This window comes from Streptomyces sp. NPDC093591, assembly GCF_044764885.1.
GTDB lineage: Bacteria > Actinomycetota > Actinomycetes > Streptomycetales > Streptomycetaceae > Streptomyces.
Window position 1 is genome coordinate 1 of the sequence record NZ_JBIWIY010000019.1, and the last position, 57,290, is coordinate 57,290.

A 57,290-nucleotide genomic window follows, 5' to 3' on the forward strand; every position below is an offset into this window, starting at 1 on the left:
GGCCCCCGCCCCCCCCCCCCCCCCCCCCCCGCGCCCGCCCCCCCCCCCCCCGCCCCCCCCCCCCCCCCCCCCCCGGCCCCGACCCACCACACCACCCAAGGCGCTACACGAACCCCCACCCCACAGCAACAGGCCGCCGCAGGCATCGACGCGCGCGTTCACTTGCCGAAGCGACAACGCCCCAGCCTTGGCCAGAAGTTGACCGTGCCCCGCTCCTGACGTGAAGTCTTGACGCCAATCCGCACCACCAGTTAACTCACGGCGTGAGCTAAGTCATGTGTTGACTCTGAGAGTCGAGGGACGTTCCATGCGACGAACCGCCCTGCTCGCCTCCGCCGCACTCCTCACCACCCTGCTCCCGCTCACCGCCGCCCCCGCCTCCGCCGCCGACGCCCCCGCCCCAACCCCCGTCGACCGCTTCGAGGGCGAGGTCCCCTTCGCCGGCCCGCCCGCCGAGGGCATCTTCACCTGGGGCAGCGACACGGACGACCCACCCGCCCTCGAGCTGACCGCCCGCGACGACGCACCCGAGGGCGAGAAGGTCCTCGCCGGCACCTACGACATCAGCGGCTACGGCGGCTTCACCCACGGCTTCGCGTTCGCCGAACCCGCCCACGACTGGTCCGCCCACAAGGGCATCCGCCTGTGGTGGGACGGCCAGGACAACGGCAAGAAGATCGCCTTCGAGCTCAGGGACGGCGGCGCCAACGGCGAGGCCTCCGAGCTGTGGACGACCTCCTTCACCGACGACTTCACCGGCTGGAAACAGATCGAGCTGCCGTTCACCGACTTCACCTATCGCACCGACTACCAGCCCGTCGGCGGCATCGACCACATCCTCGGCCTCACCGAGACCTGGGGATACGCCGTCACCCTCCCGGTCGGCATCAACGGCCGATTCGCCATGGACGGCGTCGAGTTGTACGGCAAGGCCGACCAGTCCCTGAAGGCCTCGGTCCTGACGGACTCCGCCGTCCACCCCACCGACGAGGGCGACACGGCGACCACGAAGCTCACGGTGGCCACCACGGGCTCCACGCCCCTCGACGAACCCGTCACCGTCACTTACGAGACCACCGGCGGCACCGCGGACCCCGGCAGGGACTACACCCCGGTCACCGGAACCGTCACCTTCCCGGCCGGCACGGCCTCCGGCACCACCCGCGAGATCCGGGTCCCCACTCTCCAGGACCGGTCAGCCGAGCCCGCCGAGACGATCCCGCTGAAGCTGACCGTCACCGGCGCCAAGCCCCCAACCGAGACCCCGCAGATCGTCGTCGACGCGCACGGACTGCCGTATCTCGACAGCAGATTGCCGGTGCGCAAACGCGTCGCCGACCTCCTAGCCCGCCTCTCCCTCGACGAGAAGGCCGGCCAGATGACCCAGGCAGAGCGCGGCGCGCTCACCGCGTCCGGTGACATCGCCACGTACGCCCTCGGCTCGCTCCTGTCCGGCGGCGGTTCCACGCCGACGCCCAACACCGCCGAGGCCTGGGCGAAGATGATCGACGGCTTCCAGCTCCGGGCGCAGGCGACCCGCTTCCAGATCCCGCTGATCTACGGCGTAGACGCCGTGCACGGCCACAACAACCTGGTCGGGGCGACGATCATGCCGCACAACATCGGACTCGGCGCCTCCCGGGATCCGCGGCTGGCATACCGGGCGGGCGCGGTGACGGCCGCCGAGACACGGGCCACCGGCGTTCCCTGGGACTTCGCGCCCTGCCTGTGCGTGACGCGGGACGACCGGTGGGGACGGGCGTACGAGTCCTTCGGCGAGGACCCGGCCCTGGTCGACGCCATGGAGACCGTCATCCAGGGACTCCAGGGCAGGGCAGACGGACGCGACCTGGACCGCGGCGACAAGGTCCTCGCCACCGCCAAGCACTTCGTCGCCGACGGCGGCACCGAGTTCGGCTCCTCCACCACCGGCACGTACACCATCGACCAGGGCGTCACCAAGGTCACCCGGCAACAGCTGGAGGCGGTCCACCTCGCCCCGTACAAAACGGCCGTCGACCGCGGCGTCGGCACGGTCATGCCGTCGTTCTCCTCGCTCGACCTCGTCGGCGACGGCAAGGGGCCGGTGAAGATGCACGCCCGCGCCGACATGATCAACGGCGTCCTCAAGGACCGTATGGGCTTCGACGGCTTCGTGATCAGCGACTGGCAGGCCATCGACCAGATCCCCGGCGACTACGCCTCCGACGTCCGTACGTCGGTCAACGCGGGCCTCGACATGATCATGGTGCCGTACGCGTACAAGGACTTCCACGCGACGTTGACCGACGAGGTACGGGCGGGCCGGATCAGCGAGAGGCGGATCGACGACGCCGTGTCCCGCATCCTCACGCAGAAGTTCCGCCTCGGTCTCTTCGAGAAGCCGTACGCCGACACGGGCGGGGCCGGACGGATCGGTTCCGCCGCACACCGGGCCGTGGCACGGCAGGCGGCGGCACAGTCGCAGGTGCTGCTGAAGAACACGGACGGGCTGCTGCCCCTGAAGAAGTCGCAGAAGGTGTACGTCGCCGGATCCAACGCCGACGACATCGGCAACCAGAGCGGCGGCTGGACGATCACCTGGCAGGGCTCGTCCGGGGACATCACGCCCGGTACGACGATCCTGGAGGCGATGCGCGAGAACTCCACCCGGCTGACGTACTCCAAGGACGCCTCGGCCCCGACGGGCGGCCATGACGTCGGTGTGGTCGTCGTCGGCGAGACCCCGTACGCCGAGGGCTTCGGCGACGTCGGCAACGGCCACGACCTTCGGCTGAGCCCCGCCGACGAGGCGGCCGTCGACAAGGTGTGCGGCGCGATGAAGTGCGCGGTGCTGGTCGTCTCCGGACGCCCGCAGCTGATCGACGACGAGAGCCTGGCCGGGATCGACGCGCTCGTCGCCTCCTGGCTGCCCGGCACGGAGGGCGACGGCGTGGCCGACGTCCTCTACGGCAAGCGGCCCTTCACCGGTCAGCTGCCCGTCACCTGGCCGAAGAGCGAGGCGCAGCTGCCGATCAACGTCGGGGACGCGTCGTACGACCCGAGGTTCCCCTACGGCTGGGGCCTGACCACGCTGACCAAGGTGCCGGGCGGCGGCGCCGCGACGCTGAGGGCGCTCGGCATCGCGGCCGAGGCCGCCGAGCGGGCGGGGGCGGATCAGGCAGGCCGCGCGCTCGTCACCAAGGCGCGGCTGGTCGTCCAGCGGAAGGCCGCCGACACCGGGATCACCGAGGCGGTGGCCGGGCCCTTCGCCGAGGCCGACCATCTGCTGCTGACGGGCCGGTACGGCGCGGCGGTGGAGAGGCTGACGGCGGCATACAGAGCGGCCTGAGCCGTAAGGGGCGGCCTGAGCCGCACAGGGCGTCTCTTCCGGTGGGAAGGTCCGTTCCGGGAGAGATGCCCGTTATCCTGCCCCATCGGGTAGCGTCTAAGTATGAGGACTCCGCTGTTCCGGGGCCTCATGCGCGCAGCTGTGGTGCCGGTCGCCGCGACGTTCGCGGTGCTCCTGGCCGGCGCCCCCGGCGCGCACGCGGCCACGGACCTCTCGAAGGTCGCCGAGGAGCTGCGCGAGGGCCCCGTCTACGTGGCCCCCGCCGCCTCGGACCAGTTGTCGTCGGCTGACGCCGAAGCGCTAGCCGACAAGATCAAGGACGCGGACAAACCCGTCTTCGTCGCCGTTCTCCCGGCCGACCAGCCGACGCAGAACCTCCTCCTGAACCTCCGTACCGAGACCGGTGTCACGGGCCTGTACGGCGTCCGCGTCGGTGATCGCTTCGACGCGGCGGCCGACTCCTCGGTCCTGTCCCGGCAAGGCGTGGACAACCTGGTCACGTCGGTGCAGAGCGCCGGTGATCCCAAGGCCCAGCTGAACGATTTCGTCGACGCGGCCCTGCGGAACGTGGGCGGCACGGCACCCGCCGGCTGGAGCGACGGCGGGGGCGGCGATGGCGTGGACGTCGGCGGGCTGATCGCCGCGGGCGCGGTGCTGGCGGCGGGCGGCGCGGGCGCGTACGCGCTGGTCCGGCACAGGCGGCGGCGCCATGAGGAGGAGCAGCGGGCGGCGCTGGAGAAGCTGCGGGTCGTGGTCGACGAGGACATCACCGCCTTCGGCGAGGAACTGGACCGCCTGGACTTCCACCCGGCCGAGCCCGGCGCCGACGACGCGATGCGCGTGGACTACGAACACGCTCTGGACTCCTACGAGCAGGCGAAACGGCTCATGGACGGGGCCCGCAAACCGGAGGACGTCAAGGCGGTCACCCAGGCCCTGGCGGACGGCCGCTTCTCCCTCACCCAGCTGGCCGCCCGCCGGGAGCACCGGCCCCTTCCGGAACGCCGGCCACCCTGCTTCTTCGACCCACGCCATGGCCCGGCGGTGGCCGACGAGACCTGGACCCCACCCGGCGGCACCGCCCGCGAGGTCCCGGTCTGCGCGGCCGACCGCACCCGCCTCGCCGAAGGCCGCGACCCCGTGATCCGCGAGGTGGACACGGCCTACGGTCGCCGCCCGTACTGGGAGGCCGGCCCCGCCTACGGCCCCTGGGCAGGCGGCTACTTCGGCGGCGGCATCCTCCCCGGCCTCCTCATCGGCACGATGCTCGGCAGCATGATGGCCATGCCGGCCTACGCGGCCGACTACGGCGCGGGGTACGGCTACGGCGGCGGGGGCTACGAGGGCGGTGACGTGTCCGGGGCGGACTTCGACGCCGGGGATTACGGGGGCGGGTTCGACGGTGGCGGGGGCTTCGGCGGAGGGGACTTCGGCGGGGGAGGGTTCGACGGCGGAGGGTTCTGATCCAGAACTGTCGCAGGTAGGAACCCTGCTACGAGCACGGGCCCGGCGCCAGAGGACGCCGGGCCCGTGCTCGTGAGGTGTGTCAGAGACCGGCCGCCGCCGAGGCGATCGCGGAGGCGAAGGTCGAGACCTCGGTGTAGACGCCGGGGGCGTTCGGCCGGGCGCAGCCTATCCCCCAGCTGACGATGCCGACCTGGATCCACGCGTTGCTCGCGTCCCGGCGGAACATCGGGCCGCCGGAGTCGCCCTGGCAGGTGTCGACGCCGCCCGAGGCGTAGCCGGCGCAGATCTCCTCGTTCGCGACGAGGCCGCTGTAGCCGCTGTAGGAACGGCACTGGGCGTCGCTGACGAACGGCACGTTGGCCTTGAGCATGTAGCGCTGCTGGGCACCGCCCTCGCGGGCCGCGCCCCAGCCGGCGACGGTGAAGGTGCCGGTGTTGTACTGCGTGGTGGTGGCGATCTTCAGCGTCGGCAGGTTGATGGGCTGGGCGAGCTTGATGAGCGCCCAGTCCTTGCCGGTGCCGTTGTAGCCGGGGGCCCGGTACACGTAGGTGGAGCGGACCTGGACGCGGCCGCTGGTGGACTGCAGGTCCACGACGCCGGCGGTGGCGGTGATGCTGGTGTTGGGGCCGGTCGAGCCCACGCAGTGCGCGGCGGTGAGCACGATCTGCTGCGTGTAGAGCGCGCCGCCGCAGCCCATGGAGAGCCGGACCATGAACGGGAACTCGCCCTGCGTGGCACGGGTTCCGCCGACGACGCGCGAATCGGCCGCGTTGGCGGCCGAGACGGGCTGGAGACTGACGATCGCGAGAGCGGCTGCGCCGAGGACCGCGCATCTCTTGAGCGCGGTGAGGAGCTTCTTCAACGTGATGCCTTCCGTGGGGGGTTGGACATACGAACGTGGAGAGCGCTGAGACGTCAGGGGCATGACAGGCAGCGAGACGGTGATGGGTGCGGCTCGCTGTGACATGCGCCGGTCAATTGTGTTGCTGGATTATGTGGATCCCGTGAGCGCACCGGCAAGGGGCCAATTCCGGCCACACCCGGATCAGGACACGGCCCTCACGGCCCAGCGCTCCCGCCCGTACCGCTCCCCGGCGGCATGCCACCAGCCGGGCGGTGAGGCGCCCTCGACGACCGCGCTCGCCTGACCGGGATGCAGCCCGAGCCGCCACAGGGCAGCGGCATCGACATGGACCGTGACCCACGCCCGCCAGTGCCCGTCGCTCCCCGGCGCACACACACGATCCCAACGGACCTCGCCCGCCGCGAACGGCATCCAGTTGATGCCGCGCTCACGCAGTCAGGCGCGAGTGGCGGCCAGGGGCTGAAGGCACCCCTTCTCGATCTCGTACGAGGCGAGGGCGACCCATGCGGAACCGGAACCAGGTCGGGGCGTGGCGTTCATGGCGTCGATGATGCCCGAGCGCGACCTGGGCACGCGCCCCGATATCGCCGCCCGCCCGCCCGGACCGGCACCGGCAAATGCCGGTCCTCAGGTGACCAGGCGCGAGCGGCGGCCGGCGGCCGGGGCCGAGGGTGCGTCGCGACGAGGCGCGCCCTCCTCGATCTCGCACAAGGTCACGGCGATTCGTGTGTCACCGGCCCGGGTCGGGGCGTGCCGGTCATGCGGAGGACGATGCCCGCCCGCGCCCGCTGCCCGCGTCCCGATGGCGGCGGCCGCCCGGACCGGCCGCCGCGAGTCCCGCCACCCCCAGCGACAGCGCCACCAGCACGGCACTCACCCACAGCGGCGACCGGTACCCGAGCCCGGCCCCGATGGCCGTACCGCCGAGCCAAGGCCCGAGTGCCGCGCCCACGTTGAACGCGGCCGTCGCGAAGCCACCGCCCAGCGTGGGCGCACCGGGAGCCGCGTACAGCACCTGGGAGATGAGCGTGGACCCGACACCGAAGGAGAGCGCCCCCTGCACGAAGACGAGCCCGAGCGCCACGGCCGGAGTCCCGGCGCCGAGCGCGAGGGCACCCCACCCGAGGCACAGGGCACCGCCGCCCCCGGCCAGCACCACCCCGGGCCGCCGATCGGCGAACCGCCCCGCCGCACCGACCCCCACGAATGACCCGGCACCGAACAGCGCGAGCACGACGGGCACCCACCCGCCGTCCAGCTCCGTCACCTCCGTGACCAGGGGTGCGAGATAGGTGAACGTACAGAAGGTCGCGCCGTTCACGAGGATGCCCAGGAGCAGCGTGACTTGGAGCCGAGGGCTGTGCAGGGCCCTCAGCTCGCTCCGCAGAGCGGGACGCCCGGAGTCGGTGGCGCCGCGGGGCACGGACCGCGCCACGGCCACCATGGCGGGCACCGACACCAGGGCCACGGCCCAGAACGCGGAACGCCACCCCCAGAGTTGCCCGAGCAACGCCCCCGCCGGCACGCCGACGACACAGGCGAGTGTGACCCCGCCCAGCAAGGTGGACGTCGCCCGCCCCTTGGCCCGCGGCTCGACCATGTCGACGGCGGTCACGAGGGCGACGGCGAGGAACCCGGCGTTGGCGAGCGCTCCGACGACCCGAGTGGCCAGCAGTACCCCGAAGCTGTCGGTGACCGCCCCGACGACATGTACACCGAGAAAGGCGACGAGAAAGCCCAGCAGCGCACCCCGCCGGGACCATCGCCGCCCGAGCACGGCCATCAACGGCGCCCCGACGACCATCCCCACCGCGAAGGCGGAGGTCAGGGCCCCCGCCATCGGCACGGAGACCCCGAGATCCCCGGCGATGTCGGGCACCAGCCCGGCCAGCATGAACTCGGACGTCCCCTGTGCGAACACGGCGACGCCCAGCAGAAAAAGAGCAAATGGCACGAAGAAACCCCGCAACCCGAAGTCGAAGTCGAAAACGGCACGACGAACGGCCGTCCGGCAGCGGAGTGAGCCCTGAAACGGAGTGGGCTGATCAGCCCGGCATCACAAGCAGCCACCGGAGAGCCGGTGGCCGGATTCTGGAGGCTTCGGGGCTGGACATGGGGGCAGGTTATGCGGGCCGGGTGAGAGGATCCACCGGTTTTCAGCGGGGGATACGGCCGAGGAAGTCGCTCCAGGTGGCGGGGGAGACGGTGAGGACGGGGCCGTCGGGGGCCTTGGAGTCACGGACGTGGACGGCCGAGGGGTGGGTGGCGACCTCTACGCAGTTGCCGCCTTCGTTGCTGCTGTAGCTGGACTTGTGCCAGTCGTAGGCGGCTTCGAGGCAGTTGCCGCCTTCGCTGCCGCTGTAGCTGGACTTGAACCATGCGGTCTTCATGACTCTCCTAGCAGTCCGTTCAAGAGGCGCACGCTCTCGTCGGGTGACAGGGCCTGTGACCGCAGCATTCCATACTTGAGGTGATAGTCGCTGACCTCGTCGGGATCATCGAGGAGGAAGCTGGCCCGTTGTACTTCCAGGTGAACCAGACGCTCGTGCTCAGGTGTCTCCAGGAGCACCATGGGACCGTCGAGGCAGGCGTGCGGCGTTCGGTCCGTCGGCATGATCTGGAAGCTCATGTGCCACGGTTCGGTGTACTCCAGAATCTGCCGGATCTGCTCGCGCATCACCGCGGCCCCGCCCACCTCCCGCCGCAGGATGCCCTCCTCCAGGATGAAGTGGCCCACGGGCGGCCGTTCCCGCTGCCAGATCAACTGCCGCTCCATACGGGCCTCGACCCACTGCTCGGCCGTCTCACTCCCCAGAGCCGGATACCGATAGCCGAAGACGGCGCGACAGTAATCCCGTGTCTGCAACAGCCCCGGAACCACCAGGCTCTCGTACGACAGGATGCTGACGGCTTCCTGCTCGTGATCGACCAGCCCCTGCGCGAACTGCACGATCTTCTCCCGCACCGGCATCTTCGCCACCAGCACGGCCAACGCCCCACCCGTCCCCAGCAGTTCATCGAACTGCTCGGCTCTGTCCGGCTGAAGCGCCAACCTCCCCTGCTCAATGGACCCCACCGTGTCCACGTGAATGCTCGCCATCTCGGCGAACTGTTCCTGCGTGACACGGGCCTTCTTCCTGAAGTGCGCCACGAGCGCACCGACCGCGTGCCACGAACCGACCTTCTTGGGCTTCCTCGCCACGTGCATGCGTAGTCCCTTTCCCCCGCGCACACCCGAATCGCTCGTAGTGGACTCGTAGCAATCAGAACTACGACTTCACTCACTGAGTCACTGTAGTGACACACAGTGACACTGGCCTCATGAACGGCAAACCCCAACTCCCTCACACCCGCGAGGCCTTCTACCGACGGGACCGCCGATCGGTGCGCCTGGCGCGTGAGTTCACCCGCGAGAGCCTGACCGACTGGGCCGTGGCCGAGCGCAGCGACGACGTGCTGCTCTGCGTCAGTGAACTTGCCACCAACGCGTTGCTCCACGGTGTGCCGCCCGGTCGGCGCTTCGCTCTGCGACTCGCCCTGGACACCGACGGAGTCCTGCGCGTCGAACTCCATGACAGCGGTCCGGGCGAGATCCGCGTACCGGACGACCCGGTGCCGGAGTCGGAGCACGGCCGCGGCCTGCTGCTCGTCACCGCGCTCGCGGACAAGTGGGGTGTCGGGGAGCGGAATCCCGGCAAGGTCGTGTGGTGCGAGTTCGAGGCGCGAGGGTGACTGTGACCGGGCGTTCCGGCGAGCCTTGGCGGCTTGTACGCGATAAACCCGGCGACGTCGGCGAACATCCCCGGGATACTGGTCGCCCATGGATCAGGTCAAAGTCGTCGTCGCCCATTCCGAGCGCGCGACTCTGCGCGTCGGCGATGTGTTCCTGAAGGTGGACGCCGATCCGGCGCGCATCGATGTCGAGGTCGAGGCGATGTCCCTCGCGCCGGTCCCGACCCCGGAGGTCCTGTGGCGCAAGCCGTCGGTGCTCGCGACCGCCGCACTCCCGGGGGCGACGCTTGGGCGCCTCGGCGGGCCGTCGACCGGGTCGCCGGCGGCGTGGGCCGCGGCGGGCGCCGCCATCCGGAAGCTGCACGACGCGCCGCTGCCGTCCCGGCCGGGCCAGGCCGGCCGGAGCAGCGTCGCGCTGGCGGCGGAACTCGACGCCGAGTGCGAGTCGCTCGTGACGAACGGCGTCCTGCCCGCCGACCTGGTCACCCGCAACCGCCAGGTCGCCGAGGCCGCGCTCCGGCCGTGGACTCCGGCGTTCACACACGGCGACCTGCAGATCGCGCACGTCTTCGTCGACGGCGACGAGGTCACCGGCATCATCGACTGGTCCGAGGCGGGCCAGGGTGATGCCCTGTACGACCTCGCCACCTTCACGCTCGGACACGAGGAGCACCTCGACGACGTCATCGCCGGCTATGGCACCGACGTCGACCTCGACGTGATCCACGCGTGGTGGTCGTTGCGAAGCCTGCTGGCAGTTCGCTGGCTGATCGAGCACGGCTTCGACCCCTTCGCGCCGGGCTGTGAGGTCGACGTGCTGAGATCCCGGATGTGAGGCTGCGGGGGGGCGTACCCCTCAGAGGACAGAATCTGACCTATGCCCCACATACCGTCCTCCCCATGACCACCCCCGACGGCACAGACGCCCACGCCTTCGCATCCGCCACCGCCCTCGACCAATGGCTGACCGACCACCCCGCCCCCCACCCCGGCCTCTGGATCAAGGTCGCCAAGAAGGGCTCGGGCATCCACTCCGTCACCGCCGCCGAGGTCAACGACGTGGCCCTCTGCCACGGCTGGATCACCGGTCGGCGCAGGAGTCTCGACGCCGCGTACTTCCTGCAGAGGATCACCCCGCGACGGCCGGGCAGCCTCTGGTCGATGGTCAATGTGCGGCGCGTCGAGGAGTTGACGGCCGCCGGCCGCATGCGCCCGGCCGGCCTCGCGGAGGTGGACGCCGCGAAGGCGGACGGGCGGTGGGTGGCGGCGTACGAGTCACAGAGGCACGCCACCGTCCCCGAGGACCTGGCGGTCGCACTGGAGCGGAGCCCCCGGGCCAAGGCCGCCTTCGACGGGCTCGGCAGGACGGATCAGTACCTCGTCATGCTCGGGGTGCTCCAGGCCCGGACCCCTGGGGCCAGAGCGGCTCAAGTGGGCGCGGCGGTCGCGAAGTTGGAGGCACGTTCCGAGTCCGAGATCTAGAGCCTCCAACCCCGCCCGTGGTCACGCGTTCCTGATCGCCGAGATGTCGAAGTTCAACTTGATCTTGTCGGACACCAGCACCCCACCCGTCTCCAGTGCCGCGTTCCAGGTCAGTCCCCACTCCGAGCGCAGGATCTCCGCCTTGCCCTCGAAGCCGACGCGCTCGTTGCCGAACGGGTCCTTCGCGGCGCCGTTGAACTCGAGGTCGATGGTGAGCGGTTTGGTGGTGCCGAGGATCGTCAGATCGCCGGTGATGCGGTAGTCGTCGCCGCCGAGGGCCTGCGCCGAGGTCGAGCGGAAGGTCATCGTCGGGAACTCGTCCGTCTTGAAGAAGTCCGCGCTCTTGAGGTGCCCGTCGCGGTCCGCGGAGCCCGTGTCGATGCTCTCCATCTTGACGTCGATGGAGGCCGCGGACGCGGACGGGTCGCCGCCGTCCAGGTGCAGCGAGCCGCTGAAGTCGAGGAACTTGCCCTTGACGTTGGTGACCATGGCGTGGCGGACGGTGAAGCCGATCGTGGAGTGGGCCGTGTCGATCGTGTAGTCGCCGGTCAGGGCGGTCAGGTCGGTGTTCGTCATGGCGTACTCCTTCTGCTAGATGTTGAATCTTGAACTACATCAACGCGACCGACTCTAGGTCTATTCCGTTCAATGTTCAACATCATCCGCAAGGTGTTGGCGTGATTACTCTGAGGTGGTAGATGCCCAGGGCATGAACCCACAGCGAAGAGCCTCCATGGGACCCACCCGTCGAGCCGTGTTACGCGCGGCAGCGTTCCTGACCACGGCCACGGCCGCGAGCACCATCACGACCGCTCCCGCCGCACGCGCCGCCGACGCCGACCCCTACGACGCCCTCCGCCTGCGCTGGCTCGACATCGCCCTCGGCACCGGCTACGACCCTGCCGCCGAGCCGTACGCCACCCGCCTCGCCGAAACCGGTGCCCTCGCCCGCGGCTTCCAGGCCACCATGGCCCCCACCCCCACCTCCCTCTGGCCCGGCCACCCCTACGACCCGCCCGCCGGCATCACCCAGAGCTACGGCCGCCTGTGGACCATGACCCAGGCCTACGTCCAGCCCGGCACCGGCTCCACCGCCGACCCGGGCCTCCTCGCCGACGTCCTGTGGGGCCTCGACCACCTCTCCGCCACCGTCTACAACCCCTCCACCACCCGCTACGGCAACTGGTGGGAATGGCAGATCGGCAGCCCCCGCCTGCTGATGGACATCACGGCCACCCTGCACGGCCACCTCGGCGACGCCCGTGTCGCCGCCGCCTGCGCGGCCGTCGACCACTTCATCCCGGACGCGATGCTCATCGACTACTCCGGCACCTCCACCGGCGCCAACCGCGTCGACCTGTGCCGCGGCGTCGCCCTGCGCGGCATCCTCGGCCGGGCCCCGGCGAAGATCGCGCTCGCCCGTGACGCGCTCTCGCCGGTCTTCCCGTACGTCACCAAGGGCGACGGCCTCTACGCCGACGGCTCGTTCGTCCAGCACACCTGGGTCGCCTACTCCGGCACCTACGGCCAGGTCCTCCTCGACGGCCTCGGCCGCCTCTTCGCCCTGCTCGCCGGATCGGAGTGGGAGGTGACCGATCCGAACAAGCAGATCGTCCTGGACAGCGTCGAGCGCGCCTACGCCCCGCTCATCCATGACGGCTTGATGATGGACAGCGTCAACGGCCGTGCCATCAGCCGGGGTTACCTCAAGAGCGACGAACGGCACGTGATGCGCAGCGACCACTTCCACGGCCAGGGCGTCATCGCCGCCATGGCCCTGCTCGCGGGCGGCGCGAGCGCGGCGGAACGGCAGCGCTGGTACGGCCGTATCAAGGGATGGATCGAACGGGACACGGTGACCCCGATCTTGACGGCACGTCAGTTCGGTGTCGCCGACCTCGCACGGCTGCACGCCGTCGCCGAGTCACCCGTCCCGGCCGCCCCCGAACCCACCGGCCACCACCTCTTCGCCGCCATGGACCGGGCCGTCCACCGCCGCCCCGGCTTCGTCGCGAACATCGCCATGGCCAGCGAGCGCATCGCCCACTACGAGTGCGGCAACGGCGAGAACCCGCGCGGCTGGCACACCGGCGCCGGGATGCTCTCCTGGTGGGCGCAGGGTCTGGGCGACCAGTACACCGACTGGTACTGGCCGACCGTCGACTGGTACCGGCTCCCGGGGACGACCGTCTCCACGCTCCGCCTCCCCGACAAGGCCGGCGGCGAATGGGGCGAGCCCAAGCCCGACGTGCGCTGGGTCGGCGGCACGACCGACGGCGAGTACGCGGCGATCGGACAGCATCTGAAGGGGCTGGGTTCGACGCTCGAAGCCCGTAAGTCATGGTTCTGCGTCGAGGACGCCGTGATCTGCCTCGGGGCCGGGATCACCTGCGCCGACGGCGTCCCCGTCGAGACCGTCGTCGACAACCGCAACCTGGGCGAGGGCGCCGGCCCGGCCTTCGTGCGCGGCCCGGGCTGGGCGCACCTTGAGGGTCACGGCGGCTGGGTGGTGCCGTACGGCGATCTGCGCGCCCTGCGCGAGGACCGCACCGGCGCCTGGGCCGACATCAACACCACCAGCACGACCGAGCGCCGCACCCGCCGCTGGCAGACCCTCTGGCTGGACCACGGCACGGACCCGAGGGACGCGACATACGTCTACGTGCTCATGCCGGGCGCCGGCCGGCGCGAGGTCGCGGCCCGAGCCGCACAGGGCCGCCGCTGGCTGTCGGTCCTCGCCAACGACGACGCGCGCCAGGCGGTGCACGTGCCCTCCCTGGGCCTGACGGCCGTCAACTTCTGGCAACCGGGCACGACCGGCCCGCTCACCGCCTCCGCCGGCGCGAGTGTGCTGCTCCGCCGCGGCGGCCGTACCGCTACGCTCTGCGTGAGCGAGCCGCCGCGCACCGGCGAGCCGCTGGAGATCACCTGGGAGCACCCCGTACGCCGCGTCCTGCGGGCGGACGACTCGGTCGAGATCCTCGCGACGGGCCGCCGACTGCGCCTCCGTGTCACTCCGGGGATGGTATGTGCGACCCACCGATGTGAGGTGGCTCTCGGCTGACGACTTTGTACGACCCCCACAACGCGGACGCCCCCTGAGCAGTCGGAAGGGCTGCATGCCGTGATGGTTCTGTTCAGGGGCACCAGGAAAACGCTCCGGAGACTGTACGGAGTCAACGGCTCGCTTTCCTTCGTGTCCTTCGTAAGGTCGCTACATGACCGTTTTGGATGAGGCACCGGGTGAGCCGATCGACGCCCGCGGGCGGACGGCCGAGCTGCACGAGATTCGTGCGCAGGCGCTGGCCGGCCCGAGCGAGAAGGCGACCGCGGCGCAGCACGCCAAGGGCAAGCTGACCGCGAGGGAGCGCATCGAGCTTCTCCTCGACCCGGGCTCCTTCCGGGAGGTCGAGCAGCTGCGCCGGCACCGCGCCCAGGGCTTCGGCCTGGAGGCCAAGAAGCCGTACACGGACGGTGTCATCACCGGCTGGGGCACGGTGGAGGGCCGGACGGTCTTCGTGTACGCGCACGACTTCCGGATCTTCGGCGGCGCGCTGGGCGAGGCCCACGCCACGAAGATCCACAAGATCATGGACATGGCCATCGCGGCCGGTGCCCCGCTGGTCTCCCTGAACGACGGTGCGGGCGCCCGCATCCAGGAAGGCGTCTCCGCCCTCGCCGGCTACGGCGGCATCTTCCAGCGCAACACCAGGGCGAGCGGTGTCATCCCGCAGATCTCGGTCATGCTCGGCCCGTGCGCGGGCGGCGCGGCGTACTCGCCCGCCCTGACGGACTTCGTCTTCATGGTCCGCGAGACCTCCCAGATGTTCATCACCGGCCCGGACGTGGTCAAGGCGGTGACGGGCGAGGAGATCACCCAGAACGGCCTGGGCGGCGCGGACGTCCACGCCGAGACGAGCGGCGTCTGCCACTTCGCGTACGACGACGAGGAGACGTGCATCGCGGAGGTCCGCTACCTCCTGTCGCTGCTCCCGCAGAACAACCGCGAGAACCCGCCCCGGGTGGACTCCGCGGACGCCGCCGACCGCCGCTCGGACGTCCTGCTGGACCTGGTTCCGGCAGACGGCAACCGGCCGTACGACATGGCGAAGGTCATCGAGGAGATCGTCGACGACGGCGAGTACCTCGAGGTCCACGAGCGCTGGGCGCGCAACATCATCTGTGCGCTGGCCCGCCTGGACGGTCAGGTCGTCGGCATCGTGGCCAACCAGCCGCAGTCCCTGGCCGGCGTCCTCGACATCGAGGCGTCGGAAAAAGCTGCGCGCTTTGTCCAGATGTGTGACGCTTTTAACATTCCGATCGTCACTTTCCTGGACGTCCCCGGGTTCCTCCCCGGCGTCGACCAGGAGCACGGCGGCATCATCCGCCACGGCGCGAAGCTCCTCTACGCCTACTGCAACGCGACCGTGCCGCGGATCTCGCTGATCCTGCGCAAGGCCTACGGCGGGGCCTACATCGTCATGGACAGCCAGTCCATCGGCGCGGACCTCACCTACGCCTGGCCGACGAACGAGATCGCCGTCATGGGCGCGGAAGGCGCGGCCAACGTCATCTTCCGCCGGCAGATCGCCGAGGCCGAGGACCCCGAGGCCATGCGGGCCCGCATGGTCAAGGAGTACAAGTCCGAGCTCATGCACCCCTACTACGCGGCCGAGCGTGGCCTCGTGGACGACGTGATCGACCCCGCGGAAACCCGTGAGGTCCTCATCAAGTCCCTTTCCATGCTCCAGACCAAGCACGCCGACCTGCCGTCCCGCAAGCACGGCAACCCCCCGCAGTAACCCAGCGGATCCTTCGCGGTACCCCCGCGGAAACCTCTCTCACGGAGACTGTGACCTATGAACTCCCCTGACATCCGCGTCGAGAAGGGCCACGCCGAGCCCGAGGAAGTCGCGGCCATCACCGCGATCCTCCTGGCCCGCGCCGCCGCCCAGCCCTCCGACCCCACCCCGGCCCACCGCGGCCGCCCGAAGGCGGGCTGGCGCCGCCTGGAGCGCGAGCCCGGGTTCCGAGCGCCGCACAGCTGGCGCTGAGCTTTGTAAGGCGCGTACGGCCCCGTTCTCCTCTTGTCGGGGGAGAGCGGGGCTTTGACGTGCGGTCACTCGAAGGTGACCTCCACGCCGGGGAGGTCGAGGGCGGTGGGGTCTTCGGGGAGGCGGCAGTCCACCAAGCGCAGCCGTTTCAAGGCCAGGGACGGGAAAGCCGAGGCCTCTGTCCAGGCGTTCACGTCTATGGCCAAGAGCAACATGTTCTCCAGCCGAGGCAGCTCTGACAGGACTTGGACACCCTGGGGCAGGCAGTGGTCAGGTTCAGGACCCACCAGCACTAGATATGTGATGCCGGTGTGCCTGCTCAGAGGGGTCAGGTCGGTGGTGGCGCGCACGTCGAGCAGGTTCAGCAAAGAGACCTTGGGACCGAGGCGCAGCCTGTCGAGGTGCGGCACCAAGTTGACGCTGAGGCCCAGATGATCCAGCTCGGAGAGATCACCCAGGACCGCAAGGTTCTTCAGCGAACCGTCGCCCCTCAGGAAGAGACGGGTCAGTCCAGGGTGTGCACCGAGAGCGGAGAGGTCGGCCACGCCTTCGCACCTGAGGATGGCCAGGTCCTTCAGCGGAGGAAGGTCCTGCAGCGCTCCGAACTCAGGGAACGGGTAGCCGATCCACAAAAAATCGATCGTTCCCAGGCGAGTTGCCGCACGCCATTGGCCGGAGTGCCTGAGCCTGACCTGTCTGCCGCTCAGCGACAGCCGCGACAGCACCCGGTCGGCATAGGCGTCCGCATCGAAGTACCCCCATGCCTCGATGAGCTCGTCGACCACCCGGCCCCGTTCGTCCCCCGTGTACCCCTCCAGAAGCCCCAACGCCTCCTCGCCCCCGATCAGCGCCACCGTGCGCACGCTCTGCACCGCTGCCTTCTCGGTCAGCTCGCCCAACGACCGCGGCAGCTTCCGCAGCAGGCTCCTCCCCACCGCCGCCAGAGCGGGCGGATCCGTATTCCGCCGCGCCGGCAGCAGTGCGTCCACGGCCTCGTCCAGCCGCACCGCCAATCCGCCGGAGACCTCCGGTACCGTCTCCTGGCAAGCCGCCGCCAGCAGTCGTAGCCGCCGCGCATGCCGGGGCTCCCGAACAGCCCGGTCGAGGATCCCGCCCAGCAACTCCTCCCGCTGCGGCCGGTTGGCATGCCCCGCGGCCATGATGATCGTCTCGCGCAAGATGTCCAGGTGGGCCCGCCCGACCAGATTGCCGATGCGGTCCTCCTCCGTCGCTTCTTCCGCGGCCAGGTACTCCTGGAACGTCCGGTGCACGAAGTCCAGGCGGCCCACAGCGGGGGAGCGCAGCACCCCGGAGCGCCCCCGCAACTGCTCCAGCACCCGCCCGCCGTCCTGCTCATCCAGATGCCGCATCCCCGAGAGCTTGCGGCCGACATACCGCTCCGCCTGCTCCAGCGAGATCTCACTGCGGTTGTTGTCCGACAGCCGCCACGCCAGGTCCCGCAGCAGCACCAGCTTGTCCCCGAGGCTGAGTCGGCTGTCCACGGCGCTGGGGACGTTCCGGTGCGCGTCCCGCTCATGGACCAGTGTGTGCAGGGCGTTCCGGTACAACTCCATCCGGTCCCGGGGGAGTTGGCTGCCCCGGTTCAGATGCATCGCGCACAGCATCGACGCAAGCAACGGCGTCCCCGCCAGCGACTGCAGATGCGGCCGGTCCTTCAGGCTGTTCAGCAACGACTGCTCGTACTGCGGCAGTTCCTCCACTGTGCACGGCAGCTCGTCGCCCAGCTCCCGCACCGCCTGATGCCACTGCCGGACGAAGGCGGCCAGGTCCGGTGGCGTCATCCGGTCCAGGTGCAGCGCAGTGAACTCCTCACGGCGCAGCCAGTCCGCCCCCGCCGCGGCCGGCCGCGAGGTCACCACCACCCGTAGGTCCCCGTACGCGGCCAGCAGCTTCCGCAGCCACTCCCGTACGGCCCGCCGCTCCCCGTCCAGCAGCTCGTCCACCCCGTCGATCAGCAGCAGCGCCCGTCCCTCGGCCAACTGCCGCTCCACCCACGCCTTCGGCATCACCCCCGTGATGTGCCCGGCCACCGAATCGAGCATCGCCTCCGGCACCGGCAACACCCGCCGGCTGTACTCCCGCAGCTTCACGAACACCGGCGTCAGACCGTTCCAGCCCGCCAGCTCACCCGTGAACGCACCCCGCGCCGCCGTGACCGCCAGCCACCGCAGCAAGGTCGTCTTGCCGGAGCCCGCCTCACCGCGCAGCAGCACCCGCGTGGCACCGCCCAGAGCGGCCTCCACTCCCATCCCCGCGGCTTCGCCCCGCCCGCCGTCCTCCCAGTCGCTCATATCGGGCCGCAGCAGCGGCAGAGAGCGCCCCCTGGGCCCTCCCGCGCGGCGATGTGTCCCGTCGTCCCCGGAAGCCCGCAGACTCACATACGCCACCGACAACCGCGCCTGTGCCGCCGCCCGGTCCGACGCCCGCCGGAACAGCTCCACCTCGTCCAGCGAGGTACTGACCAGCTCCAGATACCGCCGCCGGAACTCCCCGTCCCGGTCCGCCCCTTCCGGCGCGAACAGCGACCGGTCCGGCAACCGCTCCAGCACCCGGGCGATCTCCGCGCCCAGCGACGTCGTCCGCGCCAACAGCTCCGTCAGCGCCCGTTCCTCGAAGACCGGCAGCCCTCGCACGATCCGTACGTAGTACTCGCAGCACTCGGCGAACAGCACCTCGTACAGGCGGCTTTCGGCCTCGCTCAGCCCCACCGGAGCGCGCACGGCCCCCGTGATCCGCCGCACGACCTCCGCCGGATTCACGTCCGCCGCCAGCAGCGCCTCGTCCGACAGATCGGCCCGTACGAAGGTGTCGCACACCCCATCGAGCACCGCCCGCCGCCCACCCTCGTCCAGCCCCCGGAACTCCCGCTCCAGAAACGGCGACAGCCGGTCGAACACCGCGTCCGCGATCTCCTCGAACTGCCGCTCCACGCTCCGCTGCAGCCGCAGCCCGGACACCCGGACCCGCACCAACTCGGCCATCGACAACCGGCGTTCCTGCTCCTGCCGCTTGCCGCCGAGCCACACCTGGGCCGCCGCCCGCGCCACGGTCGTCCCCAGCCGTAAGGCAGCCGCTTCCGCGCTCATCCCAGCATCCCCTCCTCAAACACCTACGGCCCCCATCCCTCCCACAGGAGGAACAAGGGCCGCAAGCGAAACGTGCCGAAGACCGGCCGCCGGAGAGCCGACTACCGCAGCCGCGCCATCAGCGCATGCTCGACCAGCGTGATCAGCGCCGACTTCGCGTCCGCGCGGTGGCGGGCGTCCGTCGTGATGATCGGGGTGTCCGGACCGATCTGGAGGGCCTCACGGACCTCGTCCGGGTTGTACGGCTGGTTCCCGTCGAACCCGTTCAGGGCGATCACGAACGGCAGACCGCTGTTCTCGAAGTAGTCGACCGCCGGGAAGCAGTCGGCAAGGCGCCTCGTGTCAACGAGGACGATCGCGCCGATCGCGCCGCGCACCAGGTCGTCCCACATGAACCAGAAGCGGTCCTGACCGGGGGTGCCGAACAGGTACAGGATCAGGTCCTGGTCCAGGGTGATACGGCCGAAGTCCATGGCGACCGTCGTGGTCGTCTTGTCTCCGGTGTGGGTGAGGTCGTCGATGCCCGCCGAAGCGGATGTCATCACGGCCTCTGTGCGCAGCGGGTTGATCTCCGAAACGGCCCCGACGAACGTGGTCTTGCCCACGCCGAAGCCACCCGCCACCACGATCTTCGCCGAGGTGGTGGAGCGGGAAGGACCGCCGCTAGAGCTTGCGAAGTCCACTGAGCACCCTTTCGAGCAGTGTCACGTCTGGCTGGCCGCCGGCGTTCTCGTCGCCGCCGGGCTGATGAATGGCGACCAGGCCCGCCTCCGCCAAGTCGGCGACGAGGATCCTGGCCACGCCGAGAGGGATCGTCAGGAGGGCGGAGACTTCCGCCACCGACTTGATCTCGCGGCAGAGGTTGCAGATCCGCTGATGCTCGGGCAACTGGCCCTGCATCTGGTGCGGCTGCGCGGTGGTGTGCACCAGCGCCTCGATGGCGAGCTGGTAGCGCGGGCGCGTCCGGCCGCCGGTCATGGCGTACGGGCGCACCAGGGGGTTGTTCGACGCCCCGGCGGGCGCCGGCTCGGGGGCGCGTCGCTGCGGCTGCACCGGCTGGATGCGCGGCGCCGGCGGCTGGTCGTAGGGCGAGGGCCCGGGGCCCTGCGGCGCGTACGGCTGCCGCTGGCTCGGCGTGGAGGGGAAGTTGTAACGGTTCGGGTTCTGGGAACCGTCGTTCTGGCCCTGGCCAGGACCGTACGACCAATTACCCGACGATGAACCGCCTGGGGGTGTTGCCACTTTCTCTCCTCCTCCGACTGTGCCTGGCACCCATCATGTGGAGCCGCGTCCCGAAACCTTACGGCCCCGGGACGCCAAAACGCACCGACTGTCTGTTAGTTGAGCAGGCTGCCTTGGAGCTCCGCACGCAGGTCCGGCGTGAGGACCGTACCGGCACGGTCGACCAGAAGCGCCATCTCGTACCCAATGAGGCCGATGTCCGCCTCGGGGTGCGCCAGAACGGCGAGCGACGAACCGTCGGAGATGGACATGATGAAGAGGAATCCCCGCTCCATCTCCACAACCGTCTGGTTCACGCTGCCACCCTCGAAGATGCGGGAGGCGCCTGCCGTCAGAGACGTCAGACCGGAGGCGACGGCCGCGAGCTGGTCGGCGCGGTCGCGGGGGAAGCCTTCGGACATCGCCAGAAGGAGTCCGTCGGCGGAGACCACCACCGTGTGCGACACCCCGGGGGTGTTGTCCACGAAGTTGGTGATCAACCAGTTCAGGTTCTGTGCCGCCTGGCTCATCGGGCTCACACTAACGCTCCTGGTTGTAGGTGCTGTCAGAACCGAAGCCCTGACCGTTCGTTTCGCTTCCCGCGCTGCGTCCCCGCTGGACCCCGCGGCGCAGGTTGCTCAGCCTGCCCCGGACATCCTCGGGAGCGCGGGAGATCTGTGGACCTCCCTGGGGGGTGGTCTCGGCGGCTCCCTCGACCAGGTTGGCCTTGGGCACCCGCCGCGGCAGGCCGGAGGAGGTGACCCCGCCCGCCTTGGGCTTCCGGAGCTGCGCGGCCTGCTGCCAGCGGTCGTCGTTCGCCGAACGCCAGCTGCTGTCGCCGTTGCTCTCCGGCGTGGGGGCCGGTGATTCCTGCCGCGCCGGCCGAGAGCCGTTGCCGCCGCTCGCGGCGGAGCCACGGCGGGGGAGCCCGGCGTCGGTCAGTGCGTGGGCGGCGGCGGAGGCCGGTCCCGGACGGTCGAAGCCTACGCGGTCGTGCTCGTTCGAGTCAGCGGCCTGCGCAGATTCCGTTTCCGGAGCGTACTGGTCCTGGTACCCGTTGCGGTAGCCGTTCGGCTGCGGCCAGTCATCCTGGTGGCGCCGCTGCTCGAAGGCGGGGAAGCTCTCCGGGGCCGACGCGTTCGCGGCCGCGGGCTCCTCACGCGTCGCCTCCGGATACGAGGGCTCGGGGTAGCCGCCGCCGGACGAGAAGGTGTCGTTCTGCTGCAGGCCCCCGTTCGGCGCGTAGTACGTGTCGTCGTACGACTGCCGCTGAGGCTCCTCGTACGCGGCCCGCTGCTGCTCCTCGTACGGCGTCTGCCGCTGCTGCTCCTCGTACGACTGGCGCTGCTCGTCGTACGACGGCTGCTGGTCGAACCCGCCGCGCTGCTCGGGGAAGCCGCTCTGGCCGTCGTAGGCCGGCTGACCGGTGAAGTCGTCGTACCCGGGCCCCGCGGCGTTCTCCTGACCGGGCTGCTCGCCGTGGTTCTGGGCCTCCAGGGCCGCACGGCGCTCCTCGCGCATCAGGGAGCGGCCGACGGGGTCCAGCTCGCGGATGTCGTCCGGGACCTCGGTGTAGCGGCTGTCGTCGAAGCCGAGCTCCGCGGCCGTACGCATCGGCACCTGGTTGAAGTTCTCACCCTGGAAGTTCTGCTCCGGGATGATCTGCGAGACGGTGAAGTCGTCCTGGGCCGGCTGCTGCTCGCCGCCGCCACCGTGGGTGATCGCGTCGGGCAGCATGACCAGCGAGGTGGTGCCGGCCTGCTCGCCGGAGGGGCGCAGCTGGACGCGGATGCCGTGCCGGTCGGACAGCCGGCCGACCACGAACAGGCCCATGCGCTGCGAGATCGCGGCGTCCACGGTCGGCGGGTTGGCCAGCTTGTGGTTGATGTCCGCGAAGTCCTCGGCGGTGAGGCCGATGCCCTTGTCGTGGATCTCGATCATGACGCGGCCGTCGGGGAGACGGGTCGCGGTCACGCGGACCTTGGTCTGCGGGGAGGAGAACGTCGTCGCGTTCTCCAGGAGCTCGGCGAGCAGGTGCACGAGGTCGGTCACGGCACGGCCGTGGATCTCGGCCTCCGGGACGCCCGACAGCTCGATGCGCTCGTACTGCTCCACCTCGGAGGAGGCGGCGCGCAGGACGTCGACCAGCGGGACCGGCTGGTCCCAGCGGCGGCCGGGCTCCTCGCCGGCGAGGACGAGGAGGTTCTCGCCGTTGCGGCGCATACGGGTCGCGAGGTGGTCCAGCTTGAAGAGGTTCTCCAGCTGGTCCGGGTCGGCCTCGTTGTTCTCCAGGTCGGTGATCAGGGTCAGCTGGCCCTCGATCAGCGACTGGTTGCGGCGCGACAGGTTGGTGAAGATCGCGTTGATGTTGCCCCGCAGCAGGGCCTGCTCGGCGGCGAGCCGGACGGCCTCGCGGTGGACCTGGTCGAAGGCGCGGGCGACCTCGCCGATCTCGTCGCGGGTGTTGATCGGGATGGGCTGGACGCGGGTGTCCACACGGCCCGGGTCGGTGCGCGAGAGCTGGTCGACCAGCATCGGCAGGCGCTGCTCGGCGATACCGAAGGCGGCGTTGCGCAGCTGGCGCATCGCGCGGGACATCTGGCGGGCGACCATACCGGCCAGGATGAACGCGGCGAGCAGGGCGACGACGACGGCGGCACCGGTGATGAGGGCGTCGCGCTTGGCGTCGTCGGCGATGACGGAGGCCTCGTTCACCGCGGTGTTGGCGAGGTCGTTCTCGATGTCGCGGTAGGCGTTGTACTTGAGGGTGTTGACCGCCCACCAGTTCTGCGCGGTGATGCCCTGCGCGGCGAGGGCCGCACGGGCGCTCGGGTCCGTGGAGGTCAGCCCCGCGAGCTTGGTGACCATAGTGGTGGGGTTGGCGGGCGGCGCGACGTAGTCCGGGTCCTTCTGCTTGGCCTGCGCGGCCATGGCCGCACCTTCGGCCCGGATTTCCTTCTCGGCCGCCTGCAGCTTGGCGATGTCCGCCTCGGTGCCACCGCTCTGGTACTCCTGGATGGCGATGCCTTCCAGGTACGCGTACGACGAGAGGGCGACGCGCTGCTTGGCCAGGTCCGAGGCCTCGGGGCCGGGCTTGATCAGCATGTGCATGCCGATGGAGCGCTGCAGGGACAGCGCGCCCTTGGTGAGCGAGATGGCGTAGACGGTACGGCCGTAGCTGGTGATGTTTCCGGTACCGAGGCCCAGCTCGTTGGAGAATTCGAGCAGCCGGTGCTCGACCTCGACGTAGCCCTCCTCGGTCTTCACGCCGGTGAGCTTGTCCGTGTAGGCGGCCGCGCGGAGCTCCGCCAGATCCGGCTCCACCTCACGGAAGCGCTCCAGACGGCGCACCAGGTTGGGTCGGTCCGGCATGTTCTGGGCGGCCTCGTCGAAGGCGTCGGCGGCCTTGTCGGTGTTGTCGCGGGCCTGGACAACCGCTTTGTCGTCCTGTCCCTTGCCCTGGAGCAGCGGAGCGGCGGTCGTGTCACGCTCGACGAGGAGCGCGTCGCCGTAAGCCCCGGCGGCGGCCACCAGACGCGCGGTGCTCTCCGCGTCCTCGGCCTCCTGCCAGGTGTCGATCGAGCTCTTCACCTGGAAGCCGCCCATGACGAGGCCGACCAGCACGGGTATGAGCAGGATCGCGTTCAGCCGGGTCGGCACGCGCCAGTTGCGCGGCGAGAGACGGCCGCCGCTCGGGGCAGGCGCCGCCGTGGGTTCCGATCCGGGCACAGGGGCGGGCGCCGCTCCGCGCGGCGGCGGGGTGAAGTTGCCCCGGGCCGACGGCTCGGGACTGTTCTTGCTTCGCCTCACTCGACCAACAACCTTCCGGCGGGGTCGGCACCTACGTATGTGCCGCTGTGTCTCAGAGCCCAGTTCGCCATTGAGTACGCAGTACTGCTGAGTACGTCTTTGACTATTGGGCAGTTCTCGCATTCCAGCACGTCGGACTCTGCTCTTCCAAACAGTGGAAGAGGAGGATTCCGAGCGATGTAAGCCCCAGATAAAACGGTCATAAAGAACGAGCCCCGCCAAAAGACGGGGCGTTCGTACGCGCAGCGACACCGCTTGACCGCGACGAGTGGCCGTACCACCCGATTCCTCTGCCGAAACGTTATGAACAAGGGAGCCGACCGTGTCAAAGGCCACAGCCGGCTCCGGCGCATCTACGACAACTGCCGTATGGCGCTACCGACTTGATCTACCTCAGCCGGGCCATCAGCGCGTGCTCGACCAGCGTGATCAGCGCACTCTTGGCATCGGCCCGGTGCCGGGCGTCGGTGGTGATGATCGGCGCGTCCGGGCCGATCTGCAGGGCCTCGCGCACCTCGTCGGGCGTGTAGGGCTGGTGCCCGTCGAAGCCGTTGAGGGCGATGACGAAGGGGAGCCCGCTGTTCTCGAAGTAGTCGACCGCGGGGAAGCAGTCGGCGAGGCGGCGGGTGTCCACCAGGACGACGGCGCCGATCGCGCCGCGCACCAGGTCGTCCCACATGAACCAGAAGCGGTCCTGGCCGGGCGTACCGAAGAGGTACAGGATCAGGTCCTGGTCCAGGGTGATGCGGCCGAAGTCCATGGCCACCGTGGTGGTGGTCTTGTCCCCGGTGTGCGTCAGGTCGTCGATGCCCGCGCTCGCGGAGGTCATGACGGCCTCGGTGCGCAGCGGGTTGATCTCCGAGACGGCGCCCACGAACGTGGTCTTGCCCACGCCGAAGCCACCCGCCACCACGATCTTGGCGGAGGTGGTCGCCCGGCCCGGTTCAGAGCTTGCGAAGTCCACTGAGCACCCTTTCGAGCAGCGTCACATCCGGAGCGCCGCCGTTGTTCTCGTCGCCGCCCGGCTGGTGGATGGCGACCAGGCCGGCCTCCGCGAGGTCCGCGACCAGGATCCTGGCCACGCCCAGCGGCATGGACAGCAGCGCGGAGACCTCGGCGACCGACTTCACCTCACGGCACAGGTGGCAGATGCGCTGGTGCTCCGGGAGGAGCCCCATGAGCGCTGCCGGGTCGGCCGTGGTGCTGATCAGGGCCTCGATGGCCAGCTGGTAGCGCGGCCGGGTCCGGCCGCCGGTCATCGCGTACGGACGTACCAGCGGCTGGTCGCCCTCATCCTCGTACGGCTCCGCGTACGGATCATGAGAGGCGTTGGGCGGGGTCATGAATCCTCCGGGCGGGGACAGCAAGTCGGTCAGTCAAGCCGTCTGGTCATGGCCGGTGGGGGGATTGTGGCGGCCGGACGGTGATTTGGTGAGACGGGTGGATCCGTGGGTGATCAGTGGAGCAGACTGCCTTGGAGTTCGGCGCGCAGGTCCGGCGTGAGCACAGCGCCCGCGCGGTCGACCAGCAGCGCCATCTCGTAGCCGACGAGGCCGATGTCGCACTCGGGGTGTGCCAGGACGGCGATGGACGAACCCTCCGAGACGGACATGAGGAAGAGGAATCCCCGCTCCATCTCGACGACGGTCTGTGCCACGCTGCCGCCGTCGAAGATCCGGGACGCCCCTGCCGTCAGCGAGGTCAGACCCGATGCGACGGCCGCCAGCTGGTCGGCACGGTCACGCGGGAAACCCTCGGACATCGCCAGCAGAAGACCGTCGGCGGACACGACGACGGTGTGGGACACACCCGGTGTGTTGTCCACGAAGTTGGTGATCAACCAGTTGAGGTTCTGTGCCGCCTGGCTCATCTGGCTCAACTAACGCTCCTGCTGGTGAGTGGGGTTCGGGAAGCTGCCGGTCTGGCCGTTACCGACCTGGCGACCTTGCGCGATACCCCGACGGAGATTGGTCAGCCGACCGCGCACGTCGTCAGGCGCACGCGAGACAGCCGGACCGGATTGGTGCTGTTGCTGCTGAGCCGTGCCCGGGACGAGGTTCGCCCGGGGTACCCGGCGCGGCAGGCCGGAGGTGGTGACACCGCCCGCGGCCGGCTGCCGGACGCGTTCCGCCTGCCGTACGAGGTCGTCGTTCGGCGAGCTGCGCCAGGCGGTCGAGGAGGTCCGCTGGGAAGCGGAGGGCGGCTGCGCCGGAGCTGCGGGAGCCTGCGGCTGCTGCGGGGCGGAGGCCGGAGCCGAGCCGCCCGCGCCGGACTGACGGTCCTGCTGGTCGCCCTGCGGGCCGCCGTGGAACCAGTTGGTCTCCAGCGTGTCGTACAGCGGGGTACGGCCGTCACCGGGGCCCGCGGGCGGCAGCGCCTCGGGCTCCTGGCGAGCGGGCCGCTGCTGCTGCGGACGCGGCGGGACCGGGGGCTGCTGGGCGCCGAAGTCGGCACCGCCGCCGTACGTGCCGTTGACCTGCGGCCGCTCGAACTGCCCGGTGGAGTCGGGGTTCTGGCGGCCGGGCAGGGCGTGCTGGCCCGTCGAGCCGGCGTCGTACCCCTGCGGCGAGGCGAACTGGCCCGTCTGCGACGAGTTGTTCTGCGCGTTCGGGGTGCCGAAGACGTCCGAGCGGACGAACTGACCGTTGTTCTGCGGCTCGTTCGCACCGGGACGGGCGGACTGGCCCGTGCTCTGCGCGTCGTACCCGCCCGGGGCCGGGGCGCCGAAGTCCATGCGGCCGAAGTCCGACGGGCCGGCGTTCGAGCCCGGGCCCTGGCGGGCGTCGGAGCGCCCGATCGCCGGGGTCTCGGCGGTGGAGCCGGGGCCCTGGAAGTCGTCGATCCGCGGCATCCGGGAGGTCTGTGCGGCGTCCTCGTCGTGGCCGCGCGGGGCGTCGAGCGAGGCGCGCGGCACCGGCGGCTGCGCGTTCTCGTCGCTCCAGCTGGGGCGGGACGGCTGGTTGCCGCCCGGCAGCTCGGCACGCGGGCCACCACGCGGCGGCAGCTGCGGCTGACGGCCGCGGCGGCCCTTCTCGCCGCCGGCCGGCGGGGACTGCGGCGCCGAGGGTCCACCCTGCCGCGACTGGTCGAGGCCCGAGGAGGCGCCACGGGGGCCGCCGAAGGGGTCCTGACCCGTGCCCGCGGCCTGCAGCCCCTGCGGGGCGCCCGGAGCCTGGCCACCGAACCCGGCGCCCGCACCGGCCGGCGGCCGGCCCTGCGACGGCGCGCCCGGACCCTGTGGCCCACGCGGTGCGCCCGGTCCACCGGGAAGTCCGCCACCGTCACGCCCCGGCAGCGCGGCCCGCGGCCCCTGGCCGGCACCCAGCCGGCCGCCACCGGACGCTCCGGCACCGAGGGCGCCGCCACCCGGCGCACCCGCGCCGAGAGAGCCGTTGCCGGACTGGGCCTGGCGGCGGGCGGCGGCAGCACCGGCGGCGGCCTGCGCGGCGGCCGGACCACCGGAGCCACCCGGGCCGCCCGGAGCGGGCTTGCCCGGAGCGGGCTTCTTGTTGCCCTGGGCGACGTCGACGGGAAGCATGACCAGCGCGGTCGTACCGCCGGAGTCGGACGGGCGCAGCTGGATGCGGATGCCGTGCCGCTGCGACAGACGACCGACCACGAACAGACCCATGCGGCGGGAGACGGAGACGTCCACGGTGGGCGGCGAGGCGAGCCGTTCGTTGATCGCGGCGAGGTCCTCGGGGGAGAGGCCGATGCCGGTGTCGTGGATCTCGATCAGCACGCGGCCGTCGGGCAGCGCGTGACCGGTGACCTTGACCTTGGTCTGCGGGGAGGAGAACGAGGTCGCGTTCTCCAGCAGCTCGGCCAGCAGGTGCACGAGGTCGTTGACCACGCGGCCGGCCACTTCGGTGGTCGGCACGGAGGCCAGCTCGATGCGCTCGTACTGCTCCACCTCGGAGGCGGCGGCACGGAGCACGTCGACCAGCGGGACCGGGCGGGTCCAGCGGCGGCCGGGCTCCTCACCGGCGAGGACGAGGAGGTTCTCACCGTTACGGCGCATGCGCGTCGCGAGGTGGTCGAGCTTGAACAGCGAGGACAGCTGGTCCGGGTCTGCCTCGCGGGACTCCAGTTCGGAGATGAGCGACAGCTGACGCTGGATGAGGCCCTGGGAGCGGCGCGAGAGGTTGGTGAACATCGCGTTGACGTTGCCCCGCAGCAGGGCCTGCTCGGCGGCGAGGCGGACGGCCTCACGGTGCACGTCGTCGAAGGCCGCGGCCACCTGGCCGATCTCGTCCCGGGAGTGCACACCGACCGACTCGACGGAGGTGTCGACGTCCTGCGGGTCGGACTCCGAGAGCTGCTTGACCAGCTCGGGCAGGCGGTCCTGGGCGACCTTGGTGGCGGTCTCCTCCAGGCGGCGCAGCGAGCGGATCATGGAGCGGGCCACCACGAAGGCGCCGACCAGCGAGACACCGAGCACGAGCAGGATCAGCGCACCGGAGATGATCGCCTCGCGCTCCGACTCGTTGCGCAGCTCGCGGGCCTTCTGCTCCATGTCCTCCAGCAGCGTCGTCTCGATGGCGCGCATCTGCTGGATCTTGGTGGTGCTGTCGTCCACCCAGTCCCGGTACGACCGCTTGTCCAGCGACTGCAGACCGGTGTCGGTGGTCAGGGCGCGGCTGGCGTAGGTGTCGGTCGCCTTGATCGTCGCGTTGCCGTCACCGATCGGCTTCAGGAGCTCCTCGGCGGCCTCCGAGCCGTAGATGCTCTTGAAGCTGCGGATCTCGGACTTCTGGCTCTCCAGTGCGGAGTCGGCGTACAGCCGGTCGTTCTCCGACAGGTCGCCCTGGGCGGTGTTGTTCGCCGGCAGCGCCGCCGCGAGGACCGCGCGCTGGATGGACGAGTACTCCTTGGCCGAGGAGAAGGCCGCCAGGGCACGCGTGCTCTGGATCATCTCCGGGTTGCTGGTCGCCTCCGCCATGTCCTGCGAGAGGCCGAGCAGGTTGGTGATCAGCCGGTGGTAGGCCTCCACGGTCTGGGTGGAGTTGTCCTCGGCCTGGTAGGCGGCGTTGCGGATCTCGGCGAGGGTGCCCAGTTCCCGGACGAGCTGGACGATGTTGTCGCGGACGCCCGTGAGCTGGCCGTCCTTGCTGCTGTCGTCGATCTCCTCGGCGGCTTCCCGGAAGCTCACCGAAGCCCGGTCCGTCTTGTCCCGGTAGCCCTTGACCGTGTAGTCGGTCGCCTTGGCGCCGTGCGCCAGCGGACCGGCGGACTGGTCGCGCTCCTCCTGGAGCGCGGTGGCGAGCTCGGTGGCCCGCTTGGTCATGTCCGTCAGCAGCTTCATGTTCTCGAGCTGCTGGATGTCGTCCATGTTGTCGCTGATACGCAGCGCACCCAGCGAGGTGGCCGCGACCACCGGGAGCGTGAGCAGCGCCACCAGACGGGTGGAGATACGCCAGTTGCGCAGGGCTATTCGCGCGCCGGGGCCGCCGGAGCCCTTCGGGGCCTTCTTCGCCGTCGGAGCGGAAGGGGCCGTCGCCCCCGGGGACGCCGACACGGCGGAGCGCCCGGAGCGCTCACCGCCCTCGACGGACGGGGCCGGGCCCGGGTTCTGGGCGTGCTGGGGGGAGGGACCTCGGTCGGTCCCGCCGTGCTCCGGCTCCGCCGAAGCGCTGCCATCCCTCTTGAAACGTCCCTGCACTAGCGTCGCAACCTCTGGACCAGGCGCCCCTCCGCGTGAACGGACGGACACGGTGTCGGCGTCTTTCGGGAGCGCCCTGAATACGCTCCCTGATGGTCGTGAGTGACCGGCGCTGGCTCCCCCTTCTCGCCGCCACTCGGCGCTCGATGCGCCCCCTGTGCGCCGGCTCGATCCTGCGGCGGTCCGTGGAATTCCAGCACAGTGCAGGATCTCCAACAAGGCCCGTAGGTCGAGCCGTGACATACGTGACACCACGTGAGGGCGAGGTTACCTCCCGTAGAAAGCGATCCCGCCCATAACGGACGTATGCCCGCGAGCCGTTCGAGTGCAAGGGGTGTCCCAGTCGCCATGATCAGGAGCGGAATGGCAGCTTCAGGGGTGCAATGTCCGTTTCGGCGGGATGGATTGCGGGCCTGAATTGACCGGTTTGTCCGCGAACTCGTGAGGAAACTCACACGCGAATCAAGGGGTCCGCGCAACTTCCCGAGGGAATTGCATGTTTAGCCTGACGCTTTACAAGAGGGATGTTTCTGCCAACCCGCGTCCGGACGCAGGCCCATCGAGGCCGGCCCCGGCGCCCCGTCACGACAGGGCTCAGTAAAACCGTGAAGACGACGACGATGATCCGCACGATAGCCAATCCGCGGCGCACGACGCTGGCGCACCTCGACGGCGCCGACGAACTGCAGATCCCGCAGCAGCCGGAGCACTCCGTCGATCTTCCCGCTCAGACCGCCAATCCCAAGCGCACCATCCTCCAGGAGATGCCCGTCACCGCCGCCGCCGAGTAGTACGCGGCCGGACGACCGGTTGTTCAATCACGTACGAACATTCGGCCGCGTACGACGGTGGGAGCGCCCGCGGTAATGCGCGAGGCGCTCGCTCCTCCCCGCGCTAGCCTGGAGCGTCAGACTCCAGCCGGCTCAAGTGAGGGGCGCAAGATCCCGTGCGCATCGCCAGATTCTCCATCGACGGGAACGTCGCCTTCGGCGCGGTCGAGGGCGACAGGCCGGACGAGCTCGTGCTCGACATCATCAAGGGCATCCCGTTCGCGGACTTCGAGCTCTCCGGTACGAAGGTGCCGCTGAGCAAGGTCAGGCTGCTGCCCCCGGTGCTCCCCAACAAGGTCGTGGCGTTCGGCCGCAACTACGCCGAGCACGCCCGCGAACTGGGCAACGAGGTGCCCGACGCCCCGTTCGCCTTCTTCAAGCCGTCCACCGCGGTGATCGGCTCCGGCGACGAGATCCAGTACCCGTCCTTCACCGAGGACCTCCACCACGAGGCCGAACTGGCCGTCGTCATCGGCCGCATGTGCCGCGAGGTCCCGCGCGAGCGCGTCAAGGACGTGATCTTCGGCTTCACCTGCGCCAACGACATCACCGCCCGCGACGTCCAAAAGCGCGAGAAGCAGTGGGCGCGGGCCAAGGGCTTCGACACCTCCTGCCCGCTGGGCCCCTGGGTCGAGACGGACCTCGACCTCAGGACGGCGTCCGACCTGACGATCCAGCTCACGGTCAACGGCGAACAGCGCCAGCTCGGCCGCACCAGCGAGATGGTCCACCCGATCGAGGACCTGATCGTCAACATCTCCGAGGCCATGACGCTGCTCCCCGGCGACGTGATCCTCACGGGCACCCCGGCTGGGGTCGGCCCCCTCAACGTCGGCGACGAGGTCGCCGTCACCATCGAAGGCATCGGCACTCTCACCAACAAGGTTGTCAAGCGTGGCTAGCGCACCCGTCCGCGTACGTTTCTGCCCCTCGCCCACCGGTAACCCCCATGTGGGCCTGGTCCGCACCGCCCTGTTCAACTGGGCGTTCGCCCGGCACCACCAGGGCACGCTCGTCTTCCGCATCGAGGACACCGACGCGGCCCGTGACTCCGAGGAGTCGTACACCCAGCTGCTCGACTCGATGCGCTGGCTCGGCTTCGACTGGGACGAGGGCCCCGAGGTGGGCGGCCCGCACGCGCCGTACCGCCAGTCGCAGCGCATGGACCTCTACAAGGACGTCGCGGCCAAGCTCCTGGACGGCGGCTACGCCTACCACTGCTACTGCTCCCAGGAGGAGCTGGACACCCGCCGCGAGGCCGCCCGCGCGGCAGGCAAGCCGTCCGGTTACGACGGTCACTGCCGCGAGCTGACCGAGGCGCAGGTCGAGGAGTACAAGGCCCAGGGCCGCGAGCCGATCGTCCGCTTCCGCATGCCCGACGAGACGATCACCTTCACGGACCTGGTCCGCGGCGAGCTGACCTTCACGCCGGAGAACGTCCCGGACTACGGCATCGTCCGCGCGAACGGCGCCCCGCTCTACACCCTCGTCAACCCGGTCGACGACGCCCTGATGGAGATCACCCACGTCCTGCGCGGCGAGGACCTGCTCTCCTCGACGCCCCGGCAGGTCGCCCTGTACAAGGCGCTGATGGAGCTGGGCATCGCCAAGGGCATCCCCGAGTTCGGCCACCTGCCGTACGTGATGGGCGAGGGCAACAAGAAGCTGTCGAAGCGCGACCCGCAGTCGTCGCTGAACCTCTACCGCGAGCGCGGCTTCCTCCCCGAGGGGCTGCTCAACTACCTCTCCCTGCTGGGCTGGTCGCTCTCGGCCGACCAGGACATCTTCACGATGGACGAGATGGTCGCGGCCTTCGACATCGCGGACGTGAACCCCAACCCGGCCCGCTTCGACCTGAAGAAGTGCGAGTCGATCAACGGCGACCATGTCCGCCTGCTCGATGTGAAGGACTTCACCGAGCGCTGCCGCCCGTGGCTCCAGGCCCCGTTCGCCCCCTGGGCCCCGGAGGCCTTCGACGAGGTGAAGTGGCAGGCGATCGCCCCCCACGCCCAGACCCGTCTGAAGGTGCTGTCGGAGATCACGGACAACGTCGACTTCCTGTTCCTGCCGGAGCCGGTGTTCGACGAGCCGTCCTGGACGAAGGCGATGAAGGAGGGCAGCGACGCCCTCCTGCGGACCGCCCGCGAGAAGCTGGACGCGGCCGACTGGACCTCCCCGGAGTCGCTGAAGGAGGCCGTCCTGGCCGCCGGCGAGGCCCACGGCCTCAAGCTCGGCAAGGCCCAGGCCCCGGTCCGTGTGGCCGTCACGGGCCGCACGGTCGGCCTGCCGCTGTTCGAGTCCCTGGAGGTCCTGGGCAAGGAGAAGACCCTCGCCCGGATCGACGCGGCACTGGCGAAGCTCGCCGCATAGCACGTTCACAGCGGGGCGGCGTCCGGTTCGGGCGCCGCCCTCGTCGTATCCACCCAGCCGTCGCCCGGAATTCATCTCTCCGGCCAACTCCCGCTCGCCGAAGGCACGTTGGATGCTCCCTGTGCACATGAGGTGCGTGTGCACCCTGTTACAGGGGGAGGGGAACGTGACTCGTTCACGAAGACTTGCCACGGTGGCGCTCAGCGGCGCGGTGGCCCTGACGTGCGCCCTGCCGATCACACCCGCGCAGGCCGCGGACTCACCCGTGGGGACGGTCCGGCTCAGCACGGAGAAGCGGGTGGAGATCGAGTACACCTGGGCCGGCGCGTCCGGATTCCGCTACCGCGGGGCGAGCGGCGGCTCCGGCACGTGGGTGGACTACCCGGACGTCGTCCCGCCCGCCCACGCGGGCCCGGACGACCTGGCCAGCGGGACCGACGTCGTCATCACCGGCCTCAGCGGCTCCACCGTCACACAGAATCACCGCTCCACCGGCACGACCGCCACCGTCACGATCCCGTCCGGCCAGACCTACAAGGCCTCCGTCGGCTGGAGCGTGCTCACCCAGGACACCGGCGGCGCCCCGCACGTGCTGCGCGCCGCCACCGACGGCACCACCACGGACATCCCGGTCACCGGGCTCCCCGCGGGCGCCCGGATCACCGCCTACGTCACCGGCGGCTCGGTCGGCCGCCTCGCGGTCGTCCACACGCTGGACGGTACGACGTCCGTCGGCCTCGTCGACCTCACGGACGGCGCCTTCCGTACATACGTCTCCGGCGTGAGCGCGGACCCGGAGGTCGTCTTCAACGACCGCTGGATCGTCGCCAACTGGAAGGCGGTCCGCGTCGACGCCGAGCCCGGCACCCAGCCCACCACGGTCACCGGGCTGCCCGGCCGGCTCGAAGCCGTCGTGGGCGACCAAGTCCTCGCCGGAAACCCGGACATCCTCCCCGCCGGCACCCAGCCCGCACTCAACGCCCGCTCCCTCGTGACCGGTGCCGCGACCACCGTGCTCAACCCGTCCTTCGGCGGAATCGGCCCGACCCTGGACGGCGGCGCCCTCGCCACCGCAGGACCCTCCAGCCTCGACTGGAACGTCCACCGGATCACGCCCACCCAGGACGGCGCACTCGCCACCGAGAAGGTGAACCGGATCCAGCCCTACGCGGTCGGCGTGCAGGGACTGGCCCTCGCCGGGGGCGAGTTGTTCCTGTACGGCACGACGCCGGGCGCCTCCAACCGGTTCAGCAGCTTCCAGCTGGACGCCACGGGCAGGCCCACCGGTCAGCAGACCCCCCGCAGCCCGGCGCTCACCGACACCACCTGCCTCACCGGCGATGCCGCCTGCCCCCAGCTGGAGGCCATGGGTGACGGCCGTGTCTCCTACCTCTGGGCCAACACCGAAGGCCAGGAAACCGTCCTCAACGTCGGCCTCGACACCACGACCATCCGCAGAGAGCCCACGGACGGCGACTCCGGCGGACGCATCCCCGGCGGCACCGGCCGTTACGTGCTCTACAACGGCGGCTCCGGCACCCAGAAAGTCGTCGACTTCCCGAACGGCACGACCGACGGCGAGACGACCCTCAGCCGTGCCCGCACCGCCGCCGCCGTCTGGGGCCAGCTGATGTGGACCCCCGGCAGCACCCAGGGGTCGGTCGTCGGAAAGCACCTCAAGACCGGCCAGACGGTGGCCACGGTCGCCACCGGCGCCCCCTGCACCCCCAGCGACATCCAGGCCGTGAACACCTGGCTGTACTGGTCCTGCGGCTCCACCGCGGGCGTCTACGACCGGGCGACGGGCCGCAAGATCACGGTCCCCGCTGACAACGGCCCGGCCCGCCTCGCCGACGGCTTCCTGCTCCGCGAGAACCGCACCACCCACGAACTGCTGCTCACCGACTTCCACACCGGCACGGCGGCCACCCGCACCCTGGTCAAGCTGCCCACCGCGGACCAGAACACCGGAGGCAGCAACGGCCGCTGGGCCGTCGACCGCTTCGGCGGCCACATCGCCTACCTCAACGGCACCTACGGCGAGGTGTCGATCGTCCCCAGCGGCGTCCCCGCCTCCGCGCTCGCACAGATGGAGGCCCAGACCGACCCGCCCCCCGCCGGTTCGACCACGATGACCCCCTGGCAGCCCGTCTGGCAGCTCAACAAGCCCGCCACCTGGACCCTCACTCTGAGCAACAGCAGCGGCACGGTGGTCCGCATCCTCACCGGCAGCACCAAGGGCGCCGCCGTCCGCGCCGCCTGGGACGGCTACTGGGGCGACGGCCGCCGCGTCAGCGGCACGTACACCTGGAAGCTGACCGCCGAGCCCCGCGACAACGAGGGCCCCGCCCTCGCGGCGACCGGCACGACCGCGGTCAACTGACGGACAGGCTCCCGCGGTCCGGGTTACCGTCGGATCATGAGCATTCGGGCCGTGGTCTGGGACGTGGACGACACGATTTTCGACTACACCACCGCGGACCGCGTGGGCATGGGCGCGCACCTGCTCGCCGAGGGCCTGCTCGACGGGTACGACAGCGTCGAGCAGGCCATCGCGCGCTGGCGGGCGATCACCGACGCCCAGTGGGCGCGGTTCTCGGCGGGGGAGGCCACCTTCCAGGGGCAGCGTCGCGACCGGGTGCGGGTGTTCCTCGGTGAGGAGCTGACCGACGCCGAGGCCGACGCCTGGTTCGAGCGGTACATCGGGCACTACGAGACCGCCTGGGCCCTCTTCCCGGACGTCCTGCCCGTCCTGGACGCCCTCGCGGCCAGCCACCGGCACGCGGTGCTGTCCAACTCCAGCATCCACGTCCAGGACCGCAAACTGCGCGTCCTCGGCGTGCACGATCGCTTCGAGGCCATCCTGTGTGCCGCCGAGCTCGGGGTCTCCAAGCCGGAGGCCGGCGCCTTCCACGCCGCCTGTGCCGCCCTGGAGCTCGCCCCGCACCAGGTGGCGTACGTCGGCGATCACCCGGAGATCGACGGGCGCGGAGCCGCGGAGGCCGGACTGCTGTCGGTCTGGATCGACCGTGACGGCGTGTACACCAGCGGCGACGCCCCTGGCGGACCGCACCGGATCGCCTCCCTCGCCGAACTCCCCGCGCTCCTCGGCGCGGATACCCGTTTTGGAGCCCCGTCCACCTTCGGGTAATGTTCTTCCTGCGCCGCCGGGGAGCGGGCCGAAAGGCCGGAAACCGGGGGAGCGAACTAGAACAAGATCCCCTCCGGGGCTTGCGTTCCAGTGGCCTATGGTGTAATTGGCAGCACGACTGATTCTGGTTCAGTTAGTCTTGGTTCGAGTCCAGGTAGGCCAGCTCGCAGAGCTCATCTGCAAAGCCCCCGTTGTGTAGCGGCCTAGCACGCTGCCCTCTCAAGGCAGTAGCGCCGGTTCGAATCCGGTCGGGGGTACAGATCCTTCCCGGAGGGTCAGTCAGGGTCGCACCCACTGACTCTCACGCAGGATCGCTAGGGCCCCCGTTGTGTAGCGGCCTAGCACGCCGCCCTCTCAAGGCGGTAGCGCCGGTTCGAATCCGGTCGGGGGTACTGTCTGGTCTAAACCACATTGGTCTATGGTGTAATTGGCAGCACGACTGATTCTGGTTCAGTTAGTCTTGGTTCGAGTCCAGGTAGACCAGCTCGGACCTGCGGAAACGCAGGCTCCACGCCCCCGTTGTGTAGCGGCCTAGCACGCCGCCCTCTCAAGGCGGTAGCGCCGGTTCGAATCCGGTCGGGGGTACACATGAAGGCCCTCCACTTCGGTGGAGGGCCTTCGTCATTCCTGGTCGCCGAAGCCGTACCGGCGTGCCGACTCCTCCTCCTGTGCCAGCCGGTGCAGGGCCTGCAGCATCGGCTCGACGAGGATCGCCCCCAGGACCGCCGTCTCCACCTTCTCGGCCTCCGACGCATGCGTCTCGACGAAGTCCAGGTCGAGGACCGCCGCCCCGTGCATCAACCGGGCGTAGGCCAGCAGCAGTTGAGGGTCCCAGTCGTATCCGAGCCGTCTGAGCGCGGCCATCGCCACCACCAGCGAACGGTACGAGGGCGAGATCGTGACCAGCGCCTTGGCGTTCGACCAGCCCAGGGACTCCAGCAGTTCGTCGGCCACGTCGTGCGCGGCCCGGACGTACTCGTCGTCCTCGTCCGGCTCCGGGACCTGTGGCAATGCCCACAGGGCCGCGCCCAGGCGGATCGTCCGGGGCAGGGCGTCGTCGTCGACATGCCCGAGCACCGCCCGGACCGTCGCCACCGGCACCCGCCCGACCTGGATCATCGCGCGCACCAGGCGGAGCCGGCGCAGATGTTCCTCGTCGTACTCGGCGGTGCGGGCGTTGATCTGGCGGCCGGGGGCCAACAGGCCTTCGCGCAGGTAGTACTTGATCGTCGCGGTGGGCACCCCACTGCGCTCGCTGAGCTCGGCCAGCCGCATCTCTTGCGCCTCTCCTTGGGGAGTGTCACTATCCAATCACCGGGCAGAAGGATAGTGCCGCTATCCGGTGAGGGAGCCAGGGGGCCGCCATGTTCGCGAAGCCGGTGCTGGGTCGTACGACCGCGGATGCCGAGGGCGATGTGGTGGTCCTGCTCATCGGGATGCGGGTCAATCACTTCTGGGCGGTGCACCAGTGGCTGCCGGTCATGCTGTCGATGTTCCGCATGCTTGGGGAGCTTGCGCGGGACGCTGACCGGGGGCTGCTGGGGCGCGTCCTGCTGACGGCCTCGCCGCGGACGTATTACGTCGTCCAGTACTGGGAGTCCAAGGAGAAGCTCTACGCGTACGCCGCCTCGCCGGACATGTTCCATCACCGAGTGTGGGCGATCGTCAACGGCAAGGAGCGGGCGGGGAAGGTGCGAGGCCGCGTGGGGTTGTGGCACGAGGCGTACGTGGTGCCCGAGGGGTCGTACGAGTCGATCTACGCGGACATGCCGGCGTTCGGGCTCGCTGCCGCGCATGGACAGGTGCCCGTCGAGCGGCGCGGGCGGTACGCGAAGGACCGCTTTGCCCACCGGTCGGCTGACGGGGTGGCCGAAGAAGCCGGGTGATCGGGGAGATCACCGGGGGGATCGGGGGAACGAGGGGGTCTGCCGCGGCGTTGAGGCAGGTCCCCTCGTCGACGTCCCGCGAAAGGTCAGCCCGTGCGGCGCAGGGCCTCGGAGAGGCGTGCGGCGGCGTCGATGACCGCCTGGGCGTGCATACGGCCCGGGTGGCGGGTCAGGCGCTCGATGGGGCCGGAGACCGATACGGCGGCGACCACGCGGTTCGACGGGCCGCGTACCGGCGCCGAGACGGACGCCACGCCCGGCTCGCGCTCGCCGATCGACTGGGCCCAGCCCCGGCGCCGTACGCCGGAGAGCGCGGTGGCCGTGAAGCGGGCGCCCTGCAGGCCCCGGTGCAGGCGCTCCGGCTCCTCCCAGGCCATGAGGATCTGCGCCGAGCTGCCCGCCTTCATCGTGAGCGTCGAGCCGACCGGGACCGTGTCCCGAAGGCCGGACAGGCGTTCCGCCGCGGCGACGCAGATGCGCATGTCGCCCTGGCGGCGGTAGAGCTGCGCGCTCTCGCCCGTGACGTCACGGAGGTGGGTGAGGACCGGGCCCGCCGTGGCGAGGAGACGGTCCTCACCGGCGGCCGCGGCCAGTTCTGCCAGCCGAGGGCCGAGAATGAAACGGCCTTGCATGTCACGCGCCACCATGCGGTGGTGTTCCAGAGCCACGGCCAGTCGATGGGCCGTGGGTCGTGCCAGTCCGGTGGCCGAGACGAGCCCTGCGAGGGTGGCCGGACCGGACTCCAGGGCGCTCAGGACAAGGGCTGCCTTGTCCAGAACGCCGACGCCGCTACTGTTGTCCATGAAACGATACTCGCGTCTCACTCTGTGAAACGCAAGTTCAATTTTCCGTGGAACACGCCACTCTGGAAGACACGAAGGCAATGCGGCCCGCAGACAAACGGGCCCGGTGGCGGACGCCCGAACAGGGGCGGCGGGCGCTGCCTCCTCAAGATCTCTAGTTGGGCCGGTGGACGCTTGCCGGCCGGAGGGAAAGCGATGGGTAGGACACTCGCGGAGAAGGTCTGGGACGACCATGTCGTCCGGCGCGCCGAGGGCGAGCCCGACCTCCTCTTCATCGATCTGCACCTGCTGCACGAGGTGACCAGCCCGCAGGCCTTCGACGGTCTGCGCAAGAGCGGCCGCAAGGTGCGCCGTCTCGACCTCACCATCGCGACCGAGGACCACAACACCCCGACCCTCGACATCGACAAGCCGATCGCCGACCCGGTCTCGCGGGTCCAGCTGGAGACGCTGCGCAAGAACGCCGCCGAGTTCGGTGTACGCCTGCACCCGCTGGGCGACGTCGAGCAGGGCGTCGTCCACGTCGTCGGCCCGCAGCTGGGTCTGACCCAGCCCGGCATGACGGTCGTCTGCGGTGACTCGCACACCTCCACGCACGGCGCCTTCGGCGGCCTCGCGTTCGGCATCGGCACCTCCCAGGTGGAGCACGTGCTGGCGACCCAGACGCTGCCGCTGGTCCGCCCGAAGACCATGGCCATCACGGTCAACGGCGAACTGCCCGAGGGCGTCACCGCCAAGGACCTGATCCTGGCGATCATCGCCAGGATCGGCACGGGTGGCGGCCAGGGCTACGTCCTGGAGTACCGCGGCTCCGCCATCGAGAAGCTCTCGATGGAAGCCCGCATGACCATCTGCAACATGTCGATCGAGGCCGGCGCCCGCGCGGGCATGATCGCCCCCGACGAGACCACCTTCGAGTACCTCAAGGGCCGCCCCCACGCGCCCAAGGGCGAGGACTGGGACGCGGCCGTCGCGTACTGGAAGACGCTGAAGACGGACGAGGACGCCGAGTTCGACGCCGAGGTCGTCATCGAGGCCGCCGAACTGTCGCCGTTCGTCACCTGGGGCACCAACCCGGGCCAGGGCGCGCCGCTTTCGGCGGACGTCCCCGACCCGGCTTCGTACGAAGACGCTTCGGAGCGCCTCGCCGCCGAAAAGGCCCTGGAATACATGGGGTTGGAGGCCGGTCAGCCGCTGCGCTCCATCAAGGTGGACACCGTCTTCGTAGGCTCCTGCACCAACGGCCGCATCGAGGACCTGCGCGCCGCCGCCGAGCTCCTCAAGGGCCGCAAAGTCGCCGACGGCCTGCGGATGCTGGTCGTTCCGGGCTCCGCGCGGGTGGGGCTGCAGGCCGTCTCCGAGGGCCTGGACGTGGTCTTCAAGGAGGCCGGCGCCGAGTGGCGGCACGCGGGCTGCTCGATGTGCCTGGGCATGAACCCCGACCAGCTGGCCCCCGGTGAGCGCTCCGCGTCCACCTCCAACCGCAACTTCGAGGGCAGGCAGGGCAAGGGCGGCCGCACCCACCTGGTGTCGCCGCAGGTCGCCGCCGCGACCGCCGTGCTGGGCCACCTGGCCTCCCCGGCCGACCTGTCCGACGTCGAGACCCGTACGCCCGCTGGAGTCTGAGAAGTCATGGAAGCATTCACCACGCACACCGGCCGGGCCGTCCCGCTGCGCCGCTCCAACGTCGACACCGACCAGATCATCCCTGCTCACTGGCTCAAGAAGGTGACCCGGGACGGGTTCGAGGACGGGCTGTTCGAGGCCTGGCGCAAGGACGAGACGTTCATCCTCAACCAGCCCGAGCGCCAAGGCGCCACGGTTCTGGTCGCCGGTCCCGACTTCGGCACCGGTTCCTCGCGTGAGCACGCCGTGTGGGCGCTGCAGAACTACGGCTTCAAGGCCGTCATCTCCTCGCGCTTCGCGGACATCTTCCGCGGCAACTCGCTCAAGAACGGCCTGCTCACGGTGGTTCTGGAGCAGAAGATCGTGGATGCGCTGTGGGAGCTCACCGAGAAGGACGCGACTGCTGAGGTCACGGTGGACCTGGAGGCTCGTGAGGTGCGCGCCGAGGGCATCACCGCCTCCTTCGAGCTGGACGAGAACTCCCGCTGGCGGCTGCTGAACGGCCTCGACGACATCTCGATCACCCTGCAGAACGAGGCCGACATCGCGGCCTACGAGGCGAAGCGGCCGTCGTTCAAGCCGCGCACGCTCCAGGCCTGAGCCAAGGCACGCTCCAGGCCTGAGCCAAGGCGCGCCCCAGGCCCGAGCCAAGGCTTCGGCGCAAGGCGACTTTCGGCCACCGCAACACCCGCGCAGTACCCCCGATCAGCCCCGATCGGGGGTACTGCCATGTCTGCACCCGAACGGCCCTGCGCCGCGTGATTGCCGTGCTCAACTTCCCACGTTACGACGGGTGTTGCCGGGGTACGCGAGTGTTGTATCCGCGGCTTTCGCAAGTGCTCGGAAGGCCATTCGAGGCCGGAGTTGCACCCCTGGCAGGCGACAACTCGCCCCAGATGGCACAATCTGTGCATGGAACACGACGGCCAACTCGAGCTCTATGCGGCAGTCGCGGACCAACTGAAGGAAGCGCATGCAAGGGTGCGCGCACTGCAAGTCCCGGAGGGCGTACGGATGGCGCTGACCCGGAAGCTGCTGGTCATTACGGCCGCGGCCAAGCACGACGTCGCCGAAGCGACAAGGCGTCTGGAGCGGTTCATCGCGGACCTCGACGCGGGGCGATTCCCCGAAGAGGAACGCTGAACACCTTCGAGATCGCCGAGTCCGTTGCGGCACAAGGGTGATTAGCCCGTTTCGTGTTTGATTTGCGGTATATATCTGCCTAACGTGCGAAAAAGCTTGAACACTTTCGTTCTGGCGATGTCTCCGAAGGGGAAGACGTGAACAAGGCGCAGCTCGTAGAAGCGATTGCCGACAAGATGGGCGGCCGCCAGCAGGCCGCCGATGCTGTCGACCACGTACTGGACGCGATCGTCCGCGCGGTCGTCGCGGGTGAGCGGGTCTCGGTCACCGGCTTCGGTTCGTTCGAGAAGGTCGACCGCCCGGCTCGTTACGCCCGTAACCCCCAGACGGGCGAGCGGGTTCGGGTCAAGAAGACCTCTGTTCCGCGCTTCCGTGCGGGTCAGGGCTTCAAGGACCTGGTGAGCGGTTCGAAGAAGCTCCCGCGGGGCGGCGAGGTCGCGGTCAAGAAGGCGCCCAAGGGCAGCCTGACCGGTGGTGCCGCGGCGACGGTCAAGAAGGCCGCCGCGAAGAAGACCACCAAGGCGGCCGCCGCGAAGAAGACGACGGCGAAGAAGACCACGGCCAAGAAGACCACGGCCGCGGCGAAGAAGACCACCGCGAAGAAGGCGCCGGCGAAGAAGACCACGGCGACCGCCAAGACCACCGCGGCGAAGAAGACCACGGCCAAGAAGGCGACGGCCAAGAAGGCCCCGGCGAAGAAGGCGACCGCCAAGAAGGCGCCCGCCAAGAAGTCGACGGCTCGCAAGACCACCGCCAAGAAGGCCACCGCCCGCAAGAGGTAGATCCGCAGGGGCACTCACGCGCAGGGCCGGACTCCGTGGGGAGTCCGGCCCGCGGCGTGTTCAGCCGCCGTTCACAGGGTTTGCAGGGTGACCAGCGTGATGCGCAGGGACCCGCCCTCGCCCTCCGTCTCGATGCGGACCCGCTGCCCCGGGCGCAGCAGGCGTAGGCCGCCCGCGTCGAAAGCCGGGCCGTCGAAGGGGACGGGGGTGCCGTCGTCCAGGAGGACGCTGCCGGAGCGGGTTTCGGCGTCGTAGGTGTATGCGGTGGCCTGCATGGCTGCCAGCGTATGCGCTTTGCTGTGAGGCCGCGACGGGGCGCCGTTCGGCTGCGGCGCCGTCGAGGCCGGTCGCGCCCGCGCGGCGGAGCCGCATATCGGATACAGCCCCGCGCCCCTTCAGGGCGCTCCGGTCACTTTTCCTTGATCAGCAAGCGCGCTGCTGCGGCTGCGGTGCGGGGGCCCACCCCCAGGGTCAGTGCCGCGCGCAGGTCGGCGCCGGTGTCCACGTCCTGGCGTACGGAATCCACGTCGGCGAGGGGGAGTTCCACCGCCCCCGACGCGCGATGGCTGAGCCGGGAATCCTTGCCGAATGCCGGAATTAATTCCTGGCCCGGAGCTGCGGCCAGCAGTGTCGTGCCGATTGCGGCCGCGTCCGGGAGAAATGCGCGTGGGAATTCCGCGGCCGAGTCCAGGACGCGGGCCAATTCCAGGGGGCGCAGGGCGGGAAGATCGGCGTTCAGGGCCGCCACGGCACTGTCGGGGCGGGATGAGCGTACTTTCGCCGCCGCGTGCGCCAATGCCGCGTTGAGGCCGCCGCCCGGCTCGTCCGGGACGATGTGCGCGCCAAGTGCGCGCAGCTCGCGGCCGGCCAGGGCGTCGTTCGTGACGACTGCCACATCCTTCACCGCGGGGCAGGCCAGCGCCGCCGCCACCGTGTCCTGGGCGAACGCGAGGGCCAGGCCCGGGCGCAGTCCGTCGTCCGCGGTGTCCGCGAGCCTGCTCTTCGCCCGCGCCAGGGGCTTCAGGGGTATGACCAAGGTCCACTGCACGTGCGTTTCGTCCCTCTCTAGTCGCGGCCATTGTCACTCAGCCGTCACCGGGGGCATCTGGCGGTTACGGCGGCGAGGCGTACGGTGTTCTCGACAGACCGGCGGCCTGGGGCGACACTTGTGCGGCCCCCCGGCCCGATGTCCTTGATCCCTAGAGGAAGGTGTCCGCGTGCCCCGCCGCAGAATCGGCTTCTGGTACCGCTTCGCCGCGGTGCTCTGCAAACCGCCGCTGGTGGTTCTGATCAAGCGGGACTGGCGCGGAATGGAGCACATTCCGGCCGAGGGTGGATTTATCACCGCGGTGAACCACAATTCGCACATCGATCCCTTCGCGTACGCGCACTTTCAGTACAACACCGGCCGGGTTCCGCGATTCCTCGCGAAGAGCGGGCTTTTCAAGAAGGGATTCGTCGGCGCCGCGATGCGCGGCACCGGGCAGATCCCTGTCTACCGGGAGACCACGGACGCGCTGAGCGCCTTCCGCGCCGCGATCGCCGCCGTGGAGCGCGGTGAGTGCGTCGCGTTCTACCCCGAGGGCACCATCACCCGCGACCCCGACCAGTGGCCCATGACCGGCAAGACCGGCGCCGCACGTGTCGCGCTGCAGACCAAGTGCCCGGTGATCCCGGTCGCGCAGTGGGGGGCCAACGAACTGTTGCCGCCCTACGCGAAGAAGCCCAACGTCCTTCCCCGCAAGACCCACCGGGTCCTCGCGGGCCCGCCCGTGGATCTCGCCCGCTTCTACGACAAGGAGATGACCCCGGAGTTGCTGAAGGAGGCGACCGAGGTCATCATGGCCGCCATCACGGCCCAGCTGGAGCAGATCCGCGGCGAGAAGGCGCCCGAGACGCCGTACGATCCGCGTCAGGAGCGCATCGAGCAGCGGCGCAGGACCGCCCAGCAGAACCGGCGGACGCAGCAGGTGAGGGCCGAGCAGGAAGAGGGGCAGGGCACGTGAACAAGCCCGTCAAGGCGGCCGTCATGGGCACGGGATCATGGGGCACCGCCTTCGGCATGGTTCTCGCCGACGCCGGCTGTGAGGTGACCCTCTGGGCCCGTCGCGCCGAACTCGCGGAAGCGGTCAACTCCACCCGTACGAACCCCGACTACCTCCCCGGCGTCGAACTTCCGGAGAACCTGCGGGCGACGCCGGACGCCGCCGAGGCCATGCGCGGCGCCGACTTCACCGTCCTCGCGATCCCCTCGCAGACGCTGCGCGGCAACCTCGCCGAGTGGACGCCGCTGCTCGCGCCCGGCACGATCCTCGTCTCGCTGATGAAGGGCGTCGAACTCGGCTCCGCGATGCGGATGAGCGAGGTCATCGACGATGTCGCCAAGGTCGGCCAGGACCGCATCGCCGTGGTCACCGGGCCCAACCTCGCACGTGAGATCGCGGCCCGCATGCCGGCCGCCGCGGTGGTCGCCTGCACGGACGAGGCCGTCGCCCAGCGGCTCCAGTCCGCTTGCCACACGCCGTACTTCCGGCCGTACACCGAGACCGACGTGGTCGGCTGCGAGCTGGGCGGTGCCGTGAAGAACGTCATCGGCCTCGCCGTCGGCATCGCGGACGGCATGGGGCTCGGCGACAACGCCAAGGGTTCGCTCATCACCCGCGGCCTGGCGGAGACCGCCCGGCTCGGGGTCGCGCTCGGCGCCAACCCGCTGACGTTCGCCGGTCTCGCGGGCCTCGGCGACCTGGTGGCGACCTGCTCCTCACCGCTGTCCCGCAACCACACCTTCGGCACCAACCTCGGCAAGGGCATGACCCTGGAGGAGACCATCGCGGTCACCAAGCAGACCGCCGAGGGCGTCAAGTCCTGTGAGTCGGTGCTGGATCTGGCCCGCCGGCACGGCGTCGACATGCCCATCACGGAGACGGTCGTGGGAATCGTCCACGAGGGCAAGCCGCCCGTGGTGGCTCTCAAGGAGCTGATGTCGCGCAGCGCGAAGCCGGAGCGACGCTGAGCGAAGGGCCCCCCTCTTTTCGGCTCGTTCGCCGCTGGGCGCTTTCAGCCGGTGTCGAGGGCGCGACCGTGCTCAACCCTGCGGGCCTCCGCGCGGTCGCCCCCTCGACACCGGCGCGCCCTCCGGCTCACTCGCGGCCCGGACGCTGACTCGGCCCCTACGGGCGGGTACGCTCATCGCGATATGAGCACCGAGAACCTCCCCCAGAGCCCTGACCAGCCGCCTCGCAAGCCGCGCGTGGCCGTCGTGTTCGGCGGTCGCAGCTCCGAGCACGGGATCTCCATGGTCACCGCCGGCGCCGTACTGCGTGCGATCGACCGGACGAAGTACGACGTCCTGCCGATCGGCATCACCCGGGAAGGCCGCTGGGTGCTCACCGCGGACGAACCGGAACGGATGGCGATCACCGATCGCCGTACGCCCGAGGTCGAGGATCTCACCGACTCCGGCGAGGGCGGCGTGGTGCTCTCCGTCGACCCGGCGAACCGCGAAGTCGTCTACAGCGAGCCCGGAGCGGTGCCCAAGGCGCTGGGCGAGATCGACGTCGTCTTCCCGGTGCTCCACGGTCCCTACGGCGAGGACGGCACCCTGCAGGGCCTGCTGGACCTCTCCGGAGTCCCGTACGTGGGTTCCGGCGTGCTCGCCTCGGCCGTCGGCCAGGACAAGGAGTACATGAAGCGGGTGTTCACCTCGTTCGGGCTCAAGGTGGGCCCGTACGTGGTGATCCGGCCGCGCGAGTGGGAGCAGGACGAGTCCGCCGCCCGCAAGAAGATCATCGACCTCGCCGGCGACCACGGCTGGCCGCTCTTCGTGAAGCCCGCGCGCGCGGGTTCCTCGATCGGCATCACCAAGGTCGACGACCTGTCCGGCCTGGACGAGGCGATCGCCGAGGCCCAGCGGCACGACCCGAAGATCCTCGTCGAGGCGGCGCTGCGCGGCCGTGAGATCGAGTGCGGGGTGCTGGAGTTCGAGGACGGCCCGCGCGCCTCCGTACCGGCCGAGATCCCGCCGCCGGACGCGCACGCGTACTACGACTTCGAGGCCAAGTACATCGACTCGACGCCGGGGATCGTGCCGGCGCCCCTCACGGCGGAGGAGACGGCGGAGGTCCAGCGCCTGGCGGTGGACGCCTTCGAGGCGGCCTCGTGCGAGGGCCTGGTGCGCGCGGACTTCTTCCTCACCGAGGACGGCGAGTTCGTGATCAACGAGATCAATACGATGCCCGGCTTCACGCCGATCTCGATGTACCCGCAGATGTGGCAGGCGAGCGGGATCAGCTACCCGGACCTCGTGGACAAGCTGCTCCAGGCGGCGTTGCGGCGGTCCACCGGGCTCAGGTGACGGCCGTCGCGTTCAGTTGGCGATCCCCGTGGGGATCGCCTTCTTGACGGCTGCCGCCAGGTCGATCAGCACACTCGAACTGTCCCGGCCCTTTTCCACGGTGACCTCGACATAGGCGCGGCGCAGCGCGGAGGTGAACCGGTAACCCCCGTCGTCCTGCTTCTCCATCAGCCACCTGACGCCGTTCACGCCGCCGGCCACCGCGTCCGGATCGCGGCCTTCCGCCACCTTGGGATCGAGCATCTTGGGCGGCCTCGCGACACCGCACCGCAGTATGATCGCCGAGTCCCCCCACCCGGCGGTCAGCGTGGACGCGGGCGAGGGGTCCGTACGGCTCTCACCGTCCACCTCGGCCGGCAGTACCTTGTCCAGGTTCTGGCACAACTTCGTGGTCTTCGCGTCGGCGCTGGGAACCGCCGCCGACGCGCTGCCGTCTGCTGATGAGCAGCCCGCCGCGGTGATCAGCAGGACGAGCGCGGGCAGCCCGAGGACGGAAACGTGCCGGTGACGGAAAGAGTTCACCGGCCAAGGGTAGACGGGGGCTACAGATGCACGACCGGGCAGGTCAGGGTGCGGGTGATGCCGTCCACTTGCTGGACCTTCGCGACCACCATGCGACCCAGGTCGTCGACTGTGTCGGCTTGGGCGCGCACGATGACGTCGTACGGTCCCGTCACGTCCTCGGCCTGGATGACTCCAGGGATCTTGCTGATCGTCTCGGCGACGGTCGACGCCTTGCCGACCTCCGTCTGGATCAGGATGTACGCCTGTACCACGGAACCTCCAGGGCGGCCACGAGGATCATGTGGGGAAAAGGAACGCCACGGTATCGCGTCGCCGCTCGCCGCGGGGAGACCCACGGGGGCCGGGGCTTGCGCGCCGGGGCTGAGAGCCTGTCCGCAAACCCCCGCCTGCGCCGCGGCGTCCGGCACGCACGCTCGCCGCGTTGCCGAAACGCCCACGTGGCTCCGCCACGAGGGCGCTCCGGCGCCTTGCGATCGCACGCACCGGACGCCGCGGCGCCCGCCCTGCGGGCGGACGACGGGGGTTTGCGGACAGGCTCTCGGGCACGACAGAAGTTGACGTACACCTCGACCGTAGCGAGGACAGTAGTGACGCGCGACCGGGTGCGGACAGGGACAGAAGGGGCGTAAGGGCAATGAAGGGCACTGTTGGTGAGCTCGGCGAGTTCGGGCTCATCAGGGAGCTCACCTCCCGTCTCACCACCACCCCGGCGGTCCGGGTCGGTCCCGGCGACGACGCCGCGGTGGTGGCCGCGCCCGACCGCAGGGTGGTCGCCAGCACCGACATCCTGCTGGAGGGGCGGCACTTCCGCCGCGACTGGTCCACGGCCTACGACGTCGGCCGCAAGGCAGCCGCGCAGAACCTCGCGGACATCGCCGCCATGGGCGCCGTACCGACGGCGCTGCTGCTCGGCCTGGTCGTGCCGGCCGAACTCCCGGTGACCTGGCCGAGCGAGCTGATGGACGGCCTGCGCGACGAGTGCCAGGTCGCGGGCGCCTCGGTGGTCGGCGGGGACGTCGTACGCGGCGACACGATCATGGTGTCGATCACCGCGCTCGGCGATCTGCGCAACCAGGAGCCCGTGACGCGGGCGGGCGCGCAGCCCGGTGACCTCGTCGCGGTGACCGGCTGGCTGGGCTGGTCCGCCGCCGGATACGCCGTGCTCGCCCGCGGTTTCCGCTCGCCGCGGGCCTTCGTGGAGGCGCACCGGCGCCCCGAGCCGCCGTATCACGCGGGTCCTGCGGCGGCGGGGCTCGGCGCGACCGCCATGTGCGACGTCAGCGACGGGCTCATCGCCGATCTCGGGCACATCGCCGAGGCCAGCAAGGTCCGCATCGACATCCGCTCGGGCGCGATCGACATCCCGTCCCAGATGAACGACATCGGGCAGGCCGTCGGCGTCGACCCCATGCAGTGGGTGCTGACCGGGGGAGAGGACCACGCGATCGTGGCGACCTTCCCCCCGGACGTGAAGCTCCCGGCCCGCTGGAAGGTCATCGGCGAGGTCCTCAATCCCTCGGCGCTGCCGCAGGTGACGGTGGACGGGGCGCCGTGGACCAGCAAGGGCGGCTGGGACCACTTCGGCGGGGACATCGAGTCATGATCCCGGGCGTCCTTACGGTGGCGGGCTCCGACTCCGGCGGGGGTGCGGGCATCCAGGCCGACCTGAAGACGATGCTCGCGCTCGGCGTGCACGGCATGAGTGTGATCACGGCCGTCACGGCTCAGAACTCCCTCGGTGTGCAGGGGGCCTGGGAGCTGCCGGTGGAGGCGGTGCGGGCCCAGTACCGCAGTGTCGTCGACGACATCGGCGTACAGGCGATCAAGACGGGGATGCTCGCGTCGGCCGAACTCGTCGAGGTGGTGGCCGAGTTGATCGGCGGGACGGACGTGCCCGCGGTGGTCGACCCGGTCGGCGTCTCCAAGCACGGGGACTCGCTGCTGGCGTCCTCCGCGCTCGACTCGGTGCGCACCAAGCTGCTGCCGGTGGCGACCGTCGCGACGCCGAACCTCGACGAGGTGGCCCAACTCACCGGCGTCCATGTGGAGTCGGAGGACGACCTGCGGCGAGCCGCGGAAGCCGTGCTGGCGTACGGGCCCCGTTGGGTCGTGGTCAAGGGCGGCCATCTCGCGGGCGATGCCGTGGACCTGCTCACCGACGGCACCGAGGAGCACTGGCTGCGCGCCCCGCGCCACGACAACCGGCACACGCACGGCACGGGCTGCACCCTCGCCTCCGCGATCGCGGCGCAGCTGGCCAAGGGCCGGTCCGTGCCGGAGGCGGTGGCGGCGGCCAAGGAGTACGTCACCGGGGCGATCGCGGCCGGATTCGCGCTGGGCGGGGGGATCGGGCCCGTGGATCACGGCTGGGCCCTCACGCGGCGCGGTGGCCCGGCAGCCTGACGCGCGGCCGCGGCCTGCCCGGCCTCGATCTGCGTGCGCGGGTCGGGAGCGTGGATCAGAACAGCAAAAAGCCGGCCCACCGTGAGGTGGACCGGCTCAGTGCAGCGAACCAGCAGTGGCCGCGCGCTTAGCTGTGCGTCAGCGCGAGACCTTGCCGGCCTTGATGCACGAGGTGCAAGCGTTCACGCGCTTCGGCGTCCCGCCGACCACGGTACGGACGCGCTGGATGTTCGGGTTCCAGCGACGGGACGTACGGCGGTGCGAGTGCGAGATGTTGTTGCCGAAGCCCGGCCCCTTGCCGCAGACGTCGCAGTTGGCAGCCACGGGTCACTCCAAAGACTTCAGATGCACTTACGGTTGGATCCCGGCGGGCCGGGATCGAGATCGTAGGATCAGAGATCTGAGTGGCACTGCCAGGGGAATGGCCCGATCGGATCGGGCAACCGGAGCAGCATACAACGACTGCGCCAGTGAAACGAAACTACCATGGCTGCTCAGGGCCCCGCTCCCGGCCCTCTTCCGCCGTACACCGGCCCTGGGTCTACGCTGCGTGCCACGTCCAGCAGCTCAAGGAGGCGCAGGTGGCGCACGTGCCGCAGACATTCCTCGATGCTCTCGCGGTGCGCACCTGGTGCGGCCTGGCGTTGGAGTCGCTGGGGCGCGCGCGCGAGGAGATCGACGCGATCAACGTCTATCCGGTGGCCGACGGTGACACCGGGACGAACCTGTATCTGACCGTGGAGTCGGCCGTGGCCGCGGTCGAGGCGGTGTTCGCCGGGCACGAGGTGGAGCCCGCGCGGACCGGGAGCCCCTCGCTCGCCGACGCCGTGCGGGCGATGGCGCACGGGGCGCTGATCGGGGCCCGGGGGAACTCCGGGACGATCCTCGCGCAGCTGCTGCGCGGCATGGCGCAGGTGCTCGCCGCCGACGGTGAGACGGCTCACACCGACGGGCCGGGCCTGCGGCTGGCCCTGCGGCGCGCCGCCGACTCCGCGCGCGAGGCCGTCGCCCATCCCGTCGAGGGCACGGTCCTCTCGGTCGCCTCGGCCGCCGCCGACGCGGCCACCGGGGCGGAGGGCGACTGCGGGACGGTCGCGCAGGCGGCCTACGAGGGGGCGCGTGCCGCCCTCGCCGCGACGCCCGGCCAGCTGGCCGTCCTGGAGCGCGCCGGGGTCGTCGACGCGGGTGGACGGGGATTGGTGGCGGTGCTCGCGGCGCTGGTGGAGACGTTCACCGGGGAGGCGCCGCGGGGGGTCGGGGCGTTGGCCACGGGTTCCGGCTCCGGCTCCGGCTTCGGTCTCGGCTCCGGTTCCGGCACGTATGCGCGTGGGAGGCAGGGGCCCCGGGACGGCGGGTTCGGTGGCACGCACGCACGCGTGGAGACCGCGGAGGGCGGAGCCGCGCGCACGCGTGGGGAGAGCGCGGAGGGCGGCACCCCGCACGCGCGCGTGGAGCCCGGCGAGATCGGGGTGCCGCTCATGGACTCGGGGGCGGGCGCGTTTCCTGGGACGGACTTGGAGAGGGGTGCCTCTCCAAGGGACGACGGCTCACCGCTCGTGTCCCCTGTGCCGGGGGAAACGGCGGTCCCGGCACACGCGCGCGACGGCTCCGCAGTCCCAGGGGGCCTCGATGACTGCGCCGACGGTCCGGCCGACCATGGCGGAGGCGGCCCCGCCTTCGAGGTGATCTACCTCCTGGAGGCCGATGACGCGGCCGTCGCGCGACTGCGGGCCCGGCTCGACGCCCTCGGGGACTCCCTTGTCGTGGTCGGCGGCGACGGGCTGTGGAACGTCCATGTGCACGTCGACGACGCGGGTGCCGCCGTGGAGGCGGGCGTCGAGGCCGGTCGGCCGTACCGGATCCGGATCACCCACTTCGGGCTCGGCGACGTCCACACCACCGGCGGCGAGCGGCCGATGCGGGAGCGGGTTCAGCGCGCCGTGGTGGCCGTCGTGCCGGGCGAGGGCCTGGCCGGGCTGTACACCGAGGCCGGCGCGACCGCCGTGCTCGCGCGCCCCGGGGAGCCGCCCGCCAGTGGGGAGCTCGTCGACGCCGTACGGCGGGCCCACGCGCGCGAGGTCGTGCTGCTGCCGAATGACCCCGAGCTGCGCCACACCGCGGCCGCCGCGGCCGAGCAGGCCCGCGCGGAGGGCATCCGCGTGGCGCTGATCCCGACCCGCTCCGCGGTCCAGGGCATCGCGGCGCTCGCCGTGCACGAGCCGGAGCGCCGCTTCGACGAGGACGTCGTGTCGATGACCTCGGCGGCCGGCGCGACCCGGTACGGCGAGGTCGTCGTCGCGGAGCGCCAGTCCTGGACCATGGCCGGCATCTGCCAGGCCGGCGACGTCCTCGGCCTCATCGACGGCGACGTGGCCGTGATCGGCTCGGACGTCACGGCCACCGCGCAGACCGTCCTCGACCGCATGATCGCGGCCGGCGGTGAACTCGTCACGATCGTCCTCGGCGACGAGGCGCCGGAGGCGATCGCCGAGCACCTCGAAGCACGCGTGCGTGAGTCGTATCTCGCCGTCGACACGGTGGTGTACCGGGGCGGACGGCAAGGGGCGCTGTTGCTCATCGGCGTGGAATAGCCCTGCCGCGCGCCGCCGCTCCGCGCCGCTACTCCGTGCCCTGCTCCTCCACCACCTGAAGCATCTGCTGGGCCTCGGCCCGTCGCTCCCGTGCCGCCTCGTCGCCCTCGTCGGAGCCCGCGTACGCCGACAGCACCGCACGCGCGCGTGCCGCCGCCTGTGCCGGGCGGCTCAGGTCCGCCTCCAGCCAGCCCGCGGCGAGTTCGGCACCGGTGCGGCTGTGCAGGGCGTCGTCGCCGAGGGAGGCGAACACCGCGGCGGCCCGCGTCACCTGGGACAGGGCCTCCTCCAGTGCGGCCCGGATCGACTCGTCCTCGGCGTCCTCCGTGGCGGAACGGGCGAGCAGGTCGCCGAACTGCCGGTGGGTGTGGCCGAGTTCGGCGGTGAGCCGCTGCCGCGCCTCCGCGTCGTCCGTGGCGTCCAGCGCCGCCACGCACTCGCCGACCGCGCTCGCCATCAACTCGGACGCCGTGCCGCCCCTGCCCGCGTCCTCGCCCGCCTCGTCCTCCACCCGCAGCGCCAGCCACGCGCGGGCGCGCAGGGAGCGGACGAGGCCGTGGACATTGCCGAGAGAGCGCCACAGCGCGCCCGCGCGCGCGTACGCCTCGTCGGCCTCGGCGTGCAGGCCCGCGTGGCCGAGGGACTCGGCGGCGAGGTGGGCGAGCGTGGCGTGGTCGTGCTGCTCGGGCCAGTTCCGGGCGATCTCGGCGGCCTGCAACCGGCGTTCGGCAGCCGCGCGGTGTTCGCCGAGCTCGCTCAGGCAGTCGCCGAGCCACCACTGCGTCTGGACGACCGCGCCGTCGCCGTGCGTCTCGGCGTTCAGGTCGGGCAGCGCCGACTCCAGCACCTCGGCGGCCTCGGCCCACCGTCCCTGCCGCAGCAGGAACCCGCCGAGCTGTTGCCGCGCCCAGGCGCCCAGCGTGCGGCTCTCGCCCGCCTCGTCGGCCCAGTGCGCCGCCTGAAGGGCGTGCTCGGCGGCCTCCTCGGTCAGCCCCCGCCCGCCGAGCACCTCGGCCAGCTGGAGGTTCAGCTGGGCCCGTCCGGTCGCCTCGAGGTGCGGTCCGCCGTGCTCGAGGGCCGCCCGCAGCGCCCGCTCTGCCTCCGCCGTGTCGCCGAGATGGTGCGCGAGTCCGGCCAGCCGGGCCTCGTACTCCACCGCGAACCACGGCAGCCCCGCCCCGACGAACGCCTCCGAGGCCCGCGCGAACAGCTCCGCGGCCCCCTCCACGTCCCCGGTGAGCGCCGCCAGCTCCGCGAGCATCGCCTGCGCCTCCGCGGCCCGCGAGGTGAGGCGTACGTCGTCCCCGGCCCGCCCGTCGACGAGCGCGAGCACCTCCCGCGCGGCGGTCTCGGCGTCGGCCAGGACGGCGCCGTGCACCGCGCCCTCCGCCTCGTGCACCCGGCGCATCAGAATCCGCGCCCGGCTCATCAGTACGGCCGCCGTCTGACGCACCTCCGTGCCGTCCTCGGCGTACAGGGCGAGGATCCGGTCGTACAGGCGGGCGATCGTGGTGAGGGCCTGCGACACCTCGCCCGAGAGAGCGCGTACGTACGCTCCACGCGCGCGTGCCGCCAAAGCCTCCCCCGGGTCGCCCGCCTCCGCGTACAGACCGGCCGCCTCCTCGAACAGGGCGACGCCCTCGGGGCCCAGGTCCATCGCCTGGTGATCGGCGATCTCCGCGCGGTCGCGGGCGGCGAGTTCGACGCCCTCGGCGGCCCGGGAGACGGCCGCCCAGGCCTCGACGGCGTTCGGCTGCAGAGTGTCCGACAGGCGCCGTGCCTCGGCGAGCAGCGCGGCCAGGTCGGGCCGCGCGTCCGGGTTCTCCGGCACGCTCACCGTGGCCGGGCCGGGCAACGTCACCGTCGTGGGCCGGGCCGGCGTACGCACCCCCAACGGCAGCCGCTCCACCAGGGGCCGCTGGTCCATACGCGCGCGTGCCCGTTCGCTGATGTGCGCCGTGCCGTTGCGCTCGTCGAAGCGCGCCGCCAGCGCCAGGGCCTCCCCGCGCGTGTGGACGGCGAGTTCGCGAGCGGTCCAGGTACGGCCCGCCGGACCTGGCACCCGCTGATCACCGAGCCCGAGCTCGGTCAGACGGTCCATGAGCAGGGCCACCACCGCCATGAACTCCAGCTTGCTGCGCGGATGCCCGTCGTCGGTGAAGTACGCGGGCCGCTCGGCGAGCAACTCCAGGCCGCGTGCCTCGTTGCCGGTCAGCGCACAGAACTCCACGTGGTCCGCGTAGGCCCCGCGCATGCTCTCCATGGTCCGCACGAGCCTGAAGCCCCGCAGATGGTTGGCGCGGGCCTCGTCCACGCGTCCCAGGCGCAGCAGCGGCGTCAGGGAGGACGCGAGGACCGTGTGCGGCTCATGGGCGCACGTGAACTCGCCCTCCAGGACCGGGCCCCACAGCTGGAGCCCCTCCGCGTCCCGGCCCCGTTCCGTCTGCCACCACCCCTGCCCGTGCAGCTCGCACGCGTGGCAGTCGGCCATGCTGTCCCGCTCGGCGGCCAGCCACGCGGCGTAGGCCCGCTCGGCCCGCGCCACGTTCCCGACATGCGCGGCCACGCTGAACTCGGCGCTGCGCACGGCCCGTTCGGAGTGCCCGGCGAGCCGGTAGCGGTGCTCCATCTCGCCGAGCCACTTCTCGATCGAGGCGAGCGGGATGTGCGGCTGGTCGAGCATGCCGGACGACATCCACTTGAAGACCCAGTGCAGTGTGTGCGTCTCGTACTCGTCGAAGTCCTCGGGCCGCTCGTCCCACATGCGCAGCAGACGCGCGAAGGGGACGAACATCTTGTCCTTCTCGGAGCTGTAGTTGTAGACCTTCAGCTGGTGCCCGAGCGCCTCGATCACGGCGAGCGGGATGTTCAGCTTCTCGGCTTCGGCGAGCAGCTGCTCCGCGCGCGCGTTGCGGGCGGGGCCCTCCGGCTGTTCGCCGTTGTCCGCCATCGCCCGGCGCAGTGAGTCGAAGTCCGTGATCCCGCTCATCGGCGGCCCTCCTCGCCGTTCGTGGCCCACTCCAGCAGACCGATGAAGGCCCGGTTCAGCAGCGCCGAGTCCGCGGGCCTGAGCGGGCGCTGCGCCATCAGCAGCGCCTGCCCGTAGAGGGACTCGGTGGCGGTGCCGATCAGCTCCGGATCGCCCAGGGAACTGATCTTCCGGATCAGCGGGTTGAGGTGGTTGAGCACGAGACGCGCGCGTGGCGTGCTGCCGCGCAGCGAGCCCAGGATGCCCGCCCACAGGTCGTCCGCCTGTTCCTCCGCCTCCGCACGCGCCTGCTCGTGCCGGGCTTCCCGGTCGTCGAGGTGCAGTGCGGGCACGGACAGGGGATGGAAGGCGCGCAGGACGACGTCACAGCCCAGCGGGTCCAGCTTCGCCCGCGCGGCCGCCAGGAAGCCCGCCAGGGCCAGCTCCTCGGCCGGGTCGACCGAGTCCAGATGGGCGGTCACGGTGTCCGCGTCCAGCTCGGCGACGACCGTCCCCGGCCGCACCGACGGCAGCGCCTCGACGAGCTCGCTGTCGTACGTGTAACCGCCGTTGATCACCCCGACGCCCTGCGCGGACGCGATCGGCGCGACCTGCCGGTACTCCTCGACGGTCCGCGTGAAGTGCACCACCGGGTGCCGCTGCGCGAACTCCTCCAGGGACAGCCGCCCGTCGGTCGTCTCGAAGGGCAGCCACGGCAGCATCGTGCGCAGCATCTCCTTGTCGTGCCGCGCGAGGGACTTCACGCCCAGGTGGTGCACGGACAGGAAGGCCGCCAGCCGCTCCGGATCACCGGCCGCCAGACCGGTCAGCCAGGACCGAATCCTTTCGCCGAGCGCCTCCCGTACGGCCGCCAGCGTCTCGTCCTCGTACAGCGACTCCCGCGAGGCCGTGGGCCGCAGGCTGTCCGTGTCGAGCACGCACCGCACGAAGAACGCCCAGTCCGGCAGCAGCTGTTCGGCCCGCTCGGTCAGCAGCATGCCCTTGAGGTGGACGCGATGACCGGCCCGCTGGGCGGGGCTGACCGCCGAGGGAAGGACGTGAGCCACGCCCCGGATCCCCGCGAGCGGCACGTCCAGGTCGATCGAGTCCAGCGGTGTGAAGCCGAACAGGTCGTGACAGTGCCGCGCCAGGGCAACCCGCCGGTTGGCGGGGGAGGGGTACGGCCGGTCCCAGGGCGCGGGCAGGTCGGTGACCGCCTCGTGACCGACCCGGACGTCGTACGGCAGCAGCGAGCCGAAGTCCCGCGCCAGCGCCAGCACCCGGTCCTCGGCGAGCCATTCGGCGGCACCCGCCCGTGCCACCAGGTGCACGGTGGTCCCCGGTTCGGCGCGGGCGTCGTCCGGCAGCGTCCGCACCGTGTACGAACCGTCGTCCGTGGCCGTCCACTCCACGGGCGCCGCGTCCGGCGTACGGGCGCTGCGGCTGACCACCCGGATGCGCTCGGCGACCACGAAACAGGCCAGCAGACCGATGCCGAACTGCCCCAGGAAGTCGGAGCGGGCCTCCTGCAGCCCCTCGGCGCGCTTGGAGCTGCGTCCGATGGTCGCGAGGAGGTTGTGCACGTCCGCCTCGGTGAGCCCGACCCCGGAGTCCTCGACCCGCAGGGCGCCCGACTCGGCGTACAGCCGCACCACGGCGGGCGCGCCCGGCTCCTCGGCGCGTCTGGCGGTGATCGCGTCGACCGCGTTCTGCAGCAGCTCGCGCAGGTAGACCTTGGGACTGGAGTAGAGGTGATGGGAGAGCAGGTCCACCAGACCACGCAGGTCGACCTGGAACGTATGAGGTGACTGGGGCGGCTGAGGGGCCTGGGATGACTGTGAGGTCTGGGAGTCCATCGTCACGGCGCCGTTGGGGGGACTTGGCGACGGCGCGGGGTCGGGCGGTCCCGGTGAGGCGGTGACCGCGAAAGGATGGCCGGAGCGCGCCATCCTAGGGCCGGAACGAGCCGCCTGACCAGGGGTTTCCGGGACGTTTACCAACACGGCCGCCGCGACCGCTACGGCATTGTCAGTGCCGTGGTGTGGAATGGATCTCGTGCCCGCACTGGAAGAACCACTGAAGAAAGTGCTCGGCCCTCCCACCGCGAAGGTGATGGCCGAGCACCTC

49 protein-coding genes and 5 tRNA genes (1 of these 54 running past the window's edge) are annotated in these 57,290 nt (G+C 70.7%); 30 read left to right on the top strand and 24 right to left on the bottom strand.

Going from position 1 to position 57,290, the window contains the following annotated elements; all coding sequences use genetic code 11:
- The first annotated feature begins 307 nt into the window (after window positions 1-307).
- Both ACIREI_RS34565 and ACIREI_RS34570 read left to right on the top strand, forming a co-directional pair.
- A complete protein-coding gene (locus ACIREI_RS34565; protein ID WP_403341516.1) occupies window positions 308-3,331 on the top strand; it encodes a glycoside hydrolase family 3 protein in 3,024 nt (1,007 codons plus the stop codon).
- Window positions 3,332-3,433: 102 nt separating this feature from the next.
- Window positions 3,434-4,795, top strand: coding sequence for a hypothetical protein (locus tag ACIREI_RS34570; protein WP_403341518.1), 1,362 nt, complete (start codon window positions 3,434-3,436; stop codon window positions 4,793-4,795).
- Window positions 4,796-4,877: 82 nt separating this feature from the next.
- On the opposite strand, the gene ACIREI_RS34575 is transcribed toward ACIREI_RS34570, so the two are convergent.
- From ACIREI_RS34575 to ACIREI_RS34595, 5 genes are all read right to left on the bottom strand, one after another.
- Window positions 4,878-5,660, bottom strand: a complete 783-nt coding sequence (locus tag ACIREI_RS34575; protein ID WP_403341521.1) for a S1 family peptidase — start codon at window positions 5,658-5,660, stop codon at window positions 4,878-4,880.
- 183 nt (window positions 5,661-5,843) lie between these two features.
- Window positions 5,844-6,074, bottom strand: a complete 231-nt coding sequence (locus tag ACIREI_RS34580) for a hypothetical protein (protein ID WP_403341523.1) — start codon at window positions 6,072-6,074, stop codon at window positions 5,844-5,846.
- 346 nt (window positions 6,075-6,420) lie between these two features.
- The gene (locus tag ACIREI_RS34585; protein ID WP_403341526.1) at window positions 6,421-7,617 is read right to left on the bottom strand and encodes a Cmx/CmrA family chloramphenicol efflux MFS transporter; all 1,197 of its coding nucleotides are present in this window, start codon (window positions 7,615-7,617) and stop codon (window positions 6,421-6,423) included.
- A 202-nt stretch (window positions 7,618-7,819) separates the two neighbouring features.
- On the bottom strand, window positions 7,820-8,053 hold the full coding sequence (locus ACIREI_RS34590) for a DUF397 domain-containing protein (RefSeq protein ID WP_403341528.1): 234 nt from the start codon (window positions 8,051-8,053) through the stop codon (window positions 7,820-7,822).
- Window positions 8,050-8,871: a helix-turn-helix domain-containing protein gene (locus ACIREI_RS34595; protein WP_403341531.1), complete on the bottom strand. Its 822-nt coding sequence runs from the start codon at window positions 8,869-8,871 to the stop codon at window positions 8,050-8,052. Before ACIREI_RS34595 ends, ACIREI_RS34590 begins: the two co-directional genes overlap by 4 nt.
- 113 nt (window positions 8,872-8,984) lie before the next feature.
- Here ACIREI_RS34595 and ACIREI_RS34600 point away from each other — a divergent pair, with 113 nt between their 5' ends.
- From ACIREI_RS34600 to ACIREI_RS34610, 3 genes are all read left to right on the top strand, one after another.
- Window positions 8,985-9,395, top strand: coding sequence for an ATP-binding protein (locus ACIREI_RS34600; protein WP_403341534.1), 411 nt, complete (start codon window positions 8,985-8,987; stop codon window positions 9,393-9,395).
- Window positions 9,396-9,483: 88 nt separating this feature from the next.
- Window positions 9,484-10,230 (top strand): phosphotransferase family protein, encoded by a 747-nt coding sequence (locus tag ACIREI_RS34605; protein ID WP_403341536.1) that lies wholly within the window; start codon window positions 9,484-9,486, stop codon window positions 10,228-10,230.
- 65 nt (window positions 10,231-10,295) lie between these two features.
- Window positions 10,296-10,877 (top strand): YdeI family protein, encoded by a 582-nt coding sequence (locus tag ACIREI_RS34610; RefSeq protein WP_403341539.1) that lies wholly within the window; start codon window positions 10,296-10,298, stop codon window positions 10,875-10,877.
- Between the two features lie 21 nt (window positions 10,878-10,898).
- Here the strand turns inward: ACIREI_RS34610 and ACIREI_RS34615 are convergent, their stop codons facing one another.
- Entirely contained in the window at window positions 10,899-11,453 is a 555-nt protein-coding gene (locus tag ACIREI_RS34615) for a YceI family protein (protein ID WP_403341542.1), read from the bottom strand.
- A gap of 157 nt (window positions 11,454-11,610) precedes the next feature.
- Here ACIREI_RS34615 and ACIREI_RS34620 point away from each other — a divergent pair, with 157 nt between their 5' ends.
- From ACIREI_RS34620 to ACIREI_RS34630, 3 genes are all read left to right on the top strand, one after another.
- Entirely contained in the window at window positions 11,611-13,941 is a 2,331-nt protein-coding gene (locus ACIREI_RS34620; RefSeq protein ID WP_403341544.1) for a polysaccharide lyase 8 family protein, read from the top strand.
- Window positions 13,942-14,095: 154 nt separating this feature from the next.
- Window positions 14,096-15,679 carry an acyl-CoA carboxylase subunit beta gene (locus tag ACIREI_RS34625; protein ID WP_403341547.1) on the top strand — a complete coding sequence of 528 codons (1,584 nt, stop codon included), beginning with the start codon at window positions 14,096-14,098 and terminating at the stop codon, window positions 15,677-15,679.
- A 57-nt stretch (window positions 15,680-15,736) separates the two neighbouring features.
- A complete protein-coding gene (locus tag ACIREI_RS34630) occupies window positions 15,737-15,931 on the top strand; it encodes an acyl-CoA carboxylase subunit epsilon (RefSeq protein WP_403341550.1) in 195 nt (64 codons plus the stop codon).
- Window positions 15,932-15,996: 65 nt separating this feature from the next.
- Here the strand turns inward: ACIREI_RS34630 and ACIREI_RS34635 are convergent, their stop codons facing one another.
- The 9 genes from ACIREI_RS34635 to ACIREI_RS34675 form a co-directional block, all read right to left on the bottom strand.
- Entirely contained in the window at window positions 15,997-19,038 is a 3,042-nt protein-coding gene (locus tag ACIREI_RS34635; protein ID WP_403341553.1) for an NACHT domain-containing protein, read from the bottom strand.
- Window positions 19,039-19,139: 101 nt separating this feature from the next.
- Window positions 19,140-19,721 (bottom strand): ATP/GTP-binding protein, encoded by a 582-nt coding sequence (locus ACIREI_RS34640; protein WP_026248371.1) that lies wholly within the window; start codon window positions 19,719-19,721, stop codon window positions 19,140-19,142.
- Complete coding sequence (locus tag ACIREI_RS34645; protein WP_234765771.1) at window positions 19,702-20,280, bottom strand: DUF742 domain-containing protein; 579 nt, start codon at window positions 20,278-20,280, stop codon at window positions 19,702-19,704. The genes ACIREI_RS34640 and ACIREI_RS34645 overlap by 20 nt, the downstream gene beginning before the upstream one ends.
- Before the next feature lie 95 nt (window positions 20,281-20,375).
- The gene (locus tag ACIREI_RS34650; RefSeq protein ID WP_004983065.1) at window positions 20,376-20,789 is read right to left on the bottom strand and encodes a roadblock/LC7 domain-containing protein; all 414 of its coding nucleotides are present in this window, start codon (window positions 20,787-20,789) and stop codon (window positions 20,376-20,378) included.
- Between the two features lie 10 nt (window positions 20,790-20,799).
- Entirely contained in the window at window positions 20,800-24,069 is a 3,270-nt protein-coding gene (locus ACIREI_RS34655) for a nitrate- and nitrite sensing domain-containing protein (RefSeq protein WP_403341558.1), read from the bottom strand.
- A gap of 388 nt (window positions 24,070-24,457) precedes the next feature.
- A complete protein-coding gene (locus ACIREI_RS34660; RefSeq protein ID WP_030051303.1) occupies window positions 24,458-25,033 on the bottom strand; it encodes an ATP/GTP-binding protein in 576 nt (191 codons plus the stop codon).
- On the bottom strand, window positions 25,014-25,412 hold the full coding sequence (locus tag ACIREI_RS34665) for a DUF742 domain-containing protein (RefSeq protein WP_015657618.1): 399 nt from the start codon (window positions 25,410-25,412) through the stop codon (window positions 25,014-25,016). The genes ACIREI_RS34660 and ACIREI_RS34665 overlap by 20 nt, the downstream gene beginning before the upstream one ends.
- Before the next feature lie 113 nt (window positions 25,413-25,525).
- Window positions 25,526-25,939 carry a roadblock/LC7 domain-containing protein gene (locus tag ACIREI_RS34670; protein ID WP_030051302.1) on the bottom strand — a complete coding sequence of 138 codons (414 nt, stop codon included), beginning with the start codon at window positions 25,937-25,939 and terminating at the stop codon, window positions 25,526-25,528.
- Window positions 25,940-25,948: 9 nt separating this feature from the next.
- A complete protein-coding gene (locus ACIREI_RS34675; RefSeq protein WP_403341561.1) occupies window positions 25,949-29,731 on the bottom strand; it encodes a nitrate- and nitrite sensing domain-containing protein in 3,783 nt (1,260 codons plus the stop codon).
- A 605-nt stretch (window positions 29,732-30,336) separates the two neighbouring features.
- Between ACIREI_RS34675 and ACIREI_RS34680 the strand changes: the two genes are divergently transcribed.
- The 10 genes from ACIREI_RS34680 to ACIREI_RS34725 all read left to right on the top strand — a co-directional run bounded on the left by ACIREI_RS34680 (window position 30,337) and on the right by ACIREI_RS34725 (window position 36,667).
- Window positions 30,337-30,522, top strand: a complete 186-nt coding sequence (locus ACIREI_RS34680; protein WP_403341564.1) for a hypothetical protein — start codon at window positions 30,337-30,339, stop codon at window positions 30,520-30,522.
- A gap of 155 nt (window positions 30,523-30,677) precedes the next feature.
- Window positions 30,678-31,463: a fumarylacetoacetate hydrolase family protein gene (locus tag ACIREI_RS34685; protein WP_403341566.1), complete on the top strand. Its 786-nt coding sequence runs from the start codon at window positions 30,678-30,680 to the stop codon at window positions 31,461-31,463.
- A complete protein-coding gene (gltX, locus tag ACIREI_RS34690) occupies window positions 31,447-32,931 on the top strand; it encodes a glutamate--tRNA ligase (RefSeq protein ID WP_403341569.1) in 1,485 nt (494 codons plus the stop codon). The genes ACIREI_RS34685 and gltX overlap by 17 nt, the downstream gene beginning before the upstream one ends.
- A gap of 166 nt (window positions 32,932-33,097) precedes the next feature.
- Window positions 33,098-35,314 (top strand): hypothetical protein, encoded by a 2,217-nt coding sequence (locus tag ACIREI_RS34695; protein ID WP_403341572.1) that lies wholly within the window; start codon window positions 33,098-33,100, stop codon window positions 35,312-35,314.
- A gap of 36 nt (window positions 35,315-35,350) precedes the next feature.
- Window positions 35,351-36,082 carry an HAD family hydrolase gene (locus ACIREI_RS34700; protein WP_403341575.1) on the top strand — a complete coding sequence of 244 codons (732 nt, stop codon included), beginning with the start codon at window positions 35,351-35,353 and terminating at the stop codon, window positions 36,080-36,082.
- A 91-nt stretch (window positions 36,083-36,173) separates the two neighbouring features.
- Window positions 36,174-36,245 (top strand) — tRNA-Gln (locus ACIREI_RS34705).
- Window positions 36,246-36,266: 21 nt separating this feature from the next.
- Window positions 36,267-36,339, top strand: a tRNA-Glu gene (locus ACIREI_RS34710).
- A 62-nt stretch (window positions 36,340-36,401) separates the two neighbouring features.
- Window positions 36,402-36,474 (top strand) — tRNA-Glu (locus tag ACIREI_RS34715).
- Window positions 36,475-36,494: 20 nt separating this feature from the next.
- Window positions 36,495-36,566, top strand: a tRNA-Gln gene (locus ACIREI_RS34720).
- Window positions 36,567-36,594: 28 nt separating this feature from the next.
- Window positions 36,595-36,667: transfer RNA gene (locus ACIREI_RS34725), tRNA-Glu, on the top strand.
- A gap of 36 nt (window positions 36,668-36,703) precedes the next feature.
- Here ACIREI_RS34725 and ACIREI_RS34730 read toward each other — a convergent pair.
- On the bottom strand, window positions 36,704-37,357 hold the full coding sequence (locus tag ACIREI_RS34730; protein WP_403341578.1) for a MerR family transcriptional regulator: 654 nt from the start codon (window positions 37,355-37,357) through the stop codon (window positions 36,704-36,706).
- 89 nt (window positions 37,358-37,446) lie between these two features.
- Between ACIREI_RS34730 and ACIREI_RS34735 the strand changes: the two genes are divergently transcribed.
- On the top strand, window positions 37,447-37,968 hold the full coding sequence (locus ACIREI_RS34735; RefSeq protein ID WP_403341580.1) for a DUF4188 domain-containing protein: 522 nt from the start codon (window positions 37,447-37,449) through the stop codon (window positions 37,966-37,968).
- A gap of 86 nt (window positions 37,969-38,054) precedes the next feature.
- On the opposite strand, the gene ndgR is transcribed toward ACIREI_RS34735, so the two are convergent.
- Window positions 38,055-38,771, bottom strand: coding sequence for an IclR family transcriptional regulator NdgR (gene ndgR, locus ACIREI_RS34740; RefSeq protein WP_031485194.1), 717 nt, complete (start codon window positions 38,769-38,771; stop codon window positions 38,055-38,057).
- Window positions 38,772-38,966: 195 nt separating this feature from the next.
- Here ndgR and leuC point away from each other — a divergent pair, with 195 nt between their 5' ends.
- The 4 genes from leuC (at window position 38,967) to ACIREI_RS34760 (ending at window position 42,322) form a co-directional block, all read left to right on the top strand.
- Complete coding sequence (gene leuC / locus ACIREI_RS34745) at window positions 38,967-40,397, top strand: 3-isopropylmalate dehydratase large subunit (protein WP_403341583.1); 1,431 nt, start codon at window positions 38,967-38,969, stop codon at window positions 40,395-40,397.
- Between the two features lie 6 nt (window positions 40,398-40,403).
- Window positions 40,404-40,997, top strand: coding sequence for a 3-isopropylmalate dehydratase small subunit (gene leuD, locus ACIREI_RS34750; protein WP_403341585.1), 594 nt, complete (start codon window positions 40,404-40,406; stop codon window positions 40,995-40,997).
- Window positions 40,998-41,309: 312 nt separating this feature from the next.
- Window positions 41,310-41,540 carry a hypothetical protein gene (locus ACIREI_RS34755; protein ID WP_003997611.1) on the top strand — a complete coding sequence of 77 codons (231 nt, stop codon included), beginning with the start codon at window positions 41,310-41,312 and terminating at the stop codon, window positions 41,538-41,540.
- Window positions 41,541-41,677: 137 nt separating this feature from the next.
- Complete coding sequence (locus ACIREI_RS34760) at window positions 41,678-42,322, top strand: HU family DNA-binding protein (protein ID WP_403341588.1); 645 nt, start codon at window positions 41,678-41,680, stop codon at window positions 42,320-42,322.
- A 71-nt stretch (window positions 42,323-42,393) separates the two neighbouring features.
- On the opposite strand, the gene ACIREI_RS34765 is transcribed toward ACIREI_RS34760, so the two are convergent.
- On the bottom strand, window positions 42,394-42,597 hold the full coding sequence (locus ACIREI_RS34765) for a hypothetical protein (protein WP_403341591.1): 204 nt from the start codon (window positions 42,595-42,597) through the stop codon (window positions 42,394-42,396).
- A gap of 134 nt (window positions 42,598-42,731) precedes the next feature.
- On the bottom strand, window positions 42,732-43,370 hold the full coding sequence (gene cofC, locus ACIREI_RS34770; RefSeq protein ID WP_403341594.1) for a 2-phospho-L-lactate guanylyltransferase: 639 nt from the start codon (window positions 43,368-43,370) through the stop codon (window positions 42,732-42,734).
- A 169-nt stretch (window positions 43,371-43,539) separates the two neighbouring features.
- On the opposite strand from cofC, the gene ACIREI_RS34775 reads away from it, so the two are divergent.
- From ACIREI_RS34775 to ACIREI_RS34785, 3 genes are all read left to right on the top strand, one after another.
- Window positions 43,540-44,328, top strand: coding sequence for a lysophospholipid acyltransferase family protein (locus tag ACIREI_RS34775; protein ID WP_403341596.1), 789 nt, complete (start codon window positions 43,540-43,542; stop codon window positions 44,326-44,328).
- Window positions 44,325-45,335, top strand: coding sequence for an NAD(P)H-dependent glycerol-3-phosphate dehydrogenase (locus ACIREI_RS34780; protein ID WP_403341599.1), 1,011 nt, complete (start codon window positions 44,325-44,327; stop codon window positions 45,333-45,335). Before ACIREI_RS34775 ends, ACIREI_RS34780 begins: the two co-directional genes overlap by 4 nt.
- Window positions 45,336-45,518: 183 nt before the next feature.
- Entirely contained in the window at window positions 45,519-46,676 is a 1,158-nt protein-coding gene (locus ACIREI_RS34785; protein WP_403341602.1) for a D-alanine--D-alanine ligase family protein, read from the top strand.
- 12 nt (window positions 46,677-46,688) lie between these two features.
- On the opposite strand, the gene ACIREI_RS34790 is transcribed toward ACIREI_RS34785, so the two are convergent.
- Together ACIREI_RS34790 and ACIREI_RS34795 are read right to left on the bottom strand one after the other, a co-directional pair.
- Window positions 46,689-47,198 carry a DUF3515 domain-containing protein gene (locus tag ACIREI_RS34790; RefSeq protein WP_403341605.1) on the bottom strand — a complete coding sequence of 170 codons (510 nt, stop codon included), beginning with the start codon at window positions 47,196-47,198 and terminating at the stop codon, window positions 46,689-46,691.
- Window positions 47,199-47,218: 20 nt separating this feature from the next.
- A complete protein-coding gene (locus ACIREI_RS34795) occupies window positions 47,219-47,452 on the bottom strand; it encodes an Lrp/AsnC family transcriptional regulator (RefSeq protein ID WP_003997603.1) in 234 nt (77 codons plus the stop codon).
- Window positions 47,453-47,835: 383 nt separating this feature from the next.
- Between ACIREI_RS34795 and ACIREI_RS34800 the strand changes: the two genes are divergently transcribed.
- A complete protein-coding gene (locus ACIREI_RS34800) occupies window positions 47,836-48,804 on the top strand; it encodes a thiamine-phosphate kinase (RefSeq protein WP_062709090.1) in 969 nt (322 codons plus the stop codon).
- Window positions 48,801-49,604 carry a bifunctional hydroxymethylpyrimidine kinase/phosphomethylpyrimidine kinase gene (gene thiD, locus ACIREI_RS34805; RefSeq protein WP_403341608.1) on the top strand — a complete coding sequence of 268 codons (804 nt, stop codon included), beginning with the start codon at window positions 48,801-48,803 and terminating at the stop codon, window positions 49,602-49,604. Before ACIREI_RS34800 ends, thiD begins: the two co-directional genes overlap by 4 nt.
- Window positions 49,605-49,742: 138 nt before the next feature.
- Here the strand turns inward: thiD and rpmB are convergent, their stop codons facing one another.
- Entirely contained in the window at window positions 49,743-49,928 is a 186-nt protein-coding gene (gene rpmB / locus ACIREI_RS34810; RefSeq protein ID WP_003993230.1) for a 50S ribosomal protein L28, read from the bottom strand.
- Between the two features lie 257 nt (window positions 49,929-50,185).
- On the opposite strand from rpmB, the gene ACIREI_RS34815 reads away from it, so the two are divergent.
- Window positions 50,186-52,195, top strand: coding sequence for a DAK2 domain-containing protein (locus ACIREI_RS34815; RefSeq protein ID WP_403341611.1), 2,010 nt, complete (start codon window positions 50,186-50,188; stop codon window positions 52,193-52,195).
- Between the two features lie 28 nt (window positions 52,196-52,223).
- On the opposite strand, the gene ACIREI_RS34820 is transcribed toward ACIREI_RS34815, so the two are convergent.
- Both ACIREI_RS34820 and ACIREI_RS34825 read right to left on the bottom strand, forming a co-directional pair.
- On the bottom strand, window positions 52,224-55,184 hold the full coding sequence (locus ACIREI_RS34820) for a tetratricopeptide repeat protein (protein ID WP_403341617.1): 2,961 nt from the start codon (window positions 55,182-55,184) through the stop codon (window positions 52,224-52,226).
- Entirely contained in the window at window positions 55,181-57,019 is a 1,839-nt protein-coding gene (locus tag ACIREI_RS34825) for an HSP90 family protein (protein WP_403341620.1), read from the bottom strand. The genes ACIREI_RS34820 and ACIREI_RS34825 overlap by 4 nt, the downstream gene beginning before the upstream one ends.
- A 190-nt stretch (window positions 57,020-57,209) precedes the next feature.
- Between ACIREI_RS34825 and ACIREI_RS34830 the strand changes: the two genes are divergently transcribed.
- Window positions 57,210-57,290 carry the 5' portion of a helicase-related protein gene (locus tag ACIREI_RS34830; RefSeq protein WP_403341623.1) on the top strand. The gene runs 3,150 nt beyond the window's last position, so only the first 81 of its 3,231 coding nucleotides appear in the window; the start codon lies at window positions 57,210-57,212; its stop codon lies beyond the right edge, outside the window.

Bases quoted from the DNA above. Each gene is read 5' to 3' on its own strand.
- ACIREI_RS34595 (WP_403341531.1), bottom strand. From the start codon at position 8,871: ATGCACGTGGCGAGGAAGCCCAAGAAGGTCGGTTCGTGGCACGCGGTC.
- leuC (WP_403341583.1), top strand. From the start codon at position 38,967: ATGGGTAGGACACTCGCGGAGAAGGTCTGGGACGACCATGTCGTCCGG.
- leuD (WP_403341585.1), top strand. From the start codon at position 40,404: ATGGAAGCATTCACCACGCACACCGGCCGGGCCGTCCCGCTGCGCCGC.
- ACIREI_RS34580 (WP_403341523.1), bottom strand. From the start codon at position 6,074: ATGCCGTTCGCGGCGGGCGAGGTCCGTTGGGATCGTGTGTGTGCGCCG.
- ACIREI_RS34820 (WP_403341617.1), bottom strand. From the start codon at position 55,184: ATGAGCGGGATCACGGACTTCGACTCACTGCGCCGGGCGATGGCGGAC.
- ACIREI_RS34765 (WP_403341591.1), bottom strand. From the start codon at position 42,597: ATGCAGGCCACCGCATACACCTACGACGCCGAAACCCGCTCCGGCAGC.
- ACIREI_RS34570 (WP_403341518.1), top strand. From the start codon at position 3,434: ATGAGGACTCCGCTGTTCCGGGGCCTCATGCGCGCAGCTGTGGTGCCG.
- ACIREI_RS34565 (WP_403341516.1), top strand. From the start codon at position 308: ATGCGACGAACCGCCCTGCTCGCCTCCGCCGCACTCCTCACCACCCTG.
- thiD (WP_403341608.1), top strand. From the start codon at position 48,801: ATGATCCCGGGCGTCCTTACGGTGGCGGGCTCCGACTCCGGCGGGGGT.
- ACIREI_RS34625 (WP_403341547.1), top strand. From the start codon at position 14,096: ATGACCGTTTTGGATGAGGCACCGGGTGAGCCGATCGACGCCCGCGGG.
- ACIREI_RS34735 (WP_403341580.1), top strand. From the start codon at position 37,447: ATGTTCGCGAAGCCGGTGCTGGGTCGTACGACCGCGGATGCCGAGGGC.
- ACIREI_RS34785 (WP_403341602.1), top strand. From the start codon at position 45,519: ATGAGCACCGAGAACCTCCCCCAGAGCCCTGACCAGCCGCCTCGCAAG.
- ACIREI_RS34700 (WP_403341575.1), top strand. From the start codon at position 35,351: ATGAGCATTCGGGCCGTGGTCTGGGACGTGGACGACACGATTTTCGAC.
- ACIREI_RS34635 (WP_403341553.1), bottom strand. From the start codon at position 19,038: ATGAGCGCGGAAGCGGCTGCCTTACGGCTGGGGACGACCGTGGCGCGG.
- ACIREI_RS34615 (WP_403341542.1), bottom strand. From the start codon at position 11,453: ATGACGAACACCGACCTGACCGCCCTGACCGGCGACTACACGATCGAC.
- ACIREI_RS34600 (WP_403341534.1), top strand. From the start codon at position 8,985: ATGAACGGCAAACCCCAACTCCCTCACACCCGCGAGGCCTTCTACCGA.
- ACIREI_RS34755 (WP_003997611.1), top strand. From the start codon at position 41,310: ATGGAACACGACGGCCAACTCGAGCTCTATGCGGCAGTCGCGGACCAA.
- ACIREI_RS34650 (WP_004983065.1), bottom strand. From the start codon at position 20,789: ATGAGCCAGGCGGCACAGAACCTGAACTGGTTGATCACCAACTTCGTG.
- ACIREI_RS34630 (WP_403341550.1), top strand. From the start codon at position 15,737: ATGAACTCCCCTGACATCCGCGTCGAGAAGGGCCACGCCGAGCCCGAG.
- ACIREI_RS34800 (WP_062709090.1), top strand. From the start codon at position 47,836: ATGAAGGGCACTGTTGGTGAGCTCGGCGAGTTCGGGCTCATCAGGGAG.
- ACIREI_RS34620 (WP_403341544.1), top strand. From the start codon at position 11,611: ATGGGACCCACCCGTCGAGCCGTGTTACGCGCGGCAGCGTTCCTGACC.
- ACIREI_RS34730 (WP_403341578.1), bottom strand. From the start codon at position 37,357: ATGCGGCTGGCCGAGCTCAGCGAGCGCAGTGGGGTGCCCACCGCGACG.
- ACIREI_RS34825 (WP_403341620.1), bottom strand. From the start codon at position 57,019: ATGGACTCCCAGACCTCACAGTCATCCCAGGCCCCTCAGCCGCCCCAG.
- ACIREI_RS34665 (WP_015657618.1), bottom strand. From the start codon at position 25,412: ATGACCCCGCCCAACGCCTCTCATGATCCGTACGCGGAGCCGTACGAG.
- ACIREI_RS34605 (WP_403341536.1), top strand. From the start codon at position 9,484: ATGGATCAGGTCAAAGTCGTCGTCGCCCATTCCGAGCGCGCGACTCTG.
- ndgR (WP_031485194.1), bottom strand. From the start codon at position 38,771: ATGGACAACAGTAGCGGCGTCGGCGTTCTGGACAAGGCAGCCCTTGTC.
- ACIREI_RS34590 (WP_403341528.1), bottom strand. From the start codon at position 8,053: ATGAAGACCGCATGGTTCAAGTCCAGCTACAGCGGCAGCGAAGGCGGC.
- ACIREI_RS34610 (WP_403341539.1), top strand. From the start codon at position 10,296: ATGACCACCCCCGACGGCACAGACGCCCACGCCTTCGCATCCGCCACC.
- ACIREI_RS34670 (WP_030051302.1), bottom strand. From the start codon at position 25,939: ATGAGCCAGGCGGCACAGAACCTCAACTGGTTGATCACCAACTTCGTG.